The following is a 57,671-nucleotide window of genomic DNA, read 5'->3' on the forward strand; positions in this document are numbered from 1 at the left end:
GCAGCAGCAGATTCAAAGCTTCCTTCATTTGACGGTCAGCATTGGCATCAGTCTTCCGTTCCATGATATCCAGCTCCTGCCGGCCGCCTATCAAGAAGGCTTAGATGCACTGAAATACCGGCTAAAGCTGGGTGAAGGCATCGTTATCCAATATGAGCATGTGAATGCAGGAAAGCATTACTTCATTAAGAGCTACCCGATTCAATTGGAGAACGACCTCATTGATGCCATCAAATTAGCCGAGAAGGAGAAAGCAAAGGAGACTCTTCAAGCCTTCCTGTCTCCTGTCTTCTCCGTGAAGATGTCTCCACAGGAGGTTCATTTCCCCTTGGTACGCCTCTTGAATAGCTTGCTTGTCGTCAAGCAGGAGTGCGGGATTAGCCTGAATCAGATTGGCTCTGGTCGGAGCTCACTATTCGAGGAGCTATTCGAATTGAATACGGTGCCGGAGATCGAGGATTGGTTCTGGACGCGCATTATCTTCCCCATGGTGCGTATATTCAGGGATCGGCAGGAAGCTCAGTACTCCAACATTTCGGAGAAAATCATCGATCTGATTCATCGTCATTACGATACCGATCTATCGCTGGAGGAATGCGCGGCGAAACTTAATTACAATTCCAATTACTTAAGCAGCGTCTTCCGTAAGGAAACGAACAGCTCCTTTAGCGAGTATCTGGCGACCTACCGGTTCAGCATGGCCAAGAAATGGCTGCGAGAGAGCGATATTCCCGTCAAAGACATTGCCGCCAGGCTGCGGTACAACAATCCGCAAAACTTTATACGGTCCTTCCGTAAGTTAGAAGGCATTACGCCCGGCCAATACCGGGATCGCCATACCGCATCATGAACGTGAAACATAAAACAGACCAAACCGCAATTACATACGGTTTGGTCTATTCTACTAATCCTTATCCTGCAATCAACCTGGTATTACCAGCCGATATCATCACGTGATGCGGCTTTTTCACCGACATACGCAGCCATTTCCTCTACGCCGGCAGATTTAAACTTTTCTTGAATGCCGTGCAGCATCTTCAGCGCTTCGTCATCGGATTTCGCGTAGCATGCTTTGCGGAATTCTTCGTCAAAGTTCAAGCTTGCCGTTTTATCCCTGAACTCTTGGTATTTCGGCCAATCTCTTACTAGATAAGTTGCACTGACCTTGTCAATAATTTGGATCGGCAGTCTCTTCGAGTAGGCTGCCTCGAGTTTCTCCCATTGCGTCTTCTGGTCATCCGGAATCGGCCAAGTGACTTCAGAAGAGAAAGCGCCCATGAAGCTGCCGGAGAGATAGTTGAGGCCTTCGTCACGCTTCACATCCGGATTATCGTCGAATTGCTTCTTCACATCGGCAACCCATTGCGGCTTGCCATCTGCCAGCGTGTAATCTTTGCCTTCGATGCCCCAGTAAGCGAGCAGACGGCCCTCGTCGCTGTTCAAGTAATCAATCAGACGCAGCGCAGCATCCGGATCTTTGATTTTCGCGCTCAAGAAGATAACCGGGAACCCGGAACGTCCTGGCTTCTCGACTTGCGTCACGATGTTTCCGCTCTTGTTTTTCATTGGTCCAAGCAACTCGTACTGCATTTCCGGATTCGTTTTATAGAGGGTTTTTTGCAAATCGCCGATCATGCTTTGAGCGCCGAATACAGCCAGCTTGCCCGTAGCGAGCTTCTCTTTCGCAGTCGTATCGGTATTGCTGAACGCCTCCGGATCAAAGAGACCGTTTGTGATCAGCTTTCTCATATACAGCAGGCGAGCTTCTTGGTCTTTGGATTGCGTCCAGTGGATCAGCTTGCCGTCTTCCTGACGGAAGTCCGAAATGTTGTAATCAGACCAGCCGGATAGGAATTGGCTATAGTCCCATCCATTATGCATCGTACCGGAAGGGATGACCGGCTTGCCGCTAATATCTTTGAAATCGCCGTTTTTGATTTTGGTCAGCAATTCCGCGAGCTTCTCTTCCGTGTCAATATCAGCAGCATTTACACTCAATGCCTTCAGGATATCTCCACGGGCATAGAGGCCGTAGTTCCAGTTATGAATGCTCTCTGGCGTGCCGTCCGGCGTCTGCATAGGAATGACATATTGCTTGCCTTCAAGATCAGGACTATTCAGGTCGAATTCTGCAAAGTCCTTCGCTACGCCTTGCGTCATCAGTTTCTTCACGTTCGGATATTTATCAAGATAAGGGGTTAAATCGAGAAGTTGGCCTTCCAAAGCCGCTTTCTTGATGACTTGTCCTTCCCCGCCTGTCGTCGACCAGTACGGCGCATTTACGATATCCGGAACCGTACCCGAAGCGAAGATCGTGTTCAGTTTCTCAACTTCGCTAGTTGTGATCGATTCCAGTTTTAACGTTACGCCGGTTTTTTCTCTAACCGCTGTGGCAACCGGATTGTTTTCCTGATCCTGCGGAAACCCCGCACCGCCGCCGTTCCATGCGCTTAGGAAGGATAATGTAGCCTCCTTAGGTGCAGTGGTTTCGTTTTGCCCCGAATTCGTGGAATTCGTGGTACCCGAATCATTGTTATTTCCTCCACATGCCGTTAAGGATAATGCAATCATCGGGATGGCAAGCGTCAAGCTAAGAGAACTTTTTAGTCTGGTCTTACGCATTTGACAAGCCCCTTTCTGTTGCTAATTTTTTTATATAAAAGGCGATGCCTTCTATACTCGGTACTCGACTATTCCTTGAGCGAACCTACCAGTACGCCTTTAACAAAATACTTCTGGAGGAATGGATACACGCAGATGATCGGTGCCGTAATGATGATAACGAAGGTCATCCTGAGTGCCTCAGGCGTTACACCTCGCAGCGCCATCTGGTTTTCATTCATGTTTTTAATGGACGATCCGCTGCTCGAACCGGTCATGGTCTGGAACGACGCTTCACTGATCATTTTGTTTAGGAATGTAGCTGCAGGCTGAAGGTTTTCATTTTGGATGAAAAACTGCCCGGTAAACCAGTCGTTCCAGACGCCTACCCCGACGAACAGCGCTATGGTAGCCATTACCGGCATCGAAAGCGGTAAGATAATTCTCCAAAATACGCTTAACTCGCTTGCGCCGTCGATTCGCGCCGATTCCGATAGACCTAATGGGATCCCATCGAAGAAAGTCTTCATAATAATCGCATTGAAAAAGCTATACAGCGATGGCAGGACAAGCACCCAGTACGTGTTCAAGATATGGAGCTCACGGTACAGAATGAAGGTCGGAATAAGTCCCCCGCTGAACAGTGTAGTGAAGAAAAAGAAGAAGACGATATACTTTCTGCCAGGCAAGCCTTTCCGCGAAAGCCCATAGGCTAGCAAGGCCGTTAGCAGCGTAGAACCTACAGTTACGATCACTGTTCGGGAAGTGGAGATCCAAAATGAATTAATGATGTGAGGGTTATGGAATGCTTTGCTGTAGTTCTCAAACGTACCGACCCTCGGGAAGAAGTAGATGCCGCCCTTCATGGCGTCATAGCCGTCATTGAATGATAGTGCCAAAAAATAGATAAAGGGATAGAGTGCCGTCAGGCAGAATATGAGCAGCAGCGTATAGTTCACTGAGGAATAGATTCTATCGGCTGCCGACAGTTTTCTCACACCCATACCTGCACCTCCTTAGGTTCAATTAATAAATGTTGCCTGATTACCATAGCGATACGTCGCTCACTTTTTTGGAAACTTTATTAACGGCCACAATGAGAAGCAGAGAGATCAGTGACTTGAACAATCCGATGGCCGTGGAATAAGCGAATTGCCCCTGCTGAATACCTGTTTTCAATACATAAGTATCTAATATTTCCGAGACGCTCAGTGTAGCAGGCGTCTGCATGAGCCAGATTTGGTCAAAACCAGCGTTCAGAACGCCGCTGAGAGAGAAGATCAGCAAGATACCAATCGTAGGCGTCAGAGTTGGCAGCGTAATCTTAAACAGCTTGCTCCACCGACCTGCCCCGTCCATTTCCGCAGCTTCATACAAATGCGGATCGATATTGGTCAAAGCAGCCAAGTAAATGATCGAGCCCCAACCTACACCTTTCCAAATATCCGAAATAACGACCAGTGGATAAAATAAGGATGGCATGCCCATAAAGAAGATCGGCTCAAGCCCCATATGATCCCTGATGTCATTGACAAGTCCCACATTAGGAGAAAGAATTTTTTGCATCAGTGTCACAACAACGACCCAGGATACAAAGTGTGGCAGATAGGAAATCGTTTGGAAGATCCTTTTTAATTTGCTATGCATTACGCCATTCAGCATCAAAGCAAGGATGAGCGGTGCAGGGAATCCGAGCAACAACTTCAGGAAGCTAATGGATAGTGTGTTGTAGAGCACCGAATAGAAACTGGAATCGCCTAAAAATTGTTTGAAGTATCGAAGTCCTTCCCAAGGACTGTGCAGTATCCCCAGGTTGTATTTAAAGTCTTTAAACGCAATCAAAATACCGTACATCGGATAGTAGCAAAAAATGAAATACCAGATAAAAGCCGGGAGCATAAATAAGTAGATGTGTCTGAAACTCCATACTTTGGCCCATGCATTGTTCTTCTTTAACGGCACCATTTCGGGCATGACTTCAACTCTTGCTTCTTTTGCAATCATTACTCCTCCCACCTTCTACAGGATATAGCCAAGCGAAGCGCTTTCAACTAATGAACCGACAGACATGGATGCATGATGAGCAGAAGCATCCGCTGTTTGGCAAGCATGTTCTACTCCGTCTTGCAAGCGGTTTCATTAGGCTCATCCAAATATAATATATTTAATATGTTTATTCAATACTTAACACGAAATTTTGTTTTTATAGTTTTCGACACAAACCGCTGCTAGTTTACTCTCTTTTATGTCAAATAGGACTAAAAACCTATGGATTCCCGAATGATTACATAGCTAAATATTATTATAATATATTTAATATGCACTTATTGTTATGATATATTAATCCTCCAATTTCGTTCGCGAATTAAAAAACAAGATCGCCTTAACTACCTGCTTTGACAGGTGGTTGGCGATCTTGTTTATAGAATTTTCTCAGTAGGCTGAAGGCATCTATGCCTTTTTTAGGAATGCTTTAACGAACCGTACGGCGCTTATTTGCCCATTAATGGCCCCAAAATAATTCTAACGAACCATATGGGCTCTATTGGTTTGACGCTTATCCCCTTTCCGGTCTGAAGGCGTCATTCTACTGTAACGGATGAGAATGCACCCGAGCCACCCGCCGAAAGTATTCAGCATGAGATCGTCGACGTCGAAGCTGCCGATGGAGAGCACCGCTTGCGAGCCTTCCAGGAGCAAGCTGAAGCCGAAAGTAAAGAATATCGCGCGAGTCAGAGCTAAGCGATCGTTTTTGAAAACGAAAGGAAGCAGTATCCCGAACGGTACGAAGATGGCAATATTTCCGACAAAGTTAAGCATGCGAGTATCCGTGCGTTCGTTCAATGCAGCGGAAATTTCGTGAAAAGGGACGAGATTGCCCTGTTCGATTCTCTCAATGACGAAGTGAGGATTCCCCAAGCTTATTTTCAACTGCTGCCAAAGGTACTCCGGATCGGCTGGGTGCATTTTAAACAGAACGATTTTCACGATCACCCAAGTGTAAATAGCCAACAACGTCCAGAGAGTTAAATCCTTTATCGAAAAGCGATGCATCCTGGCCCGATGCTCGCAACCCGTTAATAGCAAAAGCGCAGCCAGTGCGCTCGATCGTTTCTTCATCGTTTTCTTCCTCCCAAGCTCTAACTGAGCTTAATAATAAAGAAAACAATTTAAATAGAAACCGCGATAAACTTAAAATAACTCTTAAATTCTTGAAGATAGATCACAAAGGGGTATTTTTTCGCTGGATTTAATGCGTCAATTTCTCATGACTTTGGCCTGTTAAATTGACTTTATAATGCCCGGTGGTAGTATTCTTCTCATCGGATGTGCCCAAATAATAATACCCAGAAATATAAACGCCATCATCTGCAATTTCCCAGTTATCTCTCACTACCGCAATATTGCCTTCGGGAGTCTTTTCCAGTTTAACGCCATATATATAACCTTTAATACCTAGATATTCTTGGGTATAATCTTGTAAATTAACCTTCAATAAATTGCTGTGTTCATCTACTCTTGGCCACGGATCAACACCTGGACCATTAACCAGAATATACATATCAGTACTGGTGAATTTTATATTGAAAATAGGGTTGGAGTAGATAAGTTGTAGCGTGCCATCTTTATATTGATAAATAGAATCTTCCCCGACTTCCGCATCAACATTGAAGACCAGGTATTTTGTATCCGAAACTGTAAACCAATGAAACGGAGATCCGGGAGTCCCGGGATAAGGATAATAGCTGTTAAAAGGATATTCACGACCAGACCAATCATGCAAAACCATCGATCCATCATCCTTATAGTAAACAAGTAAGTTAGTGTCACCATAAAACACTTTATTCCCTTTACCTTCTATTGCCCATGAAAATAGGGTTGGATAACGATATCCCTCAGCATATTTTTTAATAAATGCCGGTTTGTCAGCAATAAAAATTAGTTTATAGGCGTTAACGTAACCAACCGATTTCCCAAAAGCTTCGCCAATAGCACGCAACGGTAAATAAGTACGACCACCGGAAGCCTCTGCTGCTACATCCAGCTCCTGTTCAACCCCATTTACGTGTATTTTATTGCTGCCTAATATAAAATCCACTTTCAGACTGTTAAGCGTTACGGTAATTTCTTTGCTTGGAGCTGACCAATCTACTCTAGCACCAAAAGCTTGAGCGACTGTGCGCAGCGGCACCATCGTACGGCCTTGCTCAACAAATGGTTTATCGCCGCTGGCCTCATTGCCGCCTATAAAAAAGCGCTCCTGCCCTATCTTCATAATGACCGTTTTGGAAAAATCTTCTTTATTTAGACTACTATTGTAATCAAAGAGAGTAGTCGCATTGACAGTAGCAGCTGCGTTGGCAGTATTAGTTGCTAAGGCAACAGGTGAAAAGATCGCACCTAGCCCCAAGAATGCAATAAGTACAAAATTAATATGTTTTCTCATCCTATCATCTCCTATATTTGCAACTGAGTAAGCGTCCTGTCCATTCGCGGTCAGGAGGCTTTGCAACTCCATTGTAAAAAATTGGGACATCCTCATTTATGTTACATCAAAAATGAGCTTGCGTAAACTGGACTACCCCACTGCAGGCCGCTGACAATAAGTCATCTGTTGTGGCGTCTTCGTCCGAAATGAATGAACGGAAAGAAAAACCGGCTTGCTGGCGTTCTCTCGGGAAAGAGAGGCGCCTGCAAGCCGGTTTTATTTAGCAGTTCCTACAGAGAACTCTTCAGAGCTTCGATGCTTTGCAGCAACTGATCCGCAAAAGCAGCGTCGATCTTTTTGCCTTTCTCCTTGTTGATATTCTTTTCTAGCTGTTTGAAATCTTTCGCTTCAAGCTTGCCTTTCGCTTGATCCTTTTGGATTTTATCAATATCCGATTGAAGAGACTTCGCGGTTTTGGCGTCCGCGATCAAACCGCCGGTTTCCCCGAGAGAGATCAGCTCGTCTAATTGAGCGACTACTATCGTGATTTCCAAGCTGAACGTCTGCATCGTTTGATGACCGATATTATCCTTCGCCGTGACTACGATCGGATACGTTCCAACCGCGAGGCCGAGCGGATCTACGGAAATCGATCCGGCCGTCGTCTGGCCGTTGAAGGATACGGTCAACGATTGCAAGCCGCTGCCGCTGTCGCTGGCGGAGAATGCAATCGACACCGCTTCCGTTTGCAAGAACGACAGATCGATCGGAGCAACGATTTCCGGCGGCGTCGAATCGATCGTGACGAGGGATTCGCCCGTTACGCCCGATCCGTCCTTCGCCGTGGCGACGACTTTAAGTACGCCATCAGCAACCGCGGTCAGGAGGCCGTTCTCGTCGATCGTCGCTTTGTTCGTTGCGTTGCCATTCGTTCCGACGACCGTCCAATCGACGGCTTTGTTCGGCGCGTTATCCGGCGTTACGGCCGCATTCATTTGCAGGGTGCCGCCAAGACTCGAGATCGAAGAAGCGCCGTTTACTCCTGTTACAGTAATGCCGGTAACGGCTACATCCGCTTCCACCAGATCGGTTATCGCCGCTTGCAGTGCCGTAACCGCCGCATCAATCTGCGCTTGGGTTGCGGCGTTGTCTGTCGCAACAGCCTTCGCATTGGCTAAGGCTGTTTCTAAAGCTGCCCAACTCGCCTCCGTGTACTCGGCTTCAACAAGTGCTTCGCCCTCAGATATCAGCTGTTGCAGCGCGGAAGTATCCACAGTGCCGTTGCTTGGCTTATCGTCCGGGTTCCCAATGTCGACAGGTACATAAGTATTCTCGTTTGGCACTGAGATAGCCACTGGCTCGGTGTAGCCGCTGATGCCAAAATACCCATCATTCAGGTGATAATTGTTCTCGTCAATCCAACTTGCTACGATCGTGTCGCCTGCCTTGAGGCGGATCCACACACCATAGTCGGTGTTCACTATACTGACTTTAACGAGTGTGTTTGTATACGCCGGTACAAAGCCTTTGTTGTCCGCCAGCGCCGATCTACCGTCATCCGACAGAATGCTCGCACCGGGCTTCCAGAGTTCCGGCCAGTGCTGAATCTCAAAGGAGCCCTCCTTGAAGATAACGCTGTATTTTGCGCCGCTCCAAGGATTGTTTAGCAGATCCTCTTCGCTCGGAGCCCGCAGGGTAAAGTTGGGGAACGCCCCGGTGTTCATGCCAGACTCAAAGCCCACCACGAACTCTGCGTCGCCGAATGTTCTGCCGGTGTAACCTGCTGTACCACTTCCTACGGTACTCAACTTAGTATCGTTATTCTCCCAGTTGATTGGAGTCCCGGATTTCCAGTCGTCCTTATCTGCGATGACCGAGCCCATATCCACATATTCGGTAACGCGTCCGAGTTTGATGGAGGATTCAGTCGCCAGGCCGAAGTAGCCGGGGGCAGAGACGTTTAAGTTGTTTTCATCTCGAACGGAGAACAGCGTTTCGTTTCCGCTCTTGAGCGTCACGGTCACACCGCCGTAACCGCTTCCGTTGGCGTCATCCCATACTGCGCCGGCCTTCAAGAGCCGGTCGTTAATGTCTACCGTCCACTGTCCCAATTGGAAACCCGAGCCGTTGTAATACCGGGTCAGTGTGGCAGTTGTGCCTTGAATATCGATCTCATACCTATTGGCAGTTCGCGTACCCGCGGTTGCCCGGAGGATAATGTTCATGTCGAGAGCATCAAGATCTTCACTCTCGTCCAATTTCAAATAGAAGTCCTTGTTACTGTACTTTTCCTGGGTGTAGAACGCGGCGGCTGATTGGCCGGGCTGAGCTGCCAGGGTAAGGCCGGACGGTTCATCTTTCACAAACGACGATTGGTTGGCTGCTGTCCATTCGGAATCCTCAAACAGCATATCGTCCACCAGTGCCACAGGGGAGACCAGCATCGGGTACAGATCGTCGCTGACAGGTCCCTCGTCGGGCGTAAGGTCGGCACGCACAACCGAGAAGTCGTCTACCAGTGCCCGTGAGCCGGCTGTTGTCTTTTTGGCGTAGACTGTGGCTGTTCCAGTCTCGTCTGCAGTAAATTTGATCGATACCGATCGCCATGCGGGCCGGTCCAATTCACCATTGAGAGTATTTGCACCGACGCTCACGCCGATTTCCACCTTCTGCCCTTCGGCGCTGCTGCCGTTGCCCATCCGGGCAAAGCCTCGCAGCACGTAATCCTCACCAGGTTCCAGACCGGTAATCTCCTGCTCCAGTCCGATGTTCTGACCGGTCAGCTCCACTGCGTTCTGATCGCGGGCATGAGCGTTGTCGGCAGATGAACCGGCTCTGACGATGGATGCGCTTCCTGTCCCTGCCTTTTCCCAATAGGGTAATGAGCCCATGCTCGGGAAGTCGACGCGCGGCCACTCAAAACCGCTGTTGAACAGCAGGTTACTGTTCGCATAGGGCAGGAACTGCGGGCCGCTACTAACTTCTTCGGCCGTTACCGGAGTGCCCTTCAGACCGGCAGTCCAGGTATCTCCCGGCTGATATGCGCCCATACCGACCGCGCCGGAACCGGATTTCAGGGTAAAGTCAAACGCCGATGGGTTGTTAAAGGTTGCGGTTCCATCGATGTCGTCATTTGGCCTACTGTAGTTGTCCAGCACCACCGCGCCGACGTTGACGTTGTCAGTACCCACACCGCGTGAATCCACGATGTTGTTCATAAAAACGTCCATGTAGGCGTCGCCGGGGGAGTTCGTGTAAATTTCAGGGTTCGAGTGACTACTTGCTCCTTTGTATACCGTGTTGTTGACCACGGATATAAACTCGGAGCTGGAGTTAATGAAAACAGCCGCCCATGGCAAATTCCAAAACACATTGCCGTATACCAGGGCGTTTTTGCAGCCCAGATCAAAGTACACGCCATTGGAAAATTCGCTGTGGGAATCATGAATTTTGTTGTGGTGAATTTGGCTGTTACCAAAATCGTTATAAGCGAAATACATCAGTCCTGCGTCGGTGCTGTGCCAGTTACCGTCATGGATGTCGTTGTAAGAGATTTCGCTGGCATAGAAGCTGCCGCCGATCAGAGTGCCGCTGGCGTTATAGATCTGGTTGTGGCTGATCAAGTGGTTTATTCCCGAAATAGTTATCGAGAAGGTAAACAATGTAGGGCCGGTAGTAGCGTCATGCAGCTTGCTGTTGACGATCTTGTTGCCCTCGCCCTCGACGGTGACCAGCGCACCGGCAGAATAGGCGATCTCACTGTTGATCAGGGTGTTGTTCTTTCCGCCTACGATGATGCCGCCCCGCTCATTATGTGGGGACAGGAACTCGGTGACGTACTTGGCTGTCATGTTATCAACTACATTGCTCACGCCGTTACGCATGGTCAGGCTGCAGCCGTTCAAGTCGATACCTTCAATATGGATGTACTTACGGCTAGACAGATCCAAGCCCCAATCACGTGCTTTGTAACGAACATCCAGATCTCCTGGGTCCATGCCGTTCGGGAGCTGTAAATACAGGGTTTCGCTATTTTGGTTATAGAACCACTCATATGGCGCGTCCAGAGCGGCCATTGCGTTTTGGATATAGTAATGGAAATCGTTGCCTGAGGCGTAGCCGGTTGGGCCCAGTTCGTAGAAGTTCATGTTTGTAAGATTAAGCCAGCCGGGCGTCGAAGAAACGACTTCCGCACCGGATAGGTTCCATCCGCGGTTGTCCATGCCCACGATCGAAGCACCGTCCCATGTACCGGCGGATTGGTTCATCTCGGGGTCGCGCAGCTTGCCTGTTGGGGTAGACCATCCGCCAGTGCTGGCGTTCTCGCCGTCGAACACATAAGTCAGCCAGTTCGGACGATAGTACGCGTCTTCCTTCGCAACGTTTGGATACCGTGAAGGCAGCATGGCTTCGCCGTCTACAAAAATTTGATTCCGGTAGTTGCCCATCGGCAAGCTAACGTTTACTTTCCAGAGGTTGGCATCATTTGCGTTATATTGCACCGCGCTCGGGTTTGACGCCGTCTGCCATGCCTCGGTGATCAGATTCGCGCCGGAGATGACCACTTTCTCGTCGTCGACAGTTTTATAGGTTATGGGGTGATCGACCGTGCCGTTATACTTCGGACGTACGGATTCCTCATAAACGCCTTCGTGAATGATAACTGTTTCGCCGGGCAGGAGAACATCGGCTGCCTTCTGAATAGTAAGGAAAGGTTCTGCCTCGGTACCGGAGTTGCTGTCGCTGCCGGTCTTGGCCACATGATAAGTTTTGTCGCCTACCTGATCGGTGTCGGCTGGATCAGCCTGCTGGCCGGTGCCGTCTGTATTAGGCGCTCTGTTATATAGCGCTGCATGCTTGGTGTCGTCGAGTACGGAGGTGAAAACGGAAAGCTCATCCAGAAGGCCGGTGTACGCGCTTCCATTATAGCCAGCCCCGCCGAACCATTTGTATGCTTGCAGATTAACAGGGAATGTAGACGCGTAGGTCTTTTCACCGATCTGACTGCCGTCCACATACAAAGCGAGTGTTTTCGCCGTCGCGCTGAAGGAGAACGCCACATAGTGCCAGTTCCCGTCGGCCAGATTCCCAGCTGGCGCTGATAAACCGCCATCCCATGAGGAGCCATCCGATCCGTAAGATAGGAAGTCTATCTTTGTGTCGGTGTAATTGTTTTCACTGGTTCCCCATTTGATACTCCACCAGATTTCTCCATTATTTAACCCCCAACTGCCATCGGAGCCACCATAAGGTGGTGCCATTAAAGAACTGGATATTCCAGGACTGGGAGCTGAAGGCTTAACCCATACGCCCATGGTAAGATCATTTACACTCGCGAACTGAGAACCGTAGTCGATTGTGAGCCCGCTCGCACCTCTGCTGTCAGTGGAGATCGCGGAAGTATCGCCCCGGCCGTTGTGATCCATATCCCACACATAATTGTTCAATGTGGCCGTCAGACCGTCCGAAAGGGCGCTGGAGGTCGTACCATTCCCTTCATTGAAGGGGAAAAGGATCCCACCATGTAATGGATCGCCCGGATTGCCGCCACCGCTCGTATTTGGCGCTCTGTTATATAGCGCTGCATGCGCGGTATCATCGAGAACGGAAGGGAGAACGGAAAGCTCATCCAGTAGACCGGTGTACGCGCTTCCATTATAGCCAGCCCCGCCGAACCATTTGTATGCTTGCAGATTAACTGGAAATGTGGACGTGTAGGTCTTTTCACCGACCAGACTGCCGTCCACATACAGAGCGACTGTTTTCGCCGTCGCGCTGAAGGAGAACGCCAGATAGTGCCAGTCGCCGTCGGCCAAATTTCCCGCTGGCGCTGAAATGCTGCTCCCCCAATCGGAGCCATCCGATCCGTATGATGTGAAGTTTATCGTTGTGTCGGCGTAATTGTTTGCACTGGTGCCCCAACCGATATTCCACCAGATTTCTCCGGCGTTTAACCCCCAATTGCCAGTGGTACCGGCATAAGGCGGGGCCATTAAAGTACTGGATTCTCCAGGACTCGGAGCTGAGGGCTTAACCCAAACGCCCATGGTAAGATCATTTACACTCGCGAAATCGGCACCGTAGTCGATTGTGAGCCCGCTCGCACCTCTGTTGTCTGAGGAGATCGCGGAAGTATCGCCCCGGCCGTTGTGATCGATATCCCACACATAGTTGTCCAATGTGGCCGTTAGACTGCCCGAAAGGGCGCTGGAGGTCGAACCATTCCCCTCATTGAAGGGGAAAAGGATCTCGCCTTGGAGTGGATCGCCCGGATTGCCGTTACCGCTAGTATTAGGCGCTCTGTTATATAGCGCTTCATGCACGGTGTCGCCCAGAACTGAAGGGAAAACGGAAAGCTCATCCAGAAGGCCTGTGTACGCGCTTCCATTATAGCCAGCCCCGCCGAACCATTTGTATGCTTGCAGATTAACAGGGAATGTGGACGTGTAGGTCTTTTCACCGACCAGACTGCCATCCACATACAGAGCGACTGTTTTCGCCGTCGCGCTGAAGGAGAACGCCAGATAGTGCCAGTCGCCGTCGGCCAAATTTCCCGCTGGCGCTGAAATGCTGCTCCCCCAATCGGAGCCATCCGATCCGTATGATGTGAAGTTTATCGTTGTGTCGGCGTAATTGTTTGCACTGGTGCCCCAACCGATATTCCACCAGATTTCTCCGGCATTTAACCCCCAATTGCCAGTGGTACCGGCATAAGGCGGGGCCATTAAAGTACTGGATTCTCCAGGACTCGGAGCTGAGGGCTTAACCCAAACGCCCATGGTAAGATCATTTACGCTCGCGAAATCGGCACCGTAGTCGATTGTGAGCCCGCTCGCACCTCTGTTGTCTGAGGAGATCGCGGAAGTATCGCCCCGACCGTTGTGATCGATATCCCACACATAGTTGTCCAATGTGGCCGTCAGACCGTCCGAAAGGGCGCTTGAGGTCGTGCCATTCCCCTCATTGAAGGGGAACAGGATCTCGCCTTGGAAGGGATCGCCCGGATTGCTGTTACCGCTAGTATTAGGCGCTCTGTTATATAGCGCTTCATGCACGGTGTCGCCCAGAACTGAGGGGAAAACGGAAAGCTCATCCAGAAGGCCGGTGTACGACTTATCCTGGTACCCATTCCCGCCGAACCATTTATATGCTTGCAAATTGACAGGGTATAGGGAACTATAATCTTTTTCGCCGATCAGATTGCCGTCCACATACAGAGCGACTGTTTTCGCCGTTGCACTTAAGGAGTACGCCAAATAGTGCCAGTTGCCGTCTGCCAGATTCCCTGCTGGCGCTGAAATGCCGCCATCCCAGTCGGAACCATCCGATCCGTAAGATAGTAAGCTTATACTTGTGTCAGCGAAGTTGTTTGCACTGGTGCCCCAATTGATACTCCACCAAATTTCTCCATTACTGAATCCCCAATTGCCTGCGGTGCCGCCATAAGGTGGGGCCATTAATGAACTGACTTGTCCAGGATTTGGAGCCGAGGGCTTAACCCAAACGCCCATGGTAAGATCATTTACACTCGCGAACGGAGTGCCATAGTCGATTGCGATCCCGTTCTGGCCTGTTTGGTTATTGGAGATCGCGGGAGTATCGCCCCGGCCGTTTTGATCCCACACATAGTTGTTTAATGTGGCCGTCAGACCGTCCGAAAGGGCGCTGGAGGTCGAACCATTACCCTCATTGAAAGGGAAAAGGATCTCGCCTTGGAAGGGATCGCCGCCTGTAGGGGTATCTGCGAAAGCTGTCGCCGGTAGTAGTGTAATTACCGCCAGCAAAATGCTGAGAACCAAAGATGTCAGACGTGAAGCCAAGCGTGATGTCCGTTTGTGCTTGTTCATATTATCTTCCCTTCTATGGTATATTTCGTATATCTATCATGGTTAATCTAGCTATTCACCCCACTCTCAACATTTTGTCATACACGTTGTACCGACAATCTCCAAAAACAGGTGTTAAGATGCAGCGCTTATTCATTGTCAACTTGTATTGTAGTGTCAGCACTAAACGGAGAATATGAACAACTCTACGATTTTTGGACAAAACATGTTGAGGATCCATTTTAGGTCTCTTTATTTCGATTAGAATCAAGCTTGCAAAAATAAAACAGCTGCCCCTTGTCTGGCAGCCGTTCTGGATAGGGTTATGATGGACATCCGTATTGTCGTGCAAGTTCCGACTGTACTTTTTACAGTCGGTTTTACACTGCCCGAGCTTACGGGCGATAGATGGACATTGATAGACACGGAACTCGGCAGGTACGTCGAAATCAGCGCCTTCGGTGATCATTGCACGCGGTCTCTTTTCGATTAGAAAATTAAAATGTATTGTATACATTTTCACATTCTTTCGCAGTCGGTTCATAAAAACAGTGTTTCTTCCATCGTCCTACGAAGGGCTGGTTATACCAAGTTGGCGGACATGGCCCGGGATTTTCGAACGATCCTGGACGGAAATACCATAGGGAGAATTTTGCCGGCCAATTCCGCTCCCCATTCACAGCCCGTTGCGCCAGACGACGCTCCCTCTCTCTTGCGTTTTGATAGTACATACCATGTTGCAACGCTTCGAACGCATGCGGTTGGTTGATCATTTGGGGAATTGTCCGGAGTCCTTTAAAATCGGAGCAATTCGCTCTTATACGGTTAATGCCTACATTTCCTACAAGGAGCATACCCATTTCGCCCTCGGTCTCAGCTTCGGCCCGAAGCAACCTTGCCAACATATCAATATCCTGTTTCCTGGCTTTTACGACTGCCATGAGTTCACCTCTTTTGACTTCTAGACTCATGATATTGTAAGTGGAGCGGATGTGTTACTGACCACAATAAGACCTAGAAACCACAAGACCTATGGTAACTGTCCAGATCAAGATAATTTCAAATTGGCTAAACGCTCTTCCAAAATCACGCGCAGTTCATCTGGAATCCGCTCAAACTCGACCCCTCTCCCCAAAAACAAAAGCCAATCCGCATAATACTCCAGCGCCTCAACATCGGTCACATCCAGCTGAACATTGAAAATTCCACTCGATTGAAACATCCCGGTAAAGGATAAAATGATCCCCGGCGGGTGCATACGCTTAAATCGCTGAATCCCAGTCGTATCAAGCTTCACAATAAGGTTGGACGCACGTGAACGAAGTCGTTTTTTGCTTAAAATCTCTTGCTCAGACCACTTCATCTCCTGCTCAGAAATTGCCGAATCCCGCAGCATATCAACAGGCAAATAACGAAACTCATCCGTATCAAAATCATAAACCTCGACAAGCCACTGAGCGTTCGAGTTAAAAATATGCAGCAAATAAACGTCCAGCAACTGCGGCCAGCCAAGACTCAGCTCATAGGTCACGCGCAAATGCTTATCCCGCACAGCAAGCGAAATCAGCTGGTTCAACTCCGCAGGCGCCGCATCATCGAGCTCCAACAGATTCGGATTGGCAGGATTCGTATTTTCGAAAAGCAAGATATTATTCAGCTCTATCAGCTCGTCTTGCTGGGTTTGCGACGCGATGCCAATGAGTTTTTCAGTGATTGAGCGGCGATTTTGCAGATAAGGAAGCTGCGAATTTTTCGAGGCGATAAAGCTGATAAAAATCGCCTTCAGCTCTTCTGGCGTGAAGCGGGCGGCGGGCAGATACTGATTTTGCAGGACATGGTAGCCACCACCGCGCCCAAGTTCGGTCGTTAGCGGAAAACCCATCGCCTGAATCTCGTTAATGTCGCGAATCGCCGTCGCGCGGGAAATCTTGAACTCCCGCTGAATCTCGGCAATCGTAAAATGTGCGCGGTTATTGATATAGCGCATAATTAGGTTCACTCGTTCTGTTTTCTTCATGGCTTTATTGTATCAAAAATGCAGCAAAAAATAGGTCAGAAAAATAAAGAGTATCAAATTTTGATACATTCAGCCAATAGAATCAGTCTTGTAAGCAAATAAATTTCACAAAGGAGAAAATAATATGTCTAACTACTCCATCAAAACCATCTCAGAAAACTACAAAATGACTGCATTCGGTGTTTCACTTGAAGACTATAATGACTGGGCAGGTAATGCAGCAAAAACTGCAGCGAAAAAAGCGGAGATCATTGAAAACGGCAAGCTCGCTGAACTTCTCGCGCTTGCGGATGGTCAAGAATATCAAATCAACTACGTTATCGATCGCAAGGCTTGGCGCGGCTTCGGCGTGATGGGTGAGTTCGACGTGGAAGGCGCGATCGTCCTCGATTTCCTCGCCGGTGACTATCTCGTCGTGCCTGGCACTGGCGCTGACAAGAGCAGCCTTGCAGACGAAATCACAGGCAAAGTTTTCGGCAGCTTGCTGCAAGAACTCACAGCATACAAATACGTTGGTCCCGGTAACACAACGTTCGTCAAAGCAGATGATAACGGTGAATTCTACGGCGAAATGTGGCTTCGAGTACAAAAAGTCGAGGGCTAATCTCTGGAAAAAGGAGCACTCACATGGCAGATTTCACTCTTGAACACAAAAAATCATTCACATTGACCGCTTATGGTTTTTCAATCCAGTCCAATTTCCAAGACATGCCGGCTTTGCAAAAGGAAAAAGCAGAGTTTTGGGGCAGGCTCAAGGCTGATGGGCGTTTTCATAAGCTCAAAAAAGCCGCAAAAGACGATCGCGAGTGGTCAGTCAATGAGGTTTACCAAGGCAAACCGTGGAATTATTTCGCGGTAGAAGCTGGAAAATCAGTAGCAGACGCAACACGCATCATCGAATTTCCGGAGAGCGAGTACATCGTGCTCGCAGGAAATGGCGACAAGGAAAGTCTGTTTGATCAGCTAACTTACCGTGCTTTTAGCGAAGTCTTGTCCCAAATCACTGATTATGCTTACATCGGCGGTCCAAATGCGACTTATCGCAAAGATAACGGCGACGGCACTTTCTACGGCGAATTTTGGGTGCCTGTGGTTAAAAAATAGCAAAAATCTTCTGTTCAAGGTTTATCAGGCTGGATGGGCAAAGCAAAGAGCCGGCGGTTTCCGCCGGCTCTCCTAGTAATTCAATAGATAGAATAGGCAACCTGTGTCAGTCAGTTGAAAAGTAGAAAGTAGATCCATGAACATAAATAGTTTTAGTATAAGGATCTTCAACCATGCTTTTTTCATAATCATATACGGCATAAAATGTGTCAAAAGTACTCACGAAAGGAGAAGGGTTTGCTGCAGTTATGCGTTCATCATAGTTACTGGGTATAACATCACTTACTTTAAACACTGGCAAGCCTTGTTTCAATCTTTCTGAGTTGAACAGATCCACTAGTTCATCGGCATTTGTATCATAAATAAGATCTCGGTTATATCTATCCTCTACAATATCCCGACTAGCAATCAAAACACCATTTAGTTTCCCATTGATATAGAACGTTCCAATGAAATTACTTAATGCAGTAAAATATTGGGCTGTTGGAACGGCACTTCCACCAATCCCATTCAATGTTGCAGTCTCGAATGGTCCAATATAGAATTCTGATAACGGCTCGCCCAACTTTTTCATTGAAGCCTTGAGTGTATTACCAGCACGATCGAGAAGTCTATCGCTTAAAATATTGGATGAATTTGTAAATATGGCGGCGACTTTATTATTATGAATCGCGATTTGAAAGTAGTTCGAAAGGTCTTTATTATACACATACCAGGTGAACCCCTTCGGGTCAAGATCCTTTCTGTCTGGGAGGCCAAAGGATTGTATAACTTTCTGATCACTGTCACCTACTGATATATTGTCCAATGAAAAATATAGATCTTTATAATAAGGAACATCACGATCACTATAAATTGAATACAACTTTTTTACTTTTTGTTTAAAGTTATACACCAAAGTAACTGCTTCAGCTCGCGATAACTTCTCACTGGATTTGAAGCCTTGAATTGTATTCTGTGATTTCCCATGAGCTAATTTATTATCCAATAGAAATTGAATTGAATCAGAAAGATTAAACCTCAATCCCAGTGCATTGACAAGAATCTTGGCCATATCTCCCCTCGATATAGAGAAGTAAAACTCATCTTCATCATCAGGAACGGACCATCCGATATCACTTGCATAGGTCATATAAGAAAATCCCCAAGAATATCCTTTATATCCGTTATTTAATTTCACATTTTCTTGATAGGATTTTGGATTAAAGGCACGAATGATCATTGAAATAAACTCTGCATAATTAACGGGTTGATTTGGTCTGAATGAACCATCTTTATATCCACTTAGTATATGGTTAGATATAGCCCAATGAATTGCATCCTTTGCCCAGTGATTATCCGGAACATCTTTAAAGGTTTTTGCATCAGCAAATACATTATTTATCACAACTGTTTGAAGTAAAAAAAATAAAGTTAAAATCAATAAATTTTTTTTCATTAGAAGTCCTTCCTAGTTGTTAGTTACTCGCATTTGATTTTTTTAAAAGGTTCTTCCTCGATGCTTAGTATTTCGCGACTTTACTTAGTAAGAAGAGGAGCGATAAAGTCAAGATTAGCTCTATAGCCAGTATCATTATCTCCGTCCACTTCAACCGTCATAATCAAGACGCCTGTTAAATCAATCTCAATATTTTCTTTCACAGAACCAGTTCCAAGTGAGACTTGTTTTAGCACGGATCCATCCTGGTCTTTAAAAGTTATATTCCTCAAAATATCATCAGCATCCCCGCCACTATTGTCATCAATAGCTAGAGCCAAGGTAAGTTTTTTGTACTGGTTATTAAACGTATACTTTAGGACAGAGGCGGCTTCTGGCCACTCGGGATGTTGCTCACTGATTAATGTAAAGCCTGTATTTCCATAAGATTTTGAGTTTATCGTCATCGATTGGTTACTCGTAATGGTAGGAGAAGATAAATTACTATAACGAGATTCAACAGTAGATATATGATCTGGAGTGCCTAACGGAATTCCCGATACCTTTTGTCCAATGATGACTGAACTATTCTTTGAATCCCAACTGACTGGCACCCCCAGCAGATCAGAGGCAGTACGCAATGGAACATATGTACTTCCGTTATAAATGAACGGCTTATTACCTTTAGGGGTTTTATCAATACCATTTTGGACAAGTTTCACTCCAAAGAATGCCTCAAGTTTCACCGCGTTGCTAGCAGCATAGGAGACACCACTAAAGAATACTGCCCCTGCGATAAATCCACCTGTTACCAATTTCATGTTTTTCATTTTACTCATGATCGACACATCCTCTATTTTTAATTAATCCTTTTTATTATCGGAAAAAAGCATTTCAGAATTTACCCTAATATATCCAAAAAATCAATTTGCTAGATTCGAAGATGGCCTATCCCATTGTTTCAGTCAACTCAAAGAGAATGCCGCTCTTTCCATAACCAGCTACGTAAAAACTCGAATTGACTCAATGTCACCTCATATTAAATCCAGAAAGTCCCTATTAGCATTTCACACCAATTTGCTGAACGTTATTCAATAAAAAAAGCCACTCTGTAAGAGTGACTTAAAACTTAAGCTACTTTTATTATTTTCGTCGTATTAGTACCGACAATCGTACTGATAAAATCTCCATCAAGTGTAGCAAAATTATAATGCCTTGAAATTGCTATATGAAACGAATCGTATATCCCCAATTGTTCGTCACTTGAGCTTTGGAGTGCTTTAAATAGTATTGCGTTGTCTGATGTTGGAATAAACAGATCGTTCAAAATAAAATAACCATCTTCCTCGAATTGTTGCAATTGTGTCTCCGTCACCATCGTTCAACAGCTCCTTATTAATAGATACTTCTAGCTCAGCATATCGTAAGTAATTGGAGCACCACTATGGCGAAAAGAAACTTCATTTTGTAAAATCCGAACTTCATTAGGACTAAATCCCATGATCAGTATGTATTCTCCGATAGGTGTTTGGTGAAACCCAAGTATGATTTTTAAATGTGCGATAGAATGTGGACATGTTCTCGAAACCGACTTCAAAGCAAATCGAAGAAATCTCTTTTTCCGTTTCGACGAGCATCTTCTTGGACAACTCGATCCGCACCTCCGCAAGATAATGCACGGGCGTAATAGTATAACGCTCTTTAAAAATATTATTCATATGCCGAATACCAAGTCCTAGCTTGGAGGAGAGATCATTGGAATCCGATATTTCGAAATAATGGTTATCGATATAGTTGCGTAGTTTTTCGGCTCGCACATCGTTTGCATCTGTCATCTGGAACGATGATTCCTGTCGGGCAATTACAAGTAATATTTCCGAGAGATAGATTTTCATGGCCAAGTAATTGAATGCATTACCTTGCGTTTGCTCGAAAATCATTTTACGAAGCAATTGTTGAATCTCCCTTTTGCCAAATGGCAGAGGTGTAATGAGCTTGGATCGATTGAAAAATTGTTGGAGCAATTCATTCGTAATTGCAGAATCCAACATATCTTGATTGAACGCGAGTACAAGCACCGTTAACTTGGAGTCCGAAATAATGGAATGATTCGTATATGGCGTAATGAGGACACCGCAGTCTCGGTTGAGCGCGTATGATTTGCCGTTTAACATGATTGTTCCATTACCCTCTAAGGCGTATATCATCTGGTGAAAATGATGGTGGTGCTCGTGAATCAGGTTACCTTCGGAATGTTTATTCTCATAAATATCTATTCCGTATTTGAGATTATGTAAGGTTGTATTGGACATATCGCACACCCCTATGAAGAATAACTATACGGGAAATTGCAGTTATCACGTAGTAGTATTCTCCATAGCAAAGACGTTCTCCTTGCGCACTTGCACAGAAGTACATGCTAGAATAGACCGCACCTCGCTAGGAGCGTGGCTGTGCGGTCTAATCCATTGAAACATTTAACCTACACGTACTCTAAATAGCGCGTTTTCATTAGCGACAGCACATCATCCCCGGGTTGATCCCAAATGACGCGATTGAAAATCTCCACTTCGATTGGACCAACGTAACCTGCTGCTTCGACGGCTTCCCGTATTCGACGAATCTCGATAACGCCATCCCCCATCATTCCTCGGCCCATCAGCAAATCAGGCGTCGGTACGATCCAATCAGAAACATGGAAACCCAATATTCTGCCTTGCGCCCTCGAGATTTGCCTGTATAAATCCGGATCCCACCATACGTGGAATACATCGACTACAATGCCTACCTCTTGAGGGCTATATTTCTCGGCTAGCGCATTTGCATGGTCCAGCGTAACAATAACAGAACGTTCTGCGGCATACATCGGATGAAGCGGCTCAATGCCCAGTTTAATACCGTAAGATTTCGCAAACGGTACTAGCTGCTCGATCCCTTCCGTTACCCACTGGCGAGCTTCATCAATATTCCGGTCAGGCGCAGGACCGCATACGAGAACAAGCACATCCGTACCGAGCTCGGCCGCCTGTTCCACGGCTCGGAAATTATCATCTAGTCTTGCCTTGCGCTCCGCTGCAGATGCAGCAGGAAACATGCCGCCACGGCATAGGCTCGACACGCGTATACCCGCATCACGTACAAGACGTTTACTCTCGGCAAGACTGATATCTGCGAGCTTATGGCGCCATATGCCAGCCCACTGAATATCCGCACGTGCGCAACCTTCCAATGCTTCACGCAGGTTCCAACGATCCGTCGTAATCTGATTCAAGCTCAAACGACTGTAATCTTTCAATGCTTCACTCATCATTCAGCCTCCAAATCCGGCTAACGCCAGCACAGCTTTCATCCTCTTAACGGCAAGTTCCGGATCGAGCAATAGTCCTGCTTGGTCCGCCAGTACGAGTATTTCGGAAAGATGAACGATCGAGCGTGCGCTTTCTGCGCCGGCGATCATTCGAAAATGCGATTGATAGCCGTTGAGATAGGCTAGGAATACAATGCCTGTTTTATAGGAGTAGGTCGGTTTTTGAAAGATATGTCGGGACAAGGGTACCGTCGCATCAAGTATCCGTGAATATTCCTCGATATCGCCACGGTCCATGGCATGAATCGCCGCGGAGGCAGCTGGCCCAATTGCGTCAAAGATACCGAGCAGTGCATCGCTATAACCCTGTTCGTCGCCTTTAATCAAAGTCGGATAGTTAAAATCGTCCCCCGTATACATTCTCACGCCATTAGGAAGACGACGACGCATGGCGATTTCCTTGTCCGCATCGAGCAAGGATATCTTGATGCCGTCCACTTTCTCTTTGTGGGCATGGATAACATTCAAGCAAACCTCCATGGCATCATCCAGGTTTTGACTCCCCCAGTAGCCACGAAGAGCAGGATCGAACATATCGCCCAGCCAGTGCAAAATGACCGGACGTGAGACTTGTTGCAGCACTTTCGCGTAAACCCGTTCATAATCTTCCGGACCTTTGGCGCATGCGGCCAGCGCACGGCTCGCCATCAAGATGATTTGTCCGCCATGCCCTTCAACAAAGCCGCATTGTTCCTCATAAGCGGCTTCGACATCTTCGATCGTTAGCCTCGGACTTAGCACCAAATGATCCGTCCCAGCTCCGCATGCGATTCGTCCGCCAACGGCATTCGCTTCTGCAATTGAGCGACTGATCAATTCCTTGGAATGATTCCAATCAAGCCCCATTCCCCGCTGGGCAGTATCCATTGCCTCCGCTACAGAAAGCCCTAGCGACCATAAATGATGGCGATAGGCTAACGTTGCATCCCAGTCGATTCGACTTTGAGTCAACGGATCCGCATCCACGGTTGGATCGCAAACCACGTGCGCAGCGGAGAACACAATGCGGCTTTGCAGCGGTTTACCTTTAGGCAATGCGAAGTTGCCGACATTGGAAAGCTGGTAGGTATAGATAGAGCCGCCTACACGTGGAAGCTGTAGCACCTGTGCCAATTCCAATTCCCCCTATATGTTCAATTCCGGCACGTCTATCCAGCGCTTTTCTTGCCAGGAGCGCAAGCCCAGATCGGAAAGCTGGGTTCCTTTGGCGCCTTCAAGCAAATCCCAACGAAATGGCGAATCTGTGACGATGTGCTTAAGAAACAATTCCCACTGTATTTTAAATCCATTATCGAAAATCTGATTATCCGGAACCTCCTGCCATTGCTCGCGGAATTGAAATGGATTCTGGATATCCGGATTCCAGACAGGCTTGCAAGTATTGACTCGGTGCTGAGTCTTGCAATCCCGTAGACCGGCAACCGCGCTGCCTTCCGTACCGTCAACCTGGATTGTCAGCAAATCTTCCCTGTTTACCCTCACCGCCCAAGAGGAATTCACCTGTACAACAATGCCGCCTTCCAGCATCATCGTGGCATATGCAGCATCATCCGCCGTGCAATCATACGGCTTACCCGTTTCATCTATTCGCTTGTCGATATGGGTTATGCCAAGACAGGATATGGAGCGAACTTCACCGAACAAATTGTCGAGCACGTAGCGCCAGTGAGCGAACATGTCTACAATAATTCCTCCGCCGTCTTCTTTGCGATAATTCCAGGAAGGACGTTGACCGGGTTGCCAGTCCCCCTCAAAAACCCAATAGCCAAACTCCATCCTAACGGAAAGTATTTTTCCGAAATAGCCAGAATCAACTAACCTTTTCAGCTTAATCAAGCCTGGGAGAAACAATTTATCCTGAACAACGCCATTCTTAACGCCAGCTTCCCGTGCAAGTTGAGCGAGTTCCAATGATTCCGCTAACGAAGAGCCTGTGGGCTTTTCGCAATAGATATGTTTCCCGGCTGCAATCGCTTTCTTAACACTTTCTGTGCGGAATGCTGTCAATTGAGAATCAAAATAGATCGTATCCTTCGGATCATCTAAACATCGATCAAGATCTGTACTCCAGCGCGAGATCCCGTTTGCCGCTGCCAATGCCTTGAGTTTACTTTCCTGTCTGCCTACCAGAATCGGATCAGGCATAATCACATCTCCGTTTGGAAGCTGAATGCCGCCTTGTTTGCGTATTGCTACAATAGATCGGATCAGATGCTGATTAGTTCCCATTCGTCCTGTTACACCATTCATGATTATCCCAAGTCTAAGTTCAGCCATCATAAAGCCCCTTTCTCTAGTGAAAGCACTTTCTTTCATAATAAGAGAAAGGAGCGGTTACAGTCTTATGATTTTAAGAAGGCCATTCTTGATTTAAGAAACAATCTTCCAAAAAAAAAAACGGATCAGTTGTCCCGCCAAAGAACCTACAGGATAGAGACCGACCCTGAAGCACTTTCATTGTTATTGTGGAAATGATGAGGGAAATTAAAGTTTATTAGTTTGAAAAGCAAAAACAGCGGAACCCGACGGTTCCGCTGTTCTTATACACCTTTTGTAAAATCCACACTGATCAACGGTAGAACGTATTGCCGCTTTCGCTCGCCTCTGATCTAGCCCTTTAACCTACTTCTGGATTTCAATATTCCGATCCTTACACCATGCAACTACTGTTTCCTTTATTTTTCTTTCTTTGTGGCCATACCATTGTTTATCAATACCATGTTCAATAATACTATCATTGAATCTTCGGAATGCTCCTCGTCCTCTGATACTTTCAAAAAGTTCCTCTCGAATATCTTCATCTTCGAGCGTCCCTAAAAAATCTTCCATGAACATGCCATGTTAAGAATCGCTTATTATTTGCTATCTAGAAAAGAATTGTATGTGGACCTAGGCGAAGATTACTTTGAGAGGCATAAACAACCTGCCGTTGTTAGGAATTCCGTTCGAAGACTTGAAAGCTTAGGATATGCCGTTTCGATCTCAGAGGTCTCTTGATCTACTATCTTTCGAGAATTAATTAACTTGGTGCTACATCTTTAAAAATCTAAGGAGCTGCACCCTTCTTTGGTATTGCCGCTTTAAGATGTCACTCCAATCAATTTTCATGGTAGTGTAACAGTTAATCTTTCAATATCAAGATTTACTTATTAGGATTTAGTTCTGATAACCATCCGTACTAAAACCTTACTTAAAGGAGTGGAATCTAATGTCGCTAATGCCAATGCCACCTCAGCCCCCCCTGTAGGCGTACAACCAAATCCTTGTTTATTTCGATTAACGTATGTTCGTCTCACGTCTGGAGATTCCAAAGTTTATTTCCGAATATTTTATTGTTAATTCCACTTTCCTTATGAGTAATCATATACTTCATTTTCATTGCACGTATTTCAGCATTTATAAAAGACCACGAGTAGGGCCATCCTTTGCGGGATGGCCCTTTCTATTAAATGTGAACCTTATAATAGTAAATCATCGAGTTACATTTATGCACGTTTTATTGGATTTGTAGTACGACATTTTATATGCCCAAGATGGAGCCCTTCATGATAAAGGCAAAAATTCAATAACTCTGCGATAGATTCCATTTCATTGCCGTAAATGCTCAATGGCTTGATTGCTTTTTCTTCAAGATTACGGATTCCAAGTTGCGATTTAATATGCTCCATTTGCCCTTTTAGCAAGGATGCCAACTGCTCCAAACTAGGAGGCTGCACCTGCCAATCAGAAGGTTTTGACCCGGATTTGAACATGGCTAAATGCTCTTCGGACAAATATTGGGATAATCCCACAAAATTATTCAGGAAAAGATCGGTAAAAGCAGCGATATGTCCGATATGCCAACGGATGGTGTTTTTGTACCCTGTCGGCATTTCATCCGCCATCTCATCGGTAATGTTTTCAATGGATTTAATCGTTATCGCTCGAATCACTTCAAGTTGTTTTAATAATTTTTGGCCATTCATCGTAATTCTCCCTTGTTAACTGATTTTTAAACTGATTTGATAGTCGATTTACTTCTAATCAAGACAAATAAGCTTAAAAGTAGAAGAATACTTGCTGCTGCTGCATCTGACATACCTTGACCTGCATTTAGATGGGCAAACACGGCGCCTGCCATCAATAACACGAGTCCTAACGATGCAAGAAAAGTGAATTTGGGCTTTTTAAACCCCACTCCTAATCCGAGTGCACCCAATATCTCACAGGCTCCAACAAAATACATAAAACCTTTCGCATAGCCAAATACTTCCGTAAACAGTTCAACTTGTTGTGCATTTCCTGATAGTTTCATAATGCCAAACATAATAAAACCGACAACTAACAATCCCTGTATAATTCGTCCAATCCATTTCATTTTTACATAACTCCTTGTACGTGTCTTTTAAGATGGCAGCCAGCAACATTACGATAGCTATCCTGACAGCTGCGATTGCCTTATAAATTTTTTGCACCTAATCCGATTTTTTTTAGCAATGCAGTGAGCAGCTCTTTTTCTTCATCGCTTATAAATGACAAATTTCGAGAGATAATTGAAATATGTCTAGGAAATATTTCATTAAATAAAGTCGTTCCCTCTTCGGTCAATAGGACATTTAATCCCCTTCGATCTGTAGCACTTGCTTGCCTTTCCACGAGTCCTTTTTTCTCTAATTTATCGACTACATACGTTATGCTTCCGCTAGGAATGGACAACGTATCGCTAATTTTTTGAACGGGATGTGGACCTTTGCTATAGAGCAATTCTAAAATCATGAAGTTTTCCGGTGTGATGTTATAACCTTCAATATCCTTGCGGACGTTCTCGAAAACAGACTTTGAAGCTCTTGCCCATGTCCGAAATAATTTTAAATCAAGTTCATTTCGTTGTTGATTCATTTAAATCACCTCATCTTATATTTTAATATAGAACCCCCCCTTAATGGACAACATTTTTATTTTATCCTAATTCAATAAATCCTAGTTATAGGATACATTTATCCTAGCACTAGGATAGTTTTCTGTCAACAGGTTGCTCTTAATATTTCATTCAGTTAAAAAGGGTCTATTAAATGCCGCAGCCGTTTGAACTGTTTTCCAAGTAAAAAAAGCACAACGCTACCGGTATGGTATTGATGAGGGAAATTAAAGTTTGTTAGTGCAACATCAGCCTTTATGCGGCCTATTAGGTTTACTTATATGTGAAAAAACATGGGTAAGTTTGTTAGTGGCAACCATGGAAACTGAAATCGTAATTCAAATGTGGAAAATAAAGTTTGTTATTCGGTAACTTGAGGAGACAGCAAGGGGATGGAATTGATAATGGAATTCCAAAAATCAAACGTCTTTAGTCACTAAACAACGAAAAAAGAATGACCAGTTGTTATACTGGTCATTCTTTTAAAAGTAATAGAACTCTGTCTAATATGCAACCTGAGTTATTCAACCTCTTATTATACATTTTATTTTCGAGCGACTGAAATCTTAGTGCTTAACGTGCACCATCGCGTTCACGATTACGGCTTCTCATTCCTGCTAAACCAATTAATCCAAGAAGACCTAGCCATCCCCAATCAAAGTCGTTGTCGTTATCAGCTACAGCTGTAGCTCTGTAGTTTCCTCCATTATTTAGGGATGTCCCATTGTAATTGTCTCTTGCCAAATCGGTGCTATTGTTCCGAACCCCAGTTGACGACATTCCGTCTCCATTTGTCGTTGTTCCGGTTGCACTTACCATGCCCATTCCCAACATCAAAGCAAAGCAACTAACAAATACAAATGTATACAGCATTTTTTTCATTTAGCATCACACCTTTGAGTTAGATTATACTGCTATGCAAAGCTTACCCTCGGTGTAATATTTTATTCCAAAAATACGAATTATGTCGGGATACTTCTTATTCACTTCCTCGAACCATTTCTGTTTAGAACAACTTTTAAGTTATTTTCTTTTAAACATGAAGGGCAGTAAGATGAAAGGAAAGAAAATAAAAAAAGAAAAACCGAATAACTTACTAAGCATTATGGATAAACCGCTAACTACTACAGCGATAATCAAACTATATAAACATCCTTTACCTGACAAATTACTAAAGAAGAACACACTATATCCCTCCCTACTTACTATTTTGCTCCTAGAACCTTATAGCGAGAAACCTAAGGATCTAGAGGCGACTCCACTTATCACATCTTTATAATGGAGCAAATGTAGCTCTTATGTTTTGTCCCTTTAAATTGCTTCAAGTTTTCACAATATATACATTTCATATATTTTTATTACCTTCCTTTGTTCCGCGAACTATGTTGGTCATCGCGTCATATCTACCAAGCCTAGGCTATGTTCATTAGGCATGTCCGGCAGTTGAGGCACTGTAAAACCAACTGGTGGAGGCTTTACATTTAACTCTTGACCAACTTACGGTTTTAAAATTATTTTCATTGCGTTTTCCTCTTTATTATTGAAGATTTTATACCCGTGCTCAGCTTTGTCTAGGCCGATCCGGTGACTGATAATATCAGTCGGATCGAATACACTATTTTTTATTTGTCGATAAAGTTCCGGCATGTAATGGATAACCGGCGCTTGCCCCAATTTCACAGTTATGTTACGTGCAAACAAATCGCCGAACGGAAAGAAATTGTAATTCATTCCATACACCCCGGTACTTGAATTGTGCCACCTTTGCGGACTAACTTTGTCGCCATCCGAAATGCACCAAGTCCACCTCCTTGAAGCTTGAGCAGCGTTTCCACTTTTTCCAAGAGCGTCTTTTCGGAATCCAGGCCTACTGCATCGATCACAACGTCCGCTCCACCTGCTGTTATTTCCTGCAAATGGCCTATAAGATTATCCGTTTCCTTGAAGTTGAACGCTTCTACTTTATTGGTCTTCCGAGCATGCTCCAAACGATATTCTACATGATCCACGGCAATGACCCTTTTTGCACCTTTTAGCCATGCGAATTTCTGAGCCAGAAGCCCAACAGGCCCGCAACCAAGAATAATAACGGTGTCGCCTTGTTTTACTCCGGCGTTGTCAACGCTCCAGTAAGCAGTTGGAACAATATCGGATAGAAACAATAGCTTCTCGTCTTCCATCTCCGCGTCCTCAGGAACCTTGAAAGGAACGAAATTACCATATGGCACCCGCATAAGCTCAGCTTGTCCACCTGCGTATCCGCCATAGGTGTCGGAATAACCGAAATAGCCACCTGTGTCACCATGTAGAAATTCGTTTGAATTGTCGCATTGGCTTTCGAGTTGATGGTTGCAGTACCAGCATTGACCGCAGGCGACATTAAAAGGAATGATTACACGATCTCCTTTTTTGACACGAGTAACCTCTTTCCCTACCTCCTCAACGATTCCCATAGGTTCGTGACCGATGATGAAATTATCCGGCATATTAGGAATTTCGCCATTGTAAATGTGCAAATCCGAACCACAGATGGTTGTTGTCGTTATACGCACAAGAACATCGTCTGCTTTGCTAAGTATGGCATCCTCCACTTCTTTCACCTTCACATTTTTCATTCCTTGATAAGTTAAAGCCTTCATAATGCCACCTCTTCCTTTGATTATAACGTCAGAAGCATTCCCATTCATCGCCTTAGACAATCATTAATGTTGCAGATCGAATCGCCGGAGAAATGATTGGCATGAATGGATCATTACCACATAGCGAGAAAGAGTATACTCAATAAAAATAAAGCTTAAGGTGGTTACTTTCATGTGTTATGTCGTGCCCTCACGTTATTAGGGGGCAGCCGATCGTTTTGTCCGGAGGCTGCAAAATTCATCTACAATCATGCTAAAAACCTACTCCTATCAGTAAAACAAATTTTTCTTCAGCAACTACTTTTCCCCTTTCTCATCACTAACAAACCTTATTTTCCATCGATGTGTTCTTTCAAGTGAATTCTCCAGACAACTAACACACTCTATTTTCCACTAACAAACTTTAATTTCCCTCATCATTTATGACATTCAGAAAATAAGCCCTTTCACAGAATTCAAACCCTCGTCACAAATTATGTGAAAATAATCACATAGATCGGATATAATAAATTTGTAGCCATATCGCGCACATTACACACATCAATATCACAATGAGAGAAGGGATCCTATTGGCCGGTCATCCGCAAAAACCGAAAGACAGCAGCCGAGTAGCCAAACAAGAGAAACGCCTTATTCTGCTTTGCATCGTCGTTGCGGTCATTATGCTGTTATCTCTATCTCGACATTTGTTTAAATAATTCATAATCATCGAACTGTTCGCCCGCATAGCAGATTCGCATTGTGAAATACTACATCAAGCACTTGGGAGGGATTACATATGCTGCTTAGCAGTTACGATCCGGTCATGTACAGCCGGATGCTCACAGGACTCACGCTTGCTTTCCATATTATTTTCGCAACGATTGGTGTCGGTGTCCCGCTTATGATTGCTCTTGCGGAGTGGATCGGGATTAAACGCAATGATGAGCATTACTTGCTTATGGCGCGCAGATGGGCACGGGGCTTCGTCATTACGGTGGCGGTCGGCGTTGTGACAGGAACTGCGATTGGTCTGCAGCTCAGTCTGCTGTGGCCGAGCTTCATGAAAGTAGCCGGTCAGTCCATCGCACTGCCGCTCTTCATGGAGACGTTCGCGTTCTTCTTCGAAGCTATTTTTCTCGGTATCTATCTGTACACCTGGGATCGATTCAAGAGCAAGATGACCCACTTCTGGCTGCTCGTTCCCGTCGTAATCGGGTCATCCGCTTCCGCCTTCTTCATTACAATCGTCAATGCATTCATGAATGCGCCTGCCGGCATCACCGTGAAAGACGGTCAAATTACAGAAATCTCGCCATTCGGTGCGATGTTGAGCCCGGCAATGCCAACGAAAGTCTCGCATGTGCTCGTTACAGCTTATCTGACTTGCGCGTTCGTCCTTGCTGCTATTTCAGCTTGGTCACTGCTTAAAGGCCGCAATCATGTGTACTATAAGAAGGCTCTCAAGCTAACGATGGTTTCCGCCTTTATCTTCTTACTTTCAAGTGCCATCATTGGCGATTTGTCTGGCAAATATTTGGCCAAGTATCAGCCTGAGAAGCTCGCAGCGATGGAGTGGCATTTTGAAACGACATCCGAAGCACCGCTTGTGCTTGGAGGGATATTAACCGAAGACAACGAGGTCAAATATGGTCTCAAAATCCCGTTCGCGCTTAGTATTCTCGCCCATGGACTGCCTAATGCGGAAGTAACCGGACTGAATGACATCCCGGAGGATGAGCATCCGCCGCTCTATATTCATTACCTGTTCGATCTGAAAATGGGCTTCGTTGCAATGATGGTCTTGATCGCCTCGGCCTTCATGCTCCTCCTGTGGCGCAAGCGCGAGCTCGCCTACAGCAACAAATGGATACTCCGCGGCATTATACTCGCTGCTCCACTGGCGATGATGACCATTGAGCATGGATGGATTTTCTCGGAAGTCGGCCGTCAGCCTTGGATTCTTCGCGGCATTATGCGCACAACGGAAGGCGCAACCGTATCCGATCATGTGGATACCATGCTATGGGTGTTCGCACTGCTCTACATTGTACTGGCTATCACCTCTGTCAGCGTGTTGACTCGCATGTTCCGCAGCAATCCGGCTGAGGAAGAAATCGCGGCCAAGGGCATTAAAGGAGGCGACGAAGAATGAGCTACGAAGTCTTGGGAATCACTGTCCTGTGGATCTTCCTGTTCGGTTACTTGATTGTCGCTTCGATTGATTTTGGCGCAGGTTTCTTCAGTTACTACAGCACCATTACGGGCAAACGTCATCTGATCAACAAGATTATTGAACGTTATCTCTCGCCGGTCTGGGAAGTGACGAACGTCTTTCTCGTCTTCTTCTTCGTCGGGATCGTCGGTTTCTTTCCGGACACAGCTTACTATTATGGCACCGCGCTGCTTGTACCGGGTAGTGTCGCAGTCATCCTGTTAGCCATTCGGGGCTCGTACTACGCCTTCAACACTTATGGTACGAACAAGAACAACAGCTTCTACATGCTGCTTTACGGTGCAAGCGGCCTGCTTATTCCCGCTTCCTTATCTACTGTGATGACGATTTCGGAAGGCGGCTACATTGAGGTCAGCGAGTCCGGAAAAGTAAGCTTCCTGTTCAGCAAACTGTTCCAAAGCACCTATTCATGGACGGTAGTGCTGCTGGCCCTTGTCAGTGTACTCTATATTTCGGCCATGTTTCTCAGCTATTATGCAGACCGTGCCAATGACCGAGGCGCGTTCGAGGTGGTGCGTAAATACGCGCTGGCTTGGAGTGGTCCTACGATTCTGAGCAGCCTGCTCGTATTCTTTGCCATTCGCGGTCATAACGCTGAGCATTACCAGCGGATGACGGAGCACGCTTGGATGTTCGTTGTATCCTTCGCCTGCTTCCTGATCGCTGTCTATCATGTGTGGACACGCAAACGTCTTGGACTGTCCTTCGTCTTCGTCATGCTGCAGTTCGGCTTCGCATTCTTCGGTTATGGCGCAGCTCACTTGCCGTATATTCTGTATCCGTATTTAACGATTCACGATAATTTCACCAGCGAGCCGATGGCCATTGCGCTCATTTCCGTCTTCATCCTCGGACTGCTGCTGCTCATTCCGTCGCTTTACCTGCTCATGCGATTGTTCTTGTTCGATACCAAATATGTACAGGGCAAGCGTGGCAAATAACCCTTCTGGAGGAGGCTGAAACGATATGGAGCAATTTCTGATCTTCGCTGCACCGTTCCTAGTAGTTGCATTGTCTGTAGGATATCTGTTCTGGTGGGGTGCGCAGAAGCCGAAACCGAAACGTTAATTTGTCATAAGAATCGGCATAATCGCACACGATAAACGGGTACGATCCAGCGACTACACTCGTTTATAAAGGAGCATTCACCGACGATGACATCTTCGAAGAACCGTAGAGAGAACGCGTGGAAAAGCCGAAAGCAGAACCAGAAGCCCCATGGCGAGGTCAAATCGCTGGCGGAGCTTTCTGACGAAGGCACTTCCGGCGTAGCCGGCTATGAGAATGCCCGGAATAACGGCGACTAGTCCGCAAAAAAGAAGCCTCCATCACTATTACTGATGGAGGCTTCTTTCGTGGAGCTGCGGTCATCTCGCCGCCGCTGCTTCTGCTCGTGCCAGATAGGCCGCACTCAGAAACGTTTGCTCGAACTGCTGAATGGACAGCGGCCTGCTGTGCCAGTAGCCCTGCATATCCGTACAGCCCAGCTGGCAGAGGCGCTCAGATTGCTGCTCGGTTTCCACCCCTTCAGCCAAAACCTGCAGCTTCAGGCTGCGTGCCATCGCGATGATCGCTTCGACGATCGCGGTATCCTCGCTTGCGCCGGAAACATCCTGCACGAAGGATTTATCGATTTTTAGCGTATCGATCGGAAAGCGTCGCAGATAGCCTAGTGACGAATAGCCTGTACCAAAGTCATCAATGGAGATCGAAACGCCGAGCTGCTTGAGTGCATGGAGCTTGCTGACAATCGCATAGTTATGCTGCATTGCCATGCTTTCTGTAATTTCCAGCACCAGATGCTTGGCGTCCAAGCCGGTTTGCCCAAGCACGCGAACAATCATATCCACGATTTGATCTTGATTAAACTGAATGACGGAGAAATTAACGGCAACCGGAATTCGGGGGAGTCCCGCATCATGCCATTCTTTCATCTGCATGCAGGCCATGTGCAGAATCCATTCACCAAGCACGATAATATGACCGGTGCTCTCGGCAACCGGTATGAATTCACAAGGTGAAACCGATCCGAGCAGCGGATGCTCCCAGCGAACCAACGTTTCCACGCCGATCAACTGACCTTGTTCAGCATTAAACATCGGTTGGTAGACAAGATGGAATGCCTGCTCTTCAATTGCCGCGGGCAGTGCCTGCTCGATGTTCATACGACGCGCCTGACAATGGTTCATGGACCATTCGAAGAACTGGAATTGATTCTTTCCCTTCTCCTTCGCCGCATACATCGCCGTATCCGCATTCTGCAGCAGCATCTCCAGTGACTCGCCATCCTCCGGATAAATCGCAATGCCGATGCTCGTAGTAATGAAAATATCCTGACCATCCACTTGGATCGGCTCGGCCACTCGTCGAATCAGCGTTTCCGCCATTGCTTCAAGCTGTGCCCGGTCGCAGTCCTGGAGGATCGCCACGAATTCATCCCCGCTTAAGCGAGCAACCATTCGGTTGTCACCAATCGTCTCACTCAGCATAGCCGCAAAATGCTGCAGCAGCCGATCTCCCATCAAATGACCCATCGTATCGTTAATCAGCTTAAAGCGATCCAAGTCGAGAAACATAAGTGCCGCATGCTGCTCTCTTACGCTCACGCCTTGAAGCAATTCGGGATAATAAAGGTTAAACCAGTTCCGGTTCGGCAGTCCTGTCAGCATGTCGTAATAAGCCAGCTGCCTGATCGTATTCTCGTAACGTTTCTTATCCGTAATATCCCAGGCAATCGTTTGAATCAAGGCTTGTCCGGCAAAATGAACCAGGATCGATTTCGCTTCAATATCGATCATCGTACCGTTCAGCTTGTGCATCTTCAGCTCAATGGGATCACCTTTGGCTGCCCCGGCTTGGACGTGCTCCAGCCACTGCGAAGCAGAAGCAAGACATTCGGAATGAACCAGCTCCAGAAAGCCTCTCCCGATCAACCCATCCTGCTCGGCACCAAACGTACGCAGCGCCGCTTCGTTCACGAAGGAAATGACGCCTTGATGATGAACCAGAATCGGCTCCGGGGAGAAATCGATCAGCTTCCTATAGCGCTCCTCACTCTCACGCAACGCTTCTTCAACGAGTCGACGTTCCGTTAAATCACGCAAATACATCGTAAAGACAGGGTATTTTTCTTTGCGAATACGCGTAACGATAATTTCCACCGGAAACTCGCTTTGATTCATTCGCGGCAGCATCGTCTCGACCCGGGTTCCGAGCACGGTCTTATCGCCGCTGCACAGCATCCAGTTTACCGATGACTGGTCTCGAGGCAGCTGCGGCATGAGCAGTTCCTCAATTGATCTGCCGATCACCTCACTACGGGGATAGCCGAAGAGATTCTCCGCTGCCGGATTAATTTCAAAAATGGCTCCTTGATGATCAAACATAATAAGGCAATCGATCGCCGACTCCATGATGGATCCCTTGAGCGACATTTGCTCCGACAGCTTCTTATCCACATTCATCGAGCTGATTAAGCTGACTGCCATAATCACGATGGTGCCAAATGCTACGTAGATCGCCATTTCAATAAAATCCATCGCCTGCGGATCCGTCATACGATCAAGCATATGCCCAGGCATCGTCATCTTAGCCGCTGACATGCCGGTATAATGCATACCCGTAACGGCAATACCCATGATGAAGCCGCTCAGCCAATAATGATTATTTCTGCGGAAGGAGAACAGCAAAGCGACAATCGATGTCATCACGGCAATAAGGACGGAAAGCGAGAAAATATACGGGTTATAGGTAATCGTCAGTCCCGTCAACGCATACATGCCTATGTAATGCATGCCGGTGATGGCAAGTCCCATGATGGTGCCGCCTACGATCAACCTCAGCTTGCCGCTGCCGGAATGGCTGGCAATGCCAAAGCCGATAAAAGCACCGACAATGGAAACGCCAATTGAAACGATAACGGTTACAAAATCATAGGTCACACCGGTTGGAAGGTGAAAAGCGAGCATCGCGATAAAATGCATCGACCAAATCCCAACACCCATGACAACTGCTCCGCCGAACAGCCATCCTCGCTTCTTCCAGCCCTCGGACAACAGAACATGCCTGGTTAAATTCAATGCCGTATACGAAGCAAACAGCGCAATGATAAATGAGAGACATACCAAGAACCAGTTGTAGCTACCTTCAATATGATTATGCACCATTTCGATACCCCCCAGGGAGTGTTACTTGAAACGTCGTGCCCTCTCCCATCTTGCTGGCAATAGAAATCGTCCCGCCATGACTGGAAATGATTTTGTTGCTGATCATAAGTCCAAGGCCTGTTCCCTGCTCTTTTGTCGTAAAGAAAGGTCTGCCCACTTGGTCCAGCATCTCTTGAGGAATGCCGCAGCCATTGTCAGCAATTGTGGTCATGATCTGTTTGCCGACTTGCTCAACGGCAAGTTGAATTTCGCCGCCTTCCGTTGCTTCAATCGCATTCTTGATGAGATTGATGAATACCTGTTTGATTTGACTCTCATCGCAATAGATGAGCAGCTCGGGCTTCGAGAATTGCAGCTCAATGCGGACATTGTTCAGAATGGCCTGTGACTCCAGCAGCGTGTAGACGCCAGCGAGAAGCTCACACAGATTGATTGCTTGAAACCGGCTGATTTGCGGCTTCGCCAGCAAAAGCAGCTCATTGATGATGCCTTCCATCCGAACAACCTCAGAAGTAATGATCGTGACATACTCCATTTTGCTCTTTCCATTTTGAAACAGCTTCATAAATCCTTTAATCGCCGTGAGCGGATTTCGAATCTCATGTGCGATACCTGCAGCAAGCTGACCTGCCATCGACAGCTTCTCTGATTCCACAAGAAACGCCTCTTGCTCTTTACGCTGCGTTAGATCGGTAAAGTTAATGACGACACCGGCTTGCTCGCCTTTGCCTTGCATCGGTGTGATATGATATTCCACCGGGAACGTCGACCCATTCTTACGGCGGAACAGATCGTCCGCAACATATTCAGCACTTCCTGAGCGAGTAGCCTTCTCGATGGGATCCCATTCTTCGCCATCCGTCCTTATGGCCCGCAGCACAACTTTTCGCCCGAGTACCTCAGAAGCCTCAAACCCCGTCAAATTTACAGCGGCTTGATTCCAAAAGATGACCTTCCCCCGCTCGTCCAATCGGTAGATCCCCTCTGCCACGGAATCCAAGATGTGCGAATAGGCTTCATTCATCCGTTTCAGACGTTCTTCGCTTTGCTTCAAGCGGCTGTCAATCATCATGATAACTACAGAATACATACAAATGACGGAGACGATTAAACTGATGCTTATTGCGAGTAAAAATTGATTTTGCGATAATGCCGTAGATTCGCCTGACCCCAGCGATGTGGCGCCGTGCATGAGGGGCATATTGCTATAATGAAGAAATTCAACAGCTCCGGAAAGTAGTAAAGCGTGGACTAACTGCCGCATACGGCTTAGCTTGTGGAATCGATGCTGACTTGTGAATATGAGACACAGCACTACGGCCAGTACGACGATTGAAATGAAACCTGTGGATGACTGATAGTGGAGGGTCGCATGAGCTTTAATGGCTTTCATCCCAATGTAGTGCATCGCTACGATGCCGCCTGTCTGAACCAAACTGCCTAGAATGAGCAAGCCTGTCCGATGTCGCTGCGCAGCACGTTCAAACAAGAGAAGCGCGAGCGTAGACAAGACGATCAGCATGCCCATGGAGAGAAACACATAATTGAAATGATACATAACCTTGACCGGGAAAGGATACGCCAGCAATGCCACAAAATGCATGGCCCAAACCCCGATGCCAAATACAAAGGCAGCACTCATGAGCCAGAAGAAAGTCGTGTAACGGGCTGTATTCATTCGCCGATAAAGATGAAAGAGGATTAAGGAAGAGCTGAATACGAGTACAAAAGATATGGCGACGAGTGCGATGGATGCCATGCCAACCTTCCTCCGGTTTTATTGACTTAGCACGCAGAATGGAAAATGACAATAAAAAAACCATCCGAATAGGATGGATTCCATCTACTCGGCAGCCTTGTCTACCTTAGCATTACGGTGAGTAATGCCTTAGGCCACGGCTTTGCGTCCCATCGTTTCCATATGGTTTGCCTTTTTCTTAGGTATGAAGTTGTAAAATTATTCTAATTGTTCGATTTAATTCTCATTATAGGTATTTTTACGCAACTGTACATAGCGAAAAACAGAGAAGAATGACTTATTTTGTCGAACGAATAAAATATATGTAATATCGTTAATTAAAATAAAAGCCGAGGATGACAACGCCATCCCCGGCTTCATTGTTTGTACTACTATTCGAAGTATACAGCCTTACCCGTACGGGAAGACTCGTAGATTGCTTCAAGAATTTCGGAAACCACAAGCGCTTGCTCTGGTTTAACGAATGTTTCTTTGTCATTCTTAACAGCATCGATCCACATGCTTGCTTCAAGAACTTCTGCAGTTTCGCTCGCGCCTTCATAGAAAGCAACGCCGCCGCTGTTCAGTTCCACTTTGTTTACATACAGGCGGCTGTTATGCTCGCCATTGAAGCGAAGTCCGTCTTTCATGTCAGCGCCTGCTTTTGTACCGCTGAGGGAAACTTTAGCCTCATCGACTTCAAGCGAGTTAAGCGCCCAGCTGGATTCGAGGATAACAGTTGCACCGTTCTCCATCGTGATCATAGCGAAAGCGGAATCTTCAACTGTGAATTGTTTTGGATCCCATGGGCCCCAAGCATTCGCAGAGTTCTCGTTTTGGGACAGCTTGTGATAAGCACGGCCAAGTACTACTTTCGGCTTGTAGTTATCCATCATCCACAATACAAGGTCAAGTGCGTGAGTACCGATATCGATAAGCGGGCCGCCGCCTTGTTTTTCTTCATCCAAGAATACGCCCCATGTCGGAACAGCACGACGACGGATTGCATGTGCTTTAGCGAAGTAAATTTCGCCAAGCTCGCCTGCATCGCAAGCTTCTTTCAGGTAACGGCTGTCTGCACGGTAACGGTTGTTGTAACCGATGCTGAGTTTTTTGCCGGTACGTTGTGCAACTTCAAGCATTTTGCGAGCGTCAGCAGCTGTTTTAGCCATTGGCTTCTCGCAAAGCACGTGCTTGCCAGCTTCCAATGCGTCGATGGAGATAACCGCATGGGAATCGTTAGGCGTACAAACGTGGATAACGTCGATCGACGCGTCTTGAAGCAGTTGTTTATAGTCAGAATATACTTTTGCCTCTTCAGTGCCGTATTTCGCTTTTGCTTGTTCAGCCTTCTCAACAATGATATCGCAGAAAGCTACGATTTCAGCGTCTTTGACTTGGGCCAAACTTGGGAGATGTTTACCGTTGGCGATACCGCCGCAGCCAATAATGCCTACACGTACTTTTGACATTTTAAATTTCTACCTCCATGAGCCTCGAAATGATATAATTTGTAGTATGGTGTCAGCTAGATAGAGAGACACACATTGACTACAGTATAGACAACATGTCCTCAAAAATATAGGCGCTATATAGGTCTGGTTTTATGTGATTTTGTTATTGAAGGGATGGTACCGTGGAATTTTACAATGAAAAGGTCGTTTACGAGAACCCGCTGCTCTCTATAAAAGTGTTTCAATCCCAGCGGAATAACGATCTGTTTATCAATTGGCATTATCATCGAGAAATCGAATTGCTGCTTGTAATCACTGGTGAGCTCGATGTAAATATTGAAGATGAATGCATAAAACTACAAACGGGCGACATCGCACTGATCGGTGCAAGGCAGCTTCATCGTGATCGCAGCATGAGCAGCCCGCTGAATTATATCGTTCTGCAGTTTGATCTGGAGCAATTTATCGACCAAAGCTCCATGCCCTATATGCGATTCTTCTCTGAGACCAAGAACCCGCTCAGCCGGGCTAATTATATTTTCCAAGAAAATGAATCCACACGAGCAGAGGCGTCGGAATGTATCCGCGGCATTCTGCAGGAAGTCACGACAAAGCAAAGCGGGTATGAGCTCGCCGTCAGCATGTACATAAAGAAGCTGCTCCTTCTGCTGATCAGAGGTGATTCCAGGAAAGTGCTTGCTGATCATGATGACTTTGATCGGGCTCGTCTCAGAGGCGTGATCGACTTTGTGGAAGAACATCTGACCGACCGCATCCAGGTCGAAGAAGTATCGAAGCTCGCCAACATGAGCTACTATTATTTTGTTAAGTTCTTTAAGAAGGCGATCGGGATGTCCTTCACAGAGTATGTGAACTATCGCAAGATCAAATGGGCCGAGCGTATTCTGCTCACAAAGGACCTAAGCGTCTCTGAGGTGGGCGACCGGATCGGCATGCCGAACATGGCCCATTTCTATAAAATGTTTAAGAAATATAATGACTGCTCGCCAAAACAATTCCAGAAGAAGATGCTGGAGTGGAACCGCGCCTAGTAGTTATTGACTGTAGGCCAGGCGAATTAGCCGAGCTGATGGAATTGTTGTTTCATGAATGTCAGACTAGCCGGTAATTCTACGTCTAGTCGCTGAAGGCTGCATTCAGCGGAGATCCCGCCCTTATAGCCAGCTGCTGTCAACTGCGCGGCAAAATCCGCATATGGATATTGCCCGGTTCCAGGCGACAGTCTGCCCGTATCTGCGATGTGGATATGCGCAAGCCAGTCCTTATGTACAGTCAACGTGTCCAGCGCTTCGCTATCCTCATCCATATGATAGAAATCAGCCAGCACCCGAATCGAATGATGATTAATTTGTTTCGCAAAATGAACTGCTTCAGCCACGGAACCAATCAGATTGGTCTCTTTCTTGTTCAGCGGTTCAATAGCCAGCGTTACGCCGCTGCCCGTAAACTCCTCTGAAATCCAGCTAAGCAGCGTGAGCAGCTGGTCCTCCGCCCGATTACGCTCCCATTCATCCGGTATGTTGCGTGCTCTCCCGCTTCCAAGAACGGCGATCTTCGACCCGATTTGATTCATCGCTTTCGCTGCGCGGAACAGATAACGCCGAATGCGCTCCGGTTCCACATCCGGACCAACGACTTTAATATCTCCGGGAAAAAACAGATTAAATGCATAGACAGGCAGCGCGCTGTTCAGGTAAGCAGGCAGCACCTCTTGATGCGAAGCATCGTTCTCCAGCTGCAGGGCAGACAGAGGACACTCGATGTAATCAAACCCGTATGTGTGAAGCAGCTCCGCATCCTCGATCCCTCTGCACCAACCGTAAGCAACCATTCTATAAACACCTCCATTTGTATCTAAGGTGATTTTACCATTATTTCCAGTCAAAAGTAGGACAAAAAAAAGTTCACCTTATTTAGGTGAACCTAGTTTCTTCGGCATAACCAGCTTATAGCCGACGCCGCGAATGGATTCAATTTCAACCGATTGCTGGCCCAGCTCCAATTTCTTACGCAACGAGCTGACATGTACGTCTACCGTTCGTTGTCCGCCGAAATAGTCGAAGCCCCATACGACATTCATAAGATCATCGCGAGTAACGACAACGCCTGGACGTTGAACAAGATAGAGCAGCACCTCGAATTCCTTCGGCCTGAGCGGTACAGTTTCACCATTCAGGATGACCTCGTACCGTTCCGGATAAATCGATAAATCACCAGCCGTAATGACTTTGTCCGTGGACTCCGTCAACTTACCGTCGTCTTGACCGGTTCTGCGAAGCACCGCAGATACGCGCGCAAGAAGCTCAGCCACGCCAAACGGCTTGGTCATATAGTCATCGGCGCCTCGCTTAAGACCTTGTACAACTTCTTCCTCCGCATTGCGGGCCGTCAGCACGATAACCGGCGTACGGTTGCCGCTCTGCCGCAAGCGAGATAAGATCTCGAAACCGTTCATGCCTGGCAGCATGATATCTAGAATAATAAGATCAAATGCGCGCTGCAAAGCAACTTGCAAGCCCTCCGCACCATGATCAATGACTGTCGTATCATAACCTTCTTGTGACAGGTTATACGAGAGTAATCTGGCTAACGTCGGCTCATCCTCAATGACCAACACTTTCTGCGACATGTTGACCCCCTGGCTTCCACGCATGCCGCTGCTAATAATCGGCATGGTAACTCGTTCTTCTTTCATAACCATGATAGCATTGTTCAGAGGAAGGGGAAACCCCAATTACTGGTCTGCTGCTATTGTAGGACTGGCAGCTCAATCGTAAAGGTAGAACCGCTGCCCACTCGGCTCTCTACCGAGATCGTTCCTTTGTGCAATTCAACGAGGTGTTTCACGATCGACAAGCCCAGCCCTGTTCCGCCTGAACTGCGGGATCTGGCCTTATCCACTCGGTAGAAACGCTCGAATATTCGCGGCAGATCTTTCTTTGGAATACCAATTCCTGTGTCGGATATGTGAATGCGTACGGATTCGTAATTCTCGCCGCCAACCGGCTCAACAACGATAGAAACGCTGCCGCCTTCAGGCGTGTAGTTAATTCCGTTCGAGAGCAGATTCATAATGATTTGGCGCAATCGATCCTCATCCGCCTCGACGTATACATCCCGCTCTGCTTTATAGGATAACCTGATTTGTTTCTGCAAGCCTTCTGCACGCATGAGTTCAACCGTCTTCTCCACGAATGACGCCAGCTCGATCGGAGAGAATTGCAGCGGTACTCGGCGCGACTCAATCTTGGACAGTTCCAAGATATCGCCGATAAGCCGGTTCAAGCGGTCACTCTCGTCATAAATGATTTGCAAGAATGAACGTGCTGTCTCAGGATCATCTACGGCGCCGCCAAGCAGCGTCTCCGCGAACCCTTTTACAGCCGTAATCGGTGTCTTCAGCTCATGGGACACGTTCGCAACGAACTCGCTGCGCATCCGTTCCAGCCTGCGAATCGCCGTCACATCTTGCAGCACAAGCAGCACGCCTCCGAAGGATTCATCATCTTCGAAGATCGGCACCAGATTGAGATCAAGCAGCCGCTCCTCCGGGTAGTAGAAGGTCACCTCTTCGCGCAGATGCTCTTTGCGTTCAATGCCCTCTTGAATAATTTGAGACAGCTCATATTGCTGTTTGGCCACCGTGAAATGATGACCGACTAACTCGCGCACCGAGAAGCCAAGTACTTCCTCTGCGCGCCGATTCAGCAGCACAATATGCCCGCTGGCATCGATCATAACAACGCCACTGATCATGTTATCCAATACGCTTGCCAATTGGCTCTCGTTCTGATGAATGCGCGTCATTTGTACTTGAAGCGAGTCCGCCATCGCATTAATGGCAAGGCCAAGCTCTCCGATTTCGTCGCCCCGCTTCACATGAACACGTGCGCGATAATCCAGGCTCTTAATCCGCTTCGCGACACGAGTAATCTGTTCAAGCGGACGCGTTAATCCGAGCGCAATACGGTAGCTGATGAGTGCAGCTGCTATAAACAGAATGAGCAGCCCCAACACAAGTGCCATCCATATGCTTCTTACACTCTCGTCCACCTTCTCTAAGCTGAGCGCCATCCGGATAATGTCCGAATTCGGATCCTTCGGTTGCACGAGAATTGCTACATAAAGCAAATTCTCATCAATGGTGTCGCTGTAACGCGTTGTACGTCCTACGCCATCCTTCTTAGCCTCAATCACTTCTTCTCGCCCCAGATGGTTGTCCATCGTTTGCGGATCATGATCGGAATCGCCAAGCACGGTTCCATCACCGCGAATGAATGTAATACGTGTATCCGTAATCTGTTTAAGCCGCTTAGCTTGGCTGGTGTAATAGCTGTAAACCGACGCCGGCTCCCCGCTTTGCCAATCCATTTGGTCGAGAATAATCTTCATTTCACGCACCATATTATCCTGCAGCGCATCCAGATGATTATCCCTATATGTCTTGCCCATAAATAAACCGGCAGCCAGAACGGCAAGTCCAATCATACCGATTAGAATCATCGTCAGCCGCACGCGAAAGCTGTTCATCTCATCCTACCTCCATGCCAGGTTGCTCCATGTACCATCCATCGTACCTTGTTCTCAGCCGCCTGCGCCAGCACTGCGATTGTTAAGTTTTTGTAAAACATAGTGGTGCAGTGTGGCCAGCGGCTGCTGAATCAGAATCGACAGCACAACCGGGACGGCGGCCAGCGGGCTAAAATAGCCCATAGCAAGCACGACGCCAAGCGAGATGTTCCGCATACCTGTGGCATAAGAGACGGTGACTTGAACCTCGCGGTTCCGGTAATGCGTTGTACCGAAATAACCTATTGCATAACAAAGGCCAACCATGACCAGGGCTGCTGGCACGACCTTCAGCAGATCGCCGCGCAGTGCTTCCGTGGAAGGGGCAATTGCCGCAGCGTTCAGCATAACGACTGCTGTGAAGCACAGCTTGGACAAAGGCGGCGCATAGGGCTGAACCGCTTTCTGAATGCGCCCTTTGGACCATTCATGCAAGGCGACGCCAACGATTGTAGGCGCAACAATTAGTAGCAGCAGATCGCCTATCATGGCCACTGTATTCGTCTCCACGTCGGTACGGAATAGCAGATGAATACCGGTTGGAACCACAAGCGGACTGAGCGCCGAATCAATGACGACCATAGCCAGCATAAGCGGCACACTTCCGGCTGACATTCCGACCCACAGCACGGTTGAAATTCCAAGTGGGATGATGGTGAATAAGACGAGTCCCACGACATAAGGAGAATCCGGTCCGAACAGCATATAGCCTAGTCCGTATGCCACTAAAGGCGACAGGACATGCGCCAGCAGGAAGGTCCAAATCATAACGCCTGGCCGCTTCAAAACTGCTCGAAGCTGATGCAGGCCGCATCCAATCGCCATCGTCAACGTGACAAAGGCAAAGCAATAAGGAACGGCGTGCACATACCTTTGCAGATGCGCAGAAAAAAAGAATCCCAGGATAAGTGATCCAGGGATAATAAGAAACATCCATTGTTCATACCTTCGATTGAAGGCGAGTCCGAAGCTGCGCGTACCGCATCCCTCATTCTATTGTCTACTTTGGTAATTATTTAAATACAGGCTCTTTAAATTGGGCAAGCTTAGCAAAAGAGTCCTTCTCTACTTCAGCGTGCAAACTGTTGCCGTGGGAATCCATCGTGACGACAGCAGCAAAGCCTTCTGTCTTCAAATGCCACATCGCCTCCGGAATACCGAATTCCATAAAGTCGACGCCATTAACATTCTTGAAGCATTCCGCATAGTACTGTGCCGCACCGCCGATTGCATTCAGATAAACCGCACCATGCTCCTGCAGCGCAGCGAGCGTCTTCGGTCCCATTCCGCCTTTGCCTATAACGGCACGGATGCCGAATTTCTTAATGATATCGCCTTGGTAAGGCTCCTCGCGAATACTTGTCGTCGGACCAGCTGCTTTCACATGCCAGCCGCTCTCATCCTTCAGCATAACAGGTCCACAGTGATAAATAACGGAGCCATTCAAGTCGATCGGCGCGTCATGATCCATCAGATGGTGGTGAATCGCGTCACGGCCAGTATGCATTTCGCCGTTAATGATGACGATGTCGCCCACTTGCAGACTGCGCACATCCTCTTCGGAAAGCGGCGTGTTCAGGACCACTTCACGGCGTGCACTGTTCTCCGTTACCGCTTCAGCCGCTTCATCAGCTGCCTGCGATTTCATAGGTGTGTCAGAGCCGTTCGGATAAATCCAGGATTTGATTTCACCGCTGTCTGCAGAGAGCAATACGCCTTGACGGCGGTAAGCCCAGCAGTTGTACGCAACGGAAACGAAGTAGCTCGCCGGCAGACGATTCATGACGCCGACTTTACAGCCGAGCAATGTCACTTGGCCGCCGAAGCCCATTGTACCGATGCCAAGCTTGTTGGCATTCTCCATGACGTATTCTTCCAGTTGAGCAAGCTCAGGGATCGTATTCGTATCGTCGGTATGACGGAATAATTGCGTTTTCGCTAATTCATAACCTGTAGTCCGGTCACCGCCGATGCCAACTCCGATGAAGCCCGCGCTGCAGCCTTGACCTTGTGCTTGATAGATGGCGTGCATGATACATTTGCGGATACCGTCGAGATCACGTCCTGCTTTGCCAAGACCCGGAATTTCCATCGGAAGGCTGTACTGGATGTTCTTGTTCTCACAGCCGCCGCCTTTCAAGATCAAGCGCACATCGATATCATCCTTCTCCCATTGCTCGAAGTGAATGACCGGCGTGCCGGGTCCGAGGTTGTCACCTGTGTTGGAACCGGTGAGCGAATCTACGGAGTTCGTGCGAAGCTTGCCGTCCTTCGTCGCGCGTGCGATGGCACTGCGAATCTGTTGTTTCATAATAATTTGGTTGGCGCCAACCGGCGTATGAACGACAAAGGTCGGCATGCCTGTATCCTGACAGATCGGGGAGACATTGCACTCCGCCATCTCAATGTTCGTTGCAATCGTGGAAAGCGACAGTCCTGCGCGAGTTGCGCGGTCCTCCGCTTCTTGTGCCGCTTGAATGACTTTCCGGACGTCTCCCGGAAGATTCGTAGAAGTTTCAACAATAAGATTATAAACACTTTGTTCAAAATGCTGCATAAGGCCTAAATGGCTCCTCTCTCTATTCGCTATTCGTCTTTCCTTATATAATCAAAGTATATCATACCATATACTGATCGAGCGGGCATACCGCTTTCGGAGCCGCAAATGGTCTCCTATTTCTAGAGTAGAAGGAGCTTCCTGCCATTATGGATAGTCCATTTATCGCTTATATGTACCGGCTTCGTTATATCGAGAGATGGAGCCTCATGCGCAATACGACTCGTGAAAATGTTGCAGAGCATTCCTATCATGTTGCGCTTCTCTCGCATATGCTTTGCGAGATTGGCAATCACTTGTTCGGCCGTTCGCTGAACGCCGACCGCGCCGTAACGATGGCGCTGTTCCACGACGCCACCGAAGTATTCACTGGCGACATCCCAACGCCGGTTAAGCATCATAACCCGAAGATGCTCGCGAACTTCCGCGAAATCGAGGCGCTTGCCGCCGAGCGGCTGCTCAGCATGGTGCCGGAGCCGCTGCAGGCTGCCTACGAGCCGCTCGTCATCGGAGCTGCGCATGATGATGCTGAGAAGGATCTGCTTAAAATGGTGAAAGCAGCGGATCTGCTGGATGCGTACATGAAGTGCCTCTCCGAGCTATCCTCCGGCAATCGCGAATTCGCCGTCGCCAAGGGACAGACCGAGCAAAAGCTCGCAGATCTGAACATGCAAGAGGTCAATTGGTTCCTGACTTATATGGCACCGAGCTTCAATAAGACGCTGGATGAATTGTCTGAGAATGATGGCTAGGAGAAGAGGTGATCGGTATGGGAAATGTGATCGATTATTATTCCGGCTTTGATGAATGGGGACGTTTGGATCGCGAGCCGCTTGAGCTTAAGGTCACAGCTTCGCATTTACTTTATATCGGCCGGAAGAAAGGGTGAACGGCAATGGATGACAAGCGGACGTGCATGCGGATTCGTACGAAAGGAAACTATCAGGGGAAACAAGGGTTCGACTATCAAGAGGCAATTTCTGCTGAGAGCGTCGGTTCGACCGGGCTCTGCATGCATCTGCTGACCATTCCCCCTGGGGGTCGTGCCAAAGCACATCTGCATGAGAGCCACGAATCCGCTATTTACGTGCTCTCCGGACATGCAGGAATGTGGTATGGCGAGAAGCTCGAGCATCATATGGAAGTGGAAGCCGGGGACTTTATGTACATACCGGCTGGCGTGCCGCATCTGCCCTATAACCTTTCGGATACGGAGGTCTGCACGGCGGTCATCGCCCGTACCGATCCGAACGAACAGGAGAGCGTAACGCTGCTGCCCGAGCTGGATGACCTTCACGGCTCCCGCTGAACTAATAAAAAGGCTGCCCGAGACTTTCTCGGACGGCCACTTTTTTTGTCTAAACATCATGAATAATAGTGTAACGGTTGTCAGCGTTGCTATTTCAAGCAAATAAGCCTGTTTGAAAATTTAACGGTTGTGAGAGAGGCTATTTGCAGCATATTGGTCGATTCCTAGTGGAAAACGTTCAAATAAGCTCGCTGGCAACCGTTAGAAAATAAAAAGGGTCATTTGGTGCCTAATAACCACTGTCACAACCGTTAGCGTTGGCATGCGACAACGCATGCACTCATCGCGGAGGTACAGCATATTAAGTAGATTGCGAGCAGGTAATTAAATCTCAGCGCAATGGCTCACCATGGATGACATGCCAATGGAGATGCTTCGAATCCTGGTATTTGCCTAGGTTCGTGATGACTCGGCATGCCCCGTGTTCTGTCGTCACTCTGGCCGCCACCTGTTTCACGACCTCTAGTAATTCTAAGAGCAGGTTATCATCGCTCGGCTCTAACGTGAGTAATGATGAAATATGCTTCTTCGGTATCGCAACAATGTGCACCGGATAGAATGGACGCGTGTGATAATAGGCTAGCACGTTGTCCGTCTCTATTACTTTCTGAACGTGCGTCCGCCCGCTTAAAACCTCTTCGCAATAGAAATCCTCCGACATCGGGTTTCTCTCCTTTGATAGAGTGGTGCTATCTTGTTACTGGCGCCATTTCTCCAATGTAGACTACCTGGTGCGCTACTTTCTCCCATTTACCCTATTTCCGGCCAATGTAGACTGGACTGCTTGATTGTCCAGCCAGCTTGTCGCTAACCCGGCGCACTCTGCACCCACACATCCTTAAAATCAATCCACCCGAGCGACGACATTGTGATGCCCTTAATCCCCGGATGGTAAGAGGTGTTCGTCTTCTTATGCAGCAGGAACACGACATGCCCCTCCTCGCGAAGCCGCTCCTCGATTTCTCCCATAATAAGTCGTCGCTCTTCGGATGTCTTTGAGGCTAGTGCCGAATCGATTTTGTCCCTCGCCCATGCCCGGAATTCCGGATGCAGATGCTCCTTGAGGAAGCTGCCATGCTGCTCATAGGACTCAATCTCACACACCTCATCCTGCGCGAACAAGATACCATACAGGATGGTGTCCGCCTCGTTGATTACATCTCTTCTCTTAAAATCACTACTGTCATGCTGCTCAATATGTACGACAACACCGTGCTCCCCGCAGCGTTCTGCAATCCATTTGGCATCCCGCATATTGAAGCTTGTTGTATAGAGCGTAATCGGCGTCCCATCATACCCTGACTCGCGTAGAAGCGCTCGTGCCAGCGCGGAATCGTGGCGGATGCTCCTAAGCGGCGTGTTATCGTCGGGACGGAAACCGCGGGCCGCATACATGCGGTCTTCACCCAGCTCCCGGATCATCGTATGGCGGTCAATCAGGAGATCAATCGCCTTGCGGAATAAGGCCGATTGCTGAGGTCCTTCCTTGCCCATGTTCCAAGTCAGCATCGTGCAGCCTTTGCACAACGTCTCCACCGTAACCCAATCTTCTTCCGGCTTCTGATCCTGCAGATCGTGATCCCAAATGAGCTTCTCCCAGCATTTGCGCGAGGAATCGCCATGCTCCGGGGGCATGAATGCGATGACGACACCGTCCAAATGCGCTCTGCCATTGTAATAATTTTTGTTCACGGTAAGCACGAATCGGTCTTCGTTCCACTCCCCGGCCATGAAGGGTCCCGTACCGGACGGATTTCGCCAAAACTGCTCCTCACCGCTCTCTACCAACTCACGAGGCAATATAGATGCTGCCGGGGAGCTCATGAATCGATGAAAAATACGGTTCGGCTTTTCCAGCTCGATCCGAATCGTCCGCAGTCCGACAGTCTCGATCTTCATCACCGATCGGAGCAGCCAGCTGTGTGCCTTGCCTGAGCGCAGCCGCTCTAACGAGAAGATCACATCATCGGCCGTCATTTCATGACCATGATGAAAGTAAACGCCTTTGCGAAGATGAAACTGCCACACGGTCGCTTCCTTATTGGACTCCCAAGCATGTGCGATTGCAGGGACGATCCGTCCAGCCACCACATCGTAATAAACGAGCTGATTAAACAACTGCTTGATCATATGCGCATCGAATGCATACAGCACATCACCCGGATCCAGCGTCACAATCGGGGTTTGCACGGGAAGCCGCAGCGTATCCACACTGCGTTTGCCATCCAGCACTTCCGTCCGGTAGCCAAAATGAAGCTCCAGCCATTCCGAGAACCGATCCTTCACCGGCGAGCCTTTCCCATGGGTATGGATCAGCTCGAACGCAGGCTTATACTCACCTCGCTGCGCCATCCGCTGCGCGAGCTCAAGCAGCATCGAATCGCGTTCCAGCAGAAAGACCAGCTGCGAGCGATTGCCTCTGCCTCGCCCAGGCAGCCAGCGAATCCAGCTTTCCTCTTCCATTTTGCGCAGTACGAGCTTGACGTTACGGGTTGTGCAATACAGCACTTGCGCAAGCTCATCAAGTGAAACTTCAACAGGTGATCCAGTCGCCGCGATCCCATCAGCGAACCGGCCATATAAATCCAAATAACGTTCGGCAGCGGCCATTTGCATGCCATCATCCCTCCAGTACCCTGGTAAAAGGGGAAGTGTTTTATGAAGATTCTACTCTTTTTATCCCCTTTTAGCGAGCGCATAATTGAACTATAAACGAGAGGAGGAAAACAACATGTTACAACACACAAACACGTACACGATTGAGAAGCTCGGGCAATACCAACAGGCGGAATTGGAGCAAAACCTTCGCAGAGGATTACTGATTAATACCGTGGAGGAAGCAGACGTACAGACAGAAGCGGAGCAAGCGAATAAGGAACGCGGATGGTTGCACAGATGGTGGAATAACAGGCGGTTCGACACTTCAGTGAAGTGACGACCGCCCTTTTTTTATTTAAACTCGATGTCTGCCGAAGGGCTGATTCGGGCAAAAGAGGAAAAACGCGCGTTATGTTCTGCAATGATTTCCTCTGCGGTGAGACCGCCGGATCCCCACGTACTATGAGCATCTCCGGCCACGATGATCTCATAACCAAGCTCCGAAGCTCTCGTCGTCGTCGCATTCACGCACATGTCTGTCTGAAGACCCGCGATGACGAGCTTGCCAACGCCTCGCTCCGCCAATACTTGCTGAAGCTCCGTTTCATGGAATGAATCCGGCTTATACTTCTGGATGCGCGGCTCATCGCCTGCCGGAGCAATCGCGGCGTGAATTTCCCAGTTCGGGGAACCTGTTTCCAGCTCTTCGCCTTCCCCTTCATTATGTTGGACATAGATGACCGGAACGCCGGCAGCCCGCGCTTTCGCCAGCAAACCGTTGATCCGCTCCAGCAATGCCTCGCCATTATAAACAGGATAGGACTCCGCGAACATCGCCGATTGAACATCAATGACCAGTAATGCCGTATTCGAATTTGCACTCATCTTCTTAATCCCCTCTCACACGATTAAAATTTACTCTTCAAACAACCGTTCGCCCTTATGCAGACGCCAAGCAATTTGTGCGGTATGCGGAAGCTCGCGCGCCGTCGGCGCATGTGCTGCCAGGTACCTTGTGCAAGCGAGCAGCATCGTCTCTTGTGCCCGCACCGCAAATGCATCTGTCCTTAAACACCAACGCTCATACTCGGCAAAAGCAGCCTCCACCATCTGGAACGTATGGAACTCCGCATCTTCACGCAGCAGCGCATGACCGAGCGTATTCAGCAGCGCGTCCATCTCACCGCCGCTCTTCACGTAGTCGAAGACCCATTTCGCCGCCTGTTCTACCTGCTGTCGCTGATCGAGCAGTTGAAGCAGCTCTGCCGTATTCGTCGCAGCATTCACATCGCCCGGAGCAGCTTTCGGCCTCTTCGCCGACGGCACATTCAAGAATCGATCCAAGTACACGCTCATTGCACCATGGAAAATAGCTCGCACCAGCAAAGGTTCCTCTGACCGCAATAAGCGTTCATGAAGTGCATGTGCATACGTGAAGGTATGGAGCACTGCAACCCAATCGCGGTGATCGTTCTGCGTATGGAAGCGAACTACGCGCTCGGCAGAGGCAAGCGCGACCAACTGCGCTAGCTGCGCCGGTGCTGCGCCTGCCAAGAACAAATCCTTCAGCAGCGCAATCGTTTCAAGCGGTTCTTCGCTTAGCAATTGCTGCAGCACCGCCTCTTCATCGATGGCAGCCACTTCTGTGCCTGCAACCCGTGCCTCCGCCAACACTTTAACGGCCTCTTGAATCGGCTCAACGAGATTGATCGGCGCTTGCCAGTGATGCTGCTCTTCGCTTCTTGATGGATTCCCCATCATATGCAGCAGCGAGGTGAGCACCTGTTTAGATTGATAAGCGCCAACAAGCTCAAGCGCCTCGAACGCTTTATTGTGAAAATCAAACACATGCCCGCCGTCCAAATAGAAATGATCCGTTGCTGCAATCAGCATCATATCAGCCAATTGCTCCGGGCTCATTCCTTTCTCAATAGCTGTGATTACCAGCTTCTCGGCGCCCTGCGTATCTCGAACCTCGATGCAATTACGATACCAGCCCGCAAGCCGCTCGAAGGAAACGTCTGCACTTGGCAATGCGCCTAGTAAGTAATGAATGCCTCGGCCCGAACTGCCCCGCGCCACATGTACCAAGCCCTGATAGAGCGCCAGAATACGCCCCGTCTTATCCAGCTTCGGGATCACGCGGACCATTGCCGTTAGAATCGTCAATCCCGAATTCCAGCCGCTTCCGCTGCGAGTACCGAAGGCGATGCCTACACCGGCAATCTCGGCATCCGGCACATTCGCTTCCACCAGACCAACGACTGCTTTCGCGATCACAATACTGATATTTTGCTCCAAGCCTTCCATGAGGCGATCCTTATACTTCTGAATATGATTGGCGATCTTTGGCTGCGGATTCACCCACACGGTCTCTTCTTCAACCCTAACCTCGTATGAAGGCACATCATCCGCCCAAGGATCGAGCGTTCCGCCGCTGCATACGTCAAAACGGGCATGATGCCAGTGACAGGTTAAGATGCCATCGCACAAGCTTCCCATATGAAGCGGAAATCCGAGATGCGGGCAGCGGTTATCGACGGCGAAGATGCCTTCCTCATGCACGAAGACGGCAATACCGCCTTTTATGACAGCCGAACCTTTCTCCTTCAATTCTTGAACTGGGCCGGCTTTGATCCACTCTGCGGTTCGATTCATATTCAGCCTCCTTCAATATGATGGTGCGTCCTACTTCTTCTATAACTACGGAGTCTAGTCCTTCATTAACCAGAACATTAAATATTGCATCGCAGCCGTCCCTGCAACGACGACAGGTAGCCAAATCGATTCCAAATCTTTCGAAACAAAAAGCAGCAGCGTAATCGAAATAACCCGACCCGCATTCAGAAACACTTCCCGCATGACAACCGATTCAACCTTGAGCTGTCCTTTTAGAGGCAGTTTGCCAATGAGCCTGTAATAATAGGAGGTTAACGTGTTCACTGCGAGCGGATTGCAAATCGAGAAGGCGACCATATAGAAGACGACTGTCCAAGCAGTCACGTCATAGAGAAGGAATACCGCGCCAATTAAAATCCCGCTCGTGGAATACAGTACATGCTTGCGCACCTGCTCCCTCTTCGCTTTACGCGAAATGACATACCCTGTTGCGACGGTTAGTGCGGAGAAGCATACACCTAAGTAGCCGACAAAGTCCTCCCTTCCGACGGTTTGATAGAGCAGAATGTTCGGCAGAAACAGCATAATGCCTTGAAATAAGCCCAGAACAAAAAACGCCAGCAGGCCCTTGACCCATTGCGCGTTTTTCCTCATGACGAGGCCCATTAGGTTCAAATGATAGACGCGGTGATGTGACGTCATCGTCGGGATTCGAAAGCTGATGACCGAAGCCACCAAAAACATGATAAAAGCAATCATAAACGTAATGATATAACCGCGTAAACCTTCGTTAAACTGGATGATAAAGCCGGCGAGCGCAGGTCCAAGCAGTCCCGCTAGGTTAAAGACAACCATATTAATGGCTAGAAATCGAACGCGGTTGTTCTCCGTCGAAACATCATACATAAGAACAAGATAACCGGTCCAGTACAGGCCGGCAGCCATTCCGTGAAAAATAGCAAAGAGCACATACCATGTAGCAACATTTTCTTGTGAAATAACAACGAGCAAGTAGAAGATCGCAATCGATAGAATGCCCAGGCGATACGTGACCATCCGGTCTTTGCGTTTCGTGATCCAACCACCCAGCGCGAACGCAATCGGCGTGAATAAGAACACGATCATATTATAGAAACCGTTTACGGCCAAATCATGAGTGAGCCGCCACAAATACAAGTTCAGAAACAGCCCCGACATCGAAGCTCCGAATTGAAAGCAGCCGTGGATGATTAACGCAATCAACGCTTCTCTTCCAAGCTCTCGATCCTTCGGAACCGGGCTGCCTTTCCATGCACTCCATCTCAATCCCAAACTTGCCTTCATCTGTACGGGGCCACCTCCGACTAAGCTGCATCCAATTGCTGTCATTGTAACATAGCAGCCGATTGAGGTAAGCGCTTTAACCTTCCGCTCTGGGCCAAATAACCTCTTCTGCTAGATTCTTGCTTGAATTCCGCCGTATAATCGGTCTTTCTGCCCAGATAAAGGGGATTCTGGCTGTCATGCTCTGCTTGACGGCTGCTGCTGCCAATAATTGATTCCGGGCATGTCCGAATCGCCCTATATAAATGTCCGAAATGAACCCTTTCAGCCGGCTAGTAATCGTTTACAATGAGGGGGAAGATGACGATAGAGGAGGCAATTGATTATGTGGCAAGCATCATGGATTTGGGGAAGCGGCGAGGAAAGTCCTCGCAATGAATGGCGCTGTTTCCGTAAAACCTTTCAGCTCGAGCAAACGGGCTCCAGCGAAACGAAGCTGAAGCTAACAGCGGATTCCCGCTACGTTCTCTATGTGAATGGCACGCAGGTTGGCCGCGGACCGGTCCGCTCTTGGCCGTTTGAGCTTGCTTATGATGAATATGAGATTGGCCATTTGCTGCAAAGTGGCGCTATGAATACAATCGCGGTATTGGTGCTGCATTCCGGCATCTCTACCTTTCAATATCTGAGAGGCAGAGGCGGACTGCTGCTGCAAGTCGAGGATACAGATGGCACTGCCTTGCTTTGTACCGACGAATCTTGGTCAACTGCTATACACACCGCATATGATGCGACCTCGTCTCGTATTTCCTGCCAATTGCCGTTCACCGATCGTTATGATGCGCGCAACTGGGATGATGCTTGGATGGAAACACAGTTTGACGATGCTGCGTGGGAGCAAGCAACAGTCATTGGCAGCGTTGGCATGGCACCTTGGACAAGCCTTGTGCCACGGTCGATTCCTTATCTAACCGAAGAGCCGATCTATCCGGCGCGAGTGGAAGAGATGTCGTTCGTACGGCCTGTTGCTTGGAGCGCGGTTTTCGACGTTCGCACGATGCTTGTTCCGGATAGCGTGAATCACGCGAATCCGATTTCGTTTATTGGGCTTATGGCTACTGTGCTCACACTTCCGGAAGCAGGTGCTTTTACAATAGGTACGGTGGATGGAGGAAGAGTTCCATTCCGCGTTCGCCTTGGCGGCAAGTGGTATAGCGATGACGACTTCTCCGGCGAGCGACCAAATATGTTCCTAGAGCTTCAATTGACGGCAGGCGAGCATTTCATCCTGTTCGATCTATCCTGCTGCTTGCACGGACATGGCTATCACCTTGGCTTTCATTGCAATGGTCCGTTTGAGCTTCGTTCCCCAATTGCTGAGCATGGTCAAGTGAGTACGGTCCCTTTTGCTCAGATCGGAGCTTTCGATTCGGCAGAGCATATTGACCATCAACCGGGTGTTTCGATGAAGAAGGAGCAGCCGCTCTATGATGCGGTGAAGCAAATCGATTCTGTAGAGCAGCTGAGCGAATTCGCCGAGTGGATTCGTCCCATTCCGTCGCAGCTGGTTCATTTTACTGACGTCTACACCCAAACCGCTTGGCGTGTCGTCGATCTGCCGCAGCCGGTTCCGGTTCAGTTGCAGCATGCCGTGCTGGCAGGCTCGGATGCGGGCATCGTTCCCTTGCATGCCGAACTGGATACTGAAATCTTGATTGATTTTGGACGTGAGCTGACCGGCTATGTTGCGTTTACGATCGATGCCGCTGAAGGAACCATCGTGGATGGCTACGGCTTTGAATATATGCGAGACGGCTGGCGTCAATATACGTATGAGCTCGACAATACATTCCGTTATACTTGCCGTGAAGGCAGACAATCCTATGTCTCCGTCGTTCGCCGCGGCCTGCGGTATCTTGCCGTAACGGTACGCGGTGCAACACGGCCGGCGAAGCTGGTTGAAGTGAAGATGATCCAAAGTAATTTCCCTGTCGCCAATGTCGGTACGTTCCAATCCAGCAATGCGAAGCTGAATGAAATTTGGCGGATCAGCCGTGATACAACACGGCTTTGCATGGAGGATACGTTCGTGGATTGCCCGGCGTTCGAGCAAACCTATTGGGTTGGCGATGCCCGTAATGCCTCACTGATTAACTATTATGCATTTGGTTCAGCGGAAATTGTGGAACGCTGTTTGCGTCTTGTACCGGGTTCCGCCTTTCAATCACCTCTCTATGGCGATCAGGTGCCAAGCGGCTGGAGCAGCGTCATTCCGAACTGGACGCTATTCTGGGTATCGGCTTGCCTTGAGCATTACCAATACACAGGCAACGAAACCTTCGCGCGTGATATGTGGCCGCATGTTCGCTTTACGCTTGAGCATTACTTGCAGAAGCTCGACGAGCGCGGTCTGCTGAATATTAGTGGCTGGAACCTGCTTGATTGGGCAGCCTTTGAGCAGCCGGGCGAAGGCATCGTAACACCGCAAAATATGTTCCTCGTCAAGGCGCTCCGCGATGCTGCGCAGCTGGCTAATGCCGCCGGTGACGAGCAAATCGGAGCAGGATTCCGCGAGCGTGCCGTGCAAATCCGTGATGCCATAAATGACGTACTGTGGGATGAGGAGCGTCAGGCTTATCTGGATTGCATTCATGTGGATGGTCGTCCTTCGTCCACAACCAGCATGCAAACACAGGTAGTCGCTTGCTTGTGCGACATTACAACAGAAGAACGCCTGGAAGTACTGAAGCGTTATATCGTGGAGCCGCCTGTTTCTTTCGTCCAAATTGGCAGCCCGTTCATGTCCTTCTTCTACCATGAAGCGCTGGCTAAGCTTGGACTACAAGACACTATGGCTAACGACAT

General features: G+C 48.0%; 46 protein-coding genes, 1 pseudogene and 1 riboswitch (2 of these 48 running past the window's edge). Of the genes and pseudogenes, 13 read left to right on the plus strand and 34 right to left on the minus strand.

What is annotated here, in order from left to right:
- A protein-coding gene (locus AC506A_RS19410; protein ID WP_495462654.1) for a helix-turn-helix domain-containing protein crosses the window boundary here: on the plus strand, positions 1-850 show its 3' portion. Its footprint begins 1,457 nt before the window's first position; the window shows 850 of its 2,307 coding nt (coding positions 1,458-2,307); its start codon lies off the left edge, out of view; its stop codon occupies positions 848-850.
- Positions 851-933: 83 nt separating this feature from the next.
- Here AC506A_RS19410 and AC506A_RS19415 read toward each other — a convergent pair whose 3' ends face one another.
- From AC506A_RS19415 to AC506A_RS19450, 8 genes are all read right to left on the minus strand, one after another.
- A complete protein-coding gene (locus tag AC506A_RS19415) occupies positions 934-2,622 on the minus strand; it encodes an extracellular solute-binding protein (RefSeq protein WP_495462655.1) in 1,689 nt (562 codons plus the stop codon).
- 68 nt (positions 2,623-2,690) lie between these two features.
- Positions 2,691-3,605 (minus strand): carbohydrate ABC transporter permease, encoded by a 915-nt coding sequence (locus tag AC506A_RS19420; RefSeq protein WP_495462656.1) that lies wholly within the window; start codon positions 3,603-3,605, stop codon positions 2,691-2,693.
- A 40-nt stretch (positions 3,606-3,645) separates the two neighbouring features.
- Positions 3,646-4,605 carry an ABC transporter permease gene (locus tag AC506A_RS19425; RefSeq protein WP_495462657.1) on the minus strand — a complete coding sequence of 320 codons (960 nt, stop codon included), beginning with the start codon at positions 4,603-4,605 and terminating at the stop codon, positions 3,646-3,648.
- A 519-nt stretch (positions 4,606-5,124) separates the two neighbouring features.
- Positions 5,125-5,721, minus strand: coding sequence for a VanZ family protein (locus AC506A_RS19430; protein WP_495462658.1), 597 nt, complete (start codon positions 5,719-5,721; stop codon positions 5,125-5,127).
- A gap of 130 nt (positions 5,722-5,851) precedes the next feature.
- Positions 5,852-7,048, minus strand: coding sequence for a copper amine oxidase N-terminal domain-containing protein (locus AC506A_RS19435; RefSeq protein ID WP_495462659.1), 1,197 nt, complete (start codon positions 7,046-7,048; stop codon positions 5,852-5,854).
- Positions 7,049-7,320: 272 nt separating this feature from the next.
- Positions 7,321-14,877 (minus strand): LamG-like jellyroll fold domain-containing protein, encoded by a 7,557-nt coding sequence (locus AC506A_RS19440; RefSeq protein WP_495462660.1) that lies wholly within the window; start codon positions 14,875-14,877, stop codon positions 7,321-7,323.
- A gap of 476 nt (positions 14,878-15,353) precedes the next feature.
- Positions 15,354-15,797 carry a cell wall hydrolase gene (locus AC506A_RS19445; protein WP_495462661.1) on the minus strand — a complete coding sequence of 148 codons (444 nt, stop codon included), beginning with the start codon at positions 15,795-15,797 and terminating at the stop codon, positions 15,354-15,356.
- A 107-nt stretch (positions 15,798-15,904) separates the two neighbouring features.
- On the minus strand, positions 15,905-16,873 hold the full coding sequence (locus AC506A_RS19450; protein ID WP_495462662.1) for a helix-turn-helix transcriptional regulator: 969 nt from the start codon (positions 16,871-16,873) through the stop codon (positions 15,905-15,907).
- A gap of 124 nt (positions 16,874-16,997) precedes the next feature.
- Here AC506A_RS19450 and AC506A_RS19455 point away from each other — a divergent pair, with 124 nt between their 5' ends.
- Together AC506A_RS19455 and AC506A_RS19460 are read left to right on the plus strand one after the other, a co-directional pair.
- On the plus strand, positions 16,998-17,477 hold the full coding sequence (locus AC506A_RS19455) for a hypothetical protein (protein WP_495462663.1): 480 nt from the start codon (positions 16,998-17,000) through the stop codon (positions 17,475-17,477).
- 23 nt (positions 17,478-17,500) lie between these two features.
- Positions 17,501-17,977 (plus strand): GyrI-like domain-containing protein, encoded by a 477-nt coding sequence (locus tag AC506A_RS19460; RefSeq protein WP_495462664.1) that lies wholly within the window; start codon positions 17,501-17,503, stop codon positions 17,975-17,977.
- Between the two features lie 106 nt (positions 17,978-18,083).
- On the opposite strand, the gene AC506A_RS19465 is transcribed toward AC506A_RS19460, so the two are convergent.
- The 13 genes and pseudogenes from AC506A_RS19465 to AC506A_RS19525 all read right to left on the minus strand — a co-directional run bounded on the left by AC506A_RS19465 (position 18,084) and on the right by AC506A_RS19525 (position 30,297).
- A complete protein-coding gene (locus tag AC506A_RS19465; protein ID WP_495462665.1) occupies positions 18,084-19,415 on the minus strand; it encodes an S-layer homology domain-containing protein in 1,332 nt (443 codons plus the stop codon).
- Between the two features lie 80 nt (positions 19,416-19,495).
- Complete coding sequence (locus AC506A_RS19470; protein WP_495462666.1) at positions 19,496-20,233, minus strand: stalk domain-containing protein; 738 nt, start codon at positions 20,231-20,233, stop codon at positions 19,496-19,498.
- A 290-nt stretch (positions 20,234-20,523) separates the two neighbouring features.
- Complete coding sequence (locus tag AC506A_RS19475; RefSeq protein WP_495462667.1) at positions 20,524-20,772, minus strand: hypothetical protein; 249 nt, start codon at positions 20,770-20,772, stop codon at positions 20,524-20,526.
- A 112-nt stretch (positions 20,773-20,884) separates the two neighbouring features.
- On the minus strand, positions 20,885-21,706 hold the full coding sequence (locus tag AC506A_RS19480; protein ID WP_495462668.1) for an AraC family transcriptional regulator: 822 nt from the start codon (positions 21,704-21,706) through the stop codon (positions 20,885-20,887).
- Between the two features lie 170 nt (positions 21,707-21,876).
- Positions 21,877-22,704 (minus strand): sugar phosphate isomerase/epimerase family protein, encoded by an 828-nt coding sequence (locus tag AC506A_RS19485; protein ID WP_495462669.1) that lies wholly within the window; start codon positions 22,702-22,704, stop codon positions 21,877-21,879.
- Positions 22,705-23,874, minus strand: a complete 1,170-nt coding sequence (locus AC506A_RS19490) for a dihydrodipicolinate synthase family protein (protein WP_495462670.1) — start codon at positions 23,872-23,874, stop codon at positions 22,705-22,707.
- 12 nt (positions 23,875-23,886) lie between these two features.
- A complete protein-coding gene (locus tag AC506A_RS19495) occupies positions 23,887-25,038 on the minus strand; it encodes a Gfo/Idh/MocA family protein (protein ID WP_495462836.1) in 1,152 nt (383 codons plus the stop codon).
- Positions 25,039-25,383: 345 nt separating this feature from the next.
- Positions 25,384-25,590: a UPF0158 family protein gene (locus AC506A_RS19500; RefSeq protein WP_495462671.1), complete on the minus strand. Its 207-nt coding sequence runs from the start codon at positions 25,588-25,590 to the stop codon at positions 25,384-25,386.
- 656 nt (positions 25,591-26,246) lie between these two features.
- On the minus strand, positions 26,247-26,726 hold the full coding sequence (locus tag AC506A_RS19505) for a DinB family protein (RefSeq protein WP_495462672.1): 480 nt from the start codon (positions 26,724-26,726) through the stop codon (positions 26,247-26,249).
- Between the two features lie 26 nt (positions 26,727-26,752).
- On the minus strand, positions 26,753-27,118 hold the full coding sequence (locus AC506A_RS19510; RefSeq protein WP_495462673.1) for a DoxX family protein: 366 nt from the start codon (positions 27,116-27,118) through the stop codon (positions 26,753-26,755).
- An 80-nt stretch (positions 27,119-27,198) separates the two neighbouring features.
- Positions 27,199-27,639, minus strand: coding sequence for a MarR family winged helix-turn-helix transcriptional regulator (locus AC506A_RS19515; protein WP_495462674.1), 441 nt, complete (start codon positions 27,637-27,639; stop codon positions 27,199-27,201).
- A 592-nt stretch (positions 27,640-28,231) separates the two neighbouring features.
- On the minus strand, positions 28,232-28,540 hold the full coding sequence (locus AC506A_RS19520) for a WGxxGxxG family protein (protein WP_495462675.1): 309 nt from the start codon (positions 28,538-28,540) through the stop codon (positions 28,232-28,234).
- Positions 28,541-29,155: 615 nt separating this feature from the next.
- Positions 29,156-30,297: pseudogene (locus AC506A_RS19525) on the minus strand (zinc-dependent alcohol dehydrogenase).
- 569 nt (positions 30,298-30,866) lie between these two features.
- Between AC506A_RS19525 and AC506A_RS19530 the strand changes: the two are divergent.
- From AC506A_RS19530 to AC506A_RS19550, 5 genes are all read left to right on the plus strand, one after another.
- Positions 30,867-30,995 carry a hypothetical protein gene (locus AC506A_RS19530; protein WP_495462676.1) on the plus strand — a complete coding sequence of 43 codons (129 nt, stop codon included), beginning with the start codon at positions 30,867-30,869 and terminating at the stop codon, positions 30,993-30,995.
- Positions 30,996-31,075: 80 nt separating this feature from the next.
- Entirely contained in the window at positions 31,076-32,431 is a 1,356-nt protein-coding gene (locus tag AC506A_RS19535; protein ID WP_495462677.1) for a cytochrome ubiquinol oxidase subunit I, read from the plus strand.
- Complete coding sequence (locus AC506A_RS19540) at positions 32,428-33,453, plus strand: cytochrome d ubiquinol oxidase subunit II (RefSeq protein WP_495462678.1); 1,026 nt, start codon at positions 32,428-32,430, stop codon at positions 33,451-33,453. The genes AC506A_RS19535 and AC506A_RS19540 overlap by 4 nt, the downstream gene beginning before the upstream one ends.
- 25 nt (positions 33,454-33,478) lie before the next feature.
- Complete coding sequence (gene cydS, locus AC506A_RS19545; protein WP_495462679.1) at positions 33,479-33,580, plus strand: cytochrome bd oxidase small subunit CydS family protein; 102 nt, start codon at positions 33,479-33,481, stop codon at positions 33,578-33,580.
- A gap of 86 nt (positions 33,581-33,666) precedes the next feature.
- The gene (locus AC506A_RS19550) at positions 33,667-33,819 is read left to right on the plus strand and encodes a DUF6254 family protein (protein ID WP_177245624.1); all 153 of its coding nucleotides are present in this window, start codon (positions 33,667-33,669) and stop codon (positions 33,817-33,819) included.
- A gap of 60 nt (positions 33,820-33,879) precedes the next feature.
- Here the strand turns inward: AC506A_RS19550 and AC506A_RS19555 are convergent, their stop codons facing one another.
- The 3 genes from AC506A_RS19555 to AC506A_RS19565 form a co-directional block, all read right to left on the minus strand.
- Positions 33,880-36,678, minus strand: coding sequence for a bifunctional diguanylate cyclase/phosphodiesterase (locus tag AC506A_RS19555; RefSeq protein WP_495462680.1), 2,799 nt, complete (start codon positions 36,676-36,678; stop codon positions 33,880-33,882).
- Entirely contained in the window at positions 36,668-38,437 is a 1,770-nt protein-coding gene (locus tag AC506A_RS19560; protein WP_495462681.1) for an ATP-binding protein, read from the minus strand. The genes AC506A_RS19555 and AC506A_RS19560 overlap by 11 nt, the downstream gene beginning before the upstream one ends.
- 87 nt (positions 38,438-38,524) lie before the next feature.
- Positions 38,525-38,619: riboswitch (cyclic di-GMP riboswitch) on the minus strand.
- A gap of 189 nt (positions 38,620-38,808) precedes the next feature.
- Positions 38,809-39,888: a Gfo/Idh/MocA family protein gene (locus tag AC506A_RS19565; RefSeq protein ID WP_495462682.1), complete on the minus strand. Its 1,080-nt coding sequence runs from the start codon at positions 39,886-39,888 to the stop codon at positions 38,809-38,811.
- 164 nt (positions 39,889-40,052) lie between these two features.
- Here AC506A_RS19565 and AC506A_RS19570 point away from each other — a divergent pair, with 164 nt between their 5' ends.
- The gene (locus tag AC506A_RS19570) at positions 40,053-40,922 is read left to right on the plus strand and encodes an AraC family transcriptional regulator (protein ID WP_495462683.1); all 870 of its coding nucleotides are present in this window, start codon (positions 40,053-40,055) and stop codon (positions 40,920-40,922) included.
- 26 nt (positions 40,923-40,948) lie between these two features.
- Here AC506A_RS19570 and AC506A_RS19575 read toward each other — a convergent pair whose 3' ends face one another.
- The 5 genes from AC506A_RS19575 to AC506A_RS19595 all read right to left on the minus strand — a co-directional run bounded on the left by AC506A_RS19575 (position 40,949) and on the right by AC506A_RS19595 (position 47,017).
- Positions 40,949-41,722, minus strand: a complete 774-nt coding sequence (locus tag AC506A_RS19575) for a sugar phosphate isomerase/epimerase family protein (protein ID WP_495462684.1) — start codon at positions 41,720-41,722, stop codon at positions 40,949-40,951.
- 78 nt (positions 41,723-41,800) lie between these two features.
- Positions 41,801-42,520, minus strand: coding sequence for a response regulator transcription factor (locus AC506A_RS19580; RefSeq protein WP_091213605.1), 720 nt, complete (start codon positions 42,518-42,520; stop codon positions 41,801-41,803).
- A 119-nt stretch (positions 42,521-42,639) separates the two neighbouring features.
- Complete coding sequence (gene pnpS, locus AC506A_RS19585; protein ID WP_495462685.1) at positions 42,640-44,421, minus strand: two-component system histidine kinase PnpS; 1,782 nt, start codon at positions 44,419-44,421, stop codon at positions 42,640-42,642.
- A 54-nt stretch (positions 44,422-44,475) separates the two neighbouring features.
- Positions 44,476-45,393, minus strand: a complete 918-nt coding sequence (locus AC506A_RS19590) for a bile acid:sodium symporter family protein (RefSeq protein ID WP_495462686.1) — start codon at positions 45,391-45,393, stop codon at positions 44,476-44,478.
- Between the two features lie 79 nt (positions 45,394-45,472).
- A complete protein-coding gene (locus tag AC506A_RS19595; protein ID WP_495462687.1) occupies positions 45,473-47,017 on the minus strand; it encodes a fumarate hydratase in 1,545 nt (514 codons plus the stop codon).
- Positions 47,018-47,166: 149 nt separating this feature from the next.
- On the opposite strand from AC506A_RS19595, the gene yfbR reads away from it, so the two are divergent.
- Both yfbR and AC506A_RS19605 read left to right on the plus strand, forming a co-directional pair.
- Positions 47,167-47,769 (plus strand): 5'-deoxynucleotidase, encoded by a 603-nt coding sequence (yfbR, locus tag AC506A_RS19600; RefSeq protein ID WP_495462688.1) that lies wholly within the window; start codon positions 47,167-47,169, stop codon positions 47,767-47,769.
- 143 nt (positions 47,770-47,912) lie between these two features.
- Positions 47,913-48,326 (plus strand): cupin domain-containing protein, encoded by a 414-nt coding sequence (locus AC506A_RS19605; RefSeq protein ID WP_495462689.1) that lies wholly within the window; start codon positions 47,913-47,915, stop codon positions 48,324-48,326.
- A gap of 331 nt (positions 48,327-48,657) precedes the next feature.
- Here AC506A_RS19605 and AC506A_RS19610 read toward each other — a convergent pair whose 3' ends face one another.
- Positions 48,658-48,987, minus strand: coding sequence for an HIT domain-containing protein (locus AC506A_RS19610; protein WP_495462690.1), 330 nt, complete (start codon positions 48,985-48,987; stop codon positions 48,658-48,660).
- Positions 48,988-49,133: 146 nt separating this feature from the next.
- The gene (locus tag AC506A_RS19615; RefSeq protein ID WP_495462691.1) at positions 49,134-50,942 is read right to left on the minus strand and encodes an SgrR family transcriptional regulator; all 1,809 of its coding nucleotides are present in this window, start codon (positions 50,940-50,942) and stop codon (positions 49,134-49,136) included.
- A 115-nt stretch (positions 50,943-51,057) separates the two neighbouring features.
- On the opposite strand from AC506A_RS19615, the gene AC506A_RS19620 reads away from it, so the two are divergent.
- A complete protein-coding gene (locus AC506A_RS19620; RefSeq protein WP_495462692.1) occupies positions 51,058-51,261 on the plus strand; it encodes a hypothetical protein in 204 nt (67 codons plus the stop codon).
- Positions 51,262-51,275: 14 nt separating this feature from the next.
- On the opposite strand, the gene AC506A_RS19625 is transcribed toward AC506A_RS19620, so the two are convergent.
- From AC506A_RS19625 to AC506A_RS19635, 3 genes are read right to left on the minus strand one after another with little or no spacing between them, the layout of a single operon-like run.
- Positions 51,276-51,809, minus strand: a complete 534-nt coding sequence (locus AC506A_RS19625; protein WP_495462693.1) for a cysteine hydrolase family protein — start codon at positions 51,807-51,809, stop codon at positions 51,276-51,278.
- 30 nt (positions 51,810-51,839) lie between these two features.
- A complete protein-coding gene (locus AC506A_RS19630) occupies positions 51,840-53,582 on the minus strand; it encodes a Rieske (2Fe-2S) protein (protein WP_495462694.1) in 1,743 nt (580 codons plus the stop codon).
- A gap of 54 nt (positions 53,583-53,636) precedes the next feature.
- Positions 53,637-54,866, minus strand: a complete 1,230-nt coding sequence (locus AC506A_RS19635; RefSeq protein ID WP_495462695.1) for an MFS transporter — start codon at positions 54,864-54,866, stop codon at positions 53,637-53,639.
- Between the two features lie 325 nt (positions 54,867-55,191).
- Here AC506A_RS19635 and AC506A_RS19640 point away from each other — a divergent pair, with 325 nt between their 5' ends.
- Positions 55,192-57,671, plus strand: the 5' portion of a protein-coding gene (locus AC506A_RS19640; RefSeq protein ID WP_495462696.1) for a family 78 glycoside hydrolase catalytic domain. The gene runs 397 nt beyond the window's last position; the window shows 2,480 of its 2,877 coding nt (coding positions 1-2,480); the start codon lies at positions 55,192-55,194; its stop codon lies off the right edge, out of view.

This window comes from Paenibacillus sp. N22P23 (genome assembly GCF_059383735.1).

What these genes read in the sequence shown, in the direction of transcription:
- AC506A_RS19520 (WP_495462675.1), bottom strand. Translation starts at nt 28,540, where the DNA reads ATGAAAAAAATGCTGTATACATTTGTATTTGTTAGTTGCTTTGCTTTG.
- AC506A_RS19550 (WP_177245624.1), top strand. Translation starts at nt 33,667, where the DNA reads ATGACATCTTCGAAGAACCGTAGAGAGAACGCGTGGAAAAGCCGAAAG.
- AC506A_RS19445 (WP_495462661.1), bottom strand. Translation starts at nt 15,797, where the DNA reads ATGGCAGTCGTAAAAGCCAGGAAACAGGATATTGATATGTTGGCAAGG.
- AC506A_RS19630 (WP_495462694.1), bottom strand. Translation starts at nt 53,582, where the DNA reads ATGAATCGAACCGCAGAGTGGATCAAAGCCGGCCCAGTTCAAGAATTG.
- AC506A_RS19575 (WP_495462684.1), bottom strand. Translation starts at nt 41,722, where the DNA reads ATGGTTGCTTACGGTTGGTGCAGAGGGATCGAGGATGCGGAGCTGCTT.
- yfbR (WP_495462688.1), top strand. Translation starts at nt 47,167, where the DNA reads ATGGATAGTCCATTTATCGCTTATATGTACCGGCTTCGTTATATCGAG.
- AC506A_RS19580 (WP_091213605.1), bottom strand. Translation starts at nt 42,520, where the DNA reads ATGTCGCAGAAAGTGTTGGTCATTGAGGATGAGCCGACGTTAGCCAGA.
- AC506A_RS19500 (WP_495462671.1), bottom strand. Translation starts at nt 25,590, where the DNA reads ATGGAAGATTTTTTAGGGACGCTCGAAGATGAAGATATTCGAGAGGAA.
- pnpS (WP_495462685.1), bottom strand. Translation starts at nt 44,421, where the DNA reads ATGAACAGCTTTCGCGTGCGGCTGACGATGATTCTAATCGGTATGATT.
- AC506A_RS19480 (WP_495462668.1), bottom strand. Translation starts at nt 21,706, where the DNA reads ATGTCCAATACAACCTTACATAATCTCAAATACGGAATAGATATTTAT.
- AC506A_RS19590 (WP_495462686.1), bottom strand. Translation starts at nt 45,393, where the DNA reads ATGTTTCTTATTATCCCTGGATCACTTATCCTGGGATTCTTTTTTTCT.
- AC506A_RS19610 (WP_495462690.1), bottom strand. Translation starts at nt 48,987, where the DNA reads ATGTCGGAGGATTTCTATTGCGAAGAGGTTTTAAGCGGGCGGACGCAC.
- AC506A_RS19415 (WP_495462655.1), bottom strand. Translation starts at nt 2,622, where the DNA reads ATGCGTAAGACCAGACTAAAAAGTTCTCTTAGCTTGACGCTTGCCATC.
- AC506A_RS19495 (WP_495462836.1), bottom strand. Translation starts at nt 25,038, where the DNA reads ATGGCTGAACTTAGACTTGGGATAATCATGAATGGTGTAACAGGACGA.
- AC506A_RS19420 (WP_495462656.1), bottom strand. Translation starts at nt 3,605, where the DNA reads ATGGGTGTGAGAAAACTGTCGGCAGCCGATAGAATCTATTCCTCAGTG.
- AC506A_RS19625 (WP_495462693.1), bottom strand. Translation starts at nt 51,809, where the DNA reads ATGAGTGCAAATTCGAATACGGCATTACTGGTCATTGATGTTCAATCG.
- AC506A_RS19450 (WP_495462662.1), bottom strand. Translation starts at nt 16,873, where the DNA reads ATGAAGAAAACAGAACGAGTGAACCTAATTATGCGCTATATCAATAAC.
- AC506A_RS19535 (WP_495462677.1), top strand. Translation starts at nt 31,076, where the DNA reads ATGCTGCTTAGCAGTTACGATCCGGTCATGTACAGCCGGATGCTCACA.
- AC506A_RS19440 (WP_495462660.1), bottom strand. Translation starts at nt 14,877, where the DNA reads ATGAACAAGCACAAACGGACATCACGCTTGGCTTCACGTCTGACATCT.
- AC506A_RS19475 (WP_495462667.1), bottom strand. Translation starts at nt 20,772, where the DNA reads ATGGTGACGGAGACACAATTGCAACAATTCGAGGAAGATGGTTATTTT.
- AC506A_RS19565 (WP_495462682.1), bottom strand. Translation starts at nt 39,888, where the DNA reads ATGTCAAAAGTACGTGTAGGCATTATTGGCTGCGGCGGTATCGCCAAC.
- cydS (WP_495462679.1), top strand. Translation starts at nt 33,479, where the DNA reads ATGGAGCAATTTCTGATCTTCGCTGCACCGTTCCTAGTAGTTGCATTG.
- AC506A_RS19560 (WP_495462681.1), bottom strand. Translation starts at nt 38,437, where the DNA reads ATGGCATCCATCGCACTCGTCGCCATATCTTTTGTACTCGTATTCAGC.
- AC506A_RS19460 (WP_495462664.1), top strand. Translation starts at nt 17,501, where the DNA reads ATGGCAGATTTCACTCTTGAACACAAAAAATCATTCACATTGACCGCT.
- AC506A_RS19605 (WP_495462689.1), top strand. Translation starts at nt 47,913, where the DNA reads ATGGATGACAAGCGGACGTGCATGCGGATTCGTACGAAAGGAAACTAT.
- AC506A_RS19485 (WP_495462669.1), bottom strand. Translation starts at nt 22,704, where the DNA reads ATGATGAGTGAAGCATTGAAAGATTACAGTCGTTTGAGCTTGAATCAG.
- AC506A_RS19595 (WP_495462687.1), bottom strand. Translation starts at nt 47,017, where the DNA reads ATGCAGCATTTTGAACAAAGTGTTTATAATCTTATTGTTGAAACTTCT.
- AC506A_RS19615 (WP_495462691.1), bottom strand. Translation starts at nt 50,942, where the DNA reads ATGCAAATGGCCGCTGCCGAACGTTATTTGGATTTATATGGCCGGTTC.
- AC506A_RS19425 (WP_495462657.1), bottom strand. Translation starts at nt 4,605, where the DNA reads ATGATTGCAAAAGAAGCAAGAGTTGAAGTCATGCCCGAAATGGTGCCG.
- AC506A_RS19470 (WP_495462666.1), bottom strand. Translation starts at nt 20,233, where the DNA reads ATGAGTAAAATGAAAAACATGAAATTGGTAACAGGTGGATTTATCGCA.
- AC506A_RS19620 (WP_495462692.1), top strand. Translation starts at nt 51,058, where the DNA reads ATGTTACAACACACAAACACGTACACGATTGAGAAGCTCGGGCAATAC.
- AC506A_RS19465 (WP_495462665.1), bottom strand. Translation starts at nt 19,415, where the DNA reads ATGAAAAAAAATTTATTGATTTTAACTTTATTTTTTTTACTTCAAACA.
- AC506A_RS19430 (WP_495462658.1), bottom strand. Translation starts at nt 5,721, where the DNA reads ATGAAGAAACGATCGAGCGCACTGGCTGCGCTTTTGCTATTAACGGGT.
- AC506A_RS19435 (WP_495462659.1), bottom strand. Translation starts at nt 7,048, where the DNA reads ATGAGAAAACATATTAATTTTGTACTTATTGCATTCTTGGGGCTAGGT.
- AC506A_RS19510 (WP_495462673.1), bottom strand. Translation starts at nt 27,118, where the DNA reads ATGAAATGGATTGGACGAATTATACAGGGATTGTTAGTTGTCGGTTTT.
- AC506A_RS19505 (WP_495462672.1), bottom strand. Translation starts at nt 26,726, where the DNA reads ATGAATGGCCAAAAATTATTAAAACAACTTGAAGTGATTCGAGCGATA.
- AC506A_RS19515 (WP_495462674.1), bottom strand. Translation starts at nt 27,639, where the DNA reads ATGAATCAACAACGAAATGAACTTGATTTAAAATTATTTCGGACATGG.
- AC506A_RS19455 (WP_495462663.1), top strand. Translation starts at nt 16,998, where the DNA reads ATGTCTAACTACTCCATCAAAACCATCTCAGAAAACTACAAAATGACT.
- AC506A_RS19540 (WP_495462678.1), top strand. Translation starts at nt 32,428, where the DNA reads ATGAGCTACGAAGTCTTGGGAATCACTGTCCTGTGGATCTTCCTGTTC.
- AC506A_RS19635 (WP_495462695.1), bottom strand. Translation starts at nt 54,866, where the DNA reads ATGAAGGCAAGTTTGGGATTGAGATGGAGTGCATGGAAAGGCAGCCCG.
- AC506A_RS19555 (WP_495462680.1), bottom strand. Translation starts at nt 36,678, where the DNA reads ATGGTGCATAATCATATTGAAGGTAGCTACAACTGGTTCTTGGTATGT.